Raw genomic sequence first — 57671 nt, 5'->3', positions numbered from 1 at the left:
GCCCTTGATCGGGCGGGTGACGACCCGCCCGGCGTGCACGGCGACGAGGGTCTCCGGTGAGGCGCAGCCGATCGTCCAACGGTCGCCGTGCAGGGTGCCGCCGTAGCGGGCGCCGGGCAGGCCGGCGAGGCGGGCCAGCGCGGGCCGCGGGTCACCGGTGTACCCGGCGGCGGCGTGGCCGACGACGTTGACCTGGTAGACGTCGCCGCGGCCGATGGCGGCCCGGACGGTGCGTACCGCGTCGGCGTGCTGCCCGGGGGTCCAGCTGTCCCGCCAGGGGCCGACCCGCAGGTGCCCCGGTGCCGGCCCGGTCGGGGGCGGGCGGCGGGTGTCGTGGTCGTAGACGACGACGGCGACGTCGGGCAGGGCGGGCACGGGGCTCGCGGGACCGGTGGGTGCGCCGACCATCCGGGCGCCGGCGGCGGCGGAGACGAACAGGGCGGCGCCGCAGGGGCCGTCGGTGCGGTGGGTCGCCGGGCGGGTCAGGTCGTCGACGGGCAGGCCGTGCGCGGCGAGGAAACCGGCGATCTGCGCGGCCGGGTCACCACCGTCGGTGATCCGCCACTCGAAGCGGTCACGTTCGACGAGCACGCTGCGGCACCGCGCCGGCACCCCCGGTACGTCGACCGGCACCGTTGGGAGCGTTTCCACGCCGGGTGGCCCATTCCTGCTCATCCGTTCAGCGGATTTCGGGGCAACATGACCGAAGGCTGCTCGATCCGGTGCGCTGTCCCTTGGTACTGTGCGTCACTGGTCATGTGAACCATGACACAGTGCCCCCACAGTCCGGAGAACCCGATGTGTCAGCACCAGATCACCTGCCCTTCCGCCGAAGCGACCGACCGGGACGCCGCCCGGGTCATCGCCTGCTTCCCTGAGCAGGGCTGGAGCCTGCTCTGCAACGGTGTCATCGTCTTCGAGGACACCGGTGAACTCCTTCCCGACGGCAGCACCATCGCCCCGCACCGCGGGCCGGCCCGGCACGCCCTCGTCGCCTGACCGATCACGGTCCGTCGGCGTCACCAGCCGCATCATCGCAGGCTGGCCCCCGACAGGGGCCGCCCTCCCCGGTCGCCGCACCGGGGCGGCACGTCCGCCGCCCCGGCACCGCGCCTCAGCCCTCGAACGCCTCCGGCGCCGGGCACGAACACATCAGGTTCCGGTCGCCGTACGCGCCGTCGACCCGCCGCACCGGCGGCCAGTACTTCCCCGCCCGGTCCACCCCACCCGGGTACGCCCCCACCGACCGCGGATACGGATGCGGCCACTCGTCGGCCGACACCATCGCCGCGGTGTGCGGAGCGTTGGCCAGCGGATTGTCCCCGGCCGGCCACTGTCCCGACGCCACCTGGTCGATCTCCGCCCGGATCGCGATCATCGCGTCGCAGAACCGGTCCAACTCGGCCAGGTCCTCACTCTCGGTCGGCTCCACCATCAGCGTCCCCGCCACCGGGAACGACATCGTCGGCGCGTGGAACCCGTAGTCGATCAGCCGCTTCGCGACGTCGTCGACACTGACCCCGGTCGCCTTCGACAACGGACGCAGGTCCAGGATGCACTCGTGCGCCACCAGGCCCTTGTTGCCGGCGTACAGCACCGGGAAATGCTCCCGCAGCCGCACCGCCACGTAGTTCGCCGCCAGCACCGCCACCCCCGTCGCCCGGGCCAGCCCCGCCGCGCCCATCATCCGCAGGTACGCCCACGGGATCGGCAGGATCCCCGCCGACCCGTACCGGGCCGCCGAGATCGCCGGCGCTCCCTGCACCCGGGCACCCGACGGGTCACCCGGCAGGTACGCCGCCAGGTGCGACCGCACCGCCACCGGACCCACCCCCGGCCCGCCCCCACCGTGCGGAATGCAGAACGTCTTGTGCAGGTTCAGGTGCGACACGTCCGCCCCGAAGCGGCCCGGCTTGGCGAACCCGACCAACGCGTTGAGGTTCGCCCCGTCGACGTACACCTGACCACCGGCGTCGTGGACCTTCGCGCACAACGACGCGATGCCCGTCTCGTACACCCCGTGCGTCGACGGGTACGTCACCATGATCGCCGCGAGAGCGCCCCGATGCTTGTCGATCTTCGCGTCGAGGTCGACCAGGTCGACGTTGCCATCGGCGTCACAGGCGACCACCACCACCCGCATCCCGGCCATCACCGCCGACGCGGCGTTCGTGCCGTGCGCCGACGACGGGATCAGACACACGTCCCGGTGGGTGTCACCCCGGTCCCGGTGGTACGCGCGGATCGCCAACAACCCCGCCAACTCCCCCTGCGACCCGGCGTTGGGCTGCACACTGACCGCGTCGTACCCGGTGACCTCCGCCAGCCACCCCTCCAACTGCCCGATCAGCTCCCGGTAACCGGCGGTCTGCTCATCCGGGGCGAACGGGTGCAGATGCGCGAACTCCGGCCACGTCACCGGCTCCATCTCGGTGGTCGCGTTCAGCTTCATCGTGCACGACCCCAACGGGATCATGCCCCGGTCCAGGGCGTAGTCGAAGTCCGCCAACCGGCGCAGGTACCGCAGCATCGCCGTCTCCGAATGGTGACTGCGGAACACCGGATGGGTCAGGAAGTCGGTGTCCCGCGCCAACCCCGCCGGCAACGCCTCCTCCACGTCACCGACGACCGGGTCCACCCCGAACGCCTCCCACACCAGCGCCAGGTGCGCCCCGGTGGTCGTCTCGTCACACGACACCCCCACCCGGTCGGCGTCGACCAACCGCAGGTTCACCCCCCGCTCCCGCGCCGCCGCCACCACCCGCGCCGCCCCACCCGGCACCACCGCCGTCACCGTGTCGAAGAACACCCCGTCGACGACCTCGACGCCACCGGCGCGCAACCCCGCCGCCAACCACAACGCCATCGACCGGGTCCGGTCGGCGATCCGCCGCAACCCGTCCGGCCCGTGGTACACGGCGTACATGCCGGCCATCACCGCCAGCAACACCTGCGCGGTGCAGATGTTGCTGGTCGCCTTCTCCCGCCGGATGTGCTGCTCCCGCGTCTGCAACGCCAACCGGTACGCCGGCTCACCGGCCGCGTCCCGGGACACCCCGACCAGCCGACCCGGCAGCATCCGCTCCAACCCGGCCCGCACCGCCAGGTAACCGGCGTGCGGCCCACCGAAACCCATCGGGACCCCGAACCGCTGCGTGGTGCCCGCCGCGATGTCCACCCCGATGCGCCCCGGCGCCCGCAGCACCGTCAACGCCAACAGGTCCGCCGCCACCGTCACCAACGCCCCCACCGCGTGCGCGGCGTCGACCAACGGCGCATGGTCACGCACCGCACCCGACGCCCCCGGGTACTGCAGGTGCAGACCGAAGAACTCCGCCGGCAACTCCTCCACGGCCAGGTCCACCACCCGCACCTCGATACCGAGCGGCTCGGCCCGACCCGCGAGCACCGCCACGGTCTGCGGCAACGCGTCCGCGTCCACCACGTACACCGTGCTGCGGCTCTTCGACGCCCGACGGGCCAGCGTCATCGCCTCCGCCGCCGCCGTCGCCTCGTCGAGCATCGACGCGTTCGCCGTCGCCAACCCCGTCAGGTCCGTCACCATCGTCTGGAAGTTCAGCAGCGCCTCCAACCGGCCCTGACTGATCTCCGGCTGGTACGGGGTGTACGCCGTGTACCAGGCCGGGTTCTCCAACACGTTGCGGCGGATCACCGCCGGGGTGTGGGTGCCGTGGTAACCCAGGCCGATCATCGACACCGCGACCGTGTTGCGGGCCGCCACCGCGCGCAGCTCGGCGATCGCCTCCCGCTCCGTGGCCGGCGCCGGCAGATCCAGGGTGCCGTGCCACCGGATCACCTCGGGAATCGCCGCGTCCATCAGCTCGTCGATCGAGCCGTGCCCGACGACGTCCAACATGCGGCGCTCGTCATCCGGGCCGGGACCGATGTGCCGGTCGGCGAACTGTTCTGCGGTCATGCGTGCGCTCCAGACTCCACGGGGCGAGGTCGACGGATCGGCCTCCCCCTGAGTCACGCCGCACGGCGCTCCACAGTGCCTGCCCGTCGCGGTCCTTCTGCCTGAGAGGTTCCGGGGAGAATCTGCCCCTTCGGCGCCGCCCGGATACTGCTGGGCGATCTCTCCCGCGTGGGTGGTGTCGGCATGGTCAACGCTACCAGCGCCACCGTTACCGGCGGATGTCGTACCCCCCGGGTCGACCCCACCGGGCGGAGATCAACCCGCCACGGGCGTGACCGCCACCACCGGGACGGACCCGCCGACCCCGTCACCCGGGGCGCGGTCCGCGCCCGCCACCACCCGCTGCACCACCTGCGGCAACACCCGCCCCAACGGGGCATCCACCCGCAGCGCCGCATACCCGTCACCCCGGGTGACCCCCTGATTGGCGATCACCACCGCCGTGCCCAGTTTCGCCGCCCGCAACACGAACCGCCGCCCCGACCACACCGTCAACGACGACCCCAGCACCAGCAACGACCGGGCCGCGTCGACCATCGCGAAACACCGCGACACCCGGTCGGCGGGCACCGTCTCCCCGAAGAACACCACGTCCGGTTTCAGCATCCCCGCACCACAACGCGTGCAGTCGACCAACCGGAACGCGGCCACCCGCTCCTCGTCGAGTTCCACGTCACCATCCGGATTCACCACCGCGACCGTCGCGTCGAACCCCGGGTTCGCCGCCACCAACCGCCGATCCAGCTCCTCCCGCGACGTGCGGTCACCACACCGCAGACACACCACCGTGTCCAGGCGGCCATGCAGATCCACCACCCCGGTGCTACCCGCCGCCGTGTGCAGACCATCGACGTTCTGGGTGATCACCCCGTCGACCAGACCGGCGGCCTGCAACCGGGCCACCGCCCGATGCCCGTCGTTCGGCGACGCCCGCGCGACCATCCGCCACCCCAGGTGGCTACGCGCCCAGTACCGCCGCCGGGCCGCCGGCTCCCGGGTGAACGCCTGATACGTCATGGGCGGATGCCGGCGGGCCACACCCGTCGGCCCCCGGTAGTCGGGAATACCCGACTCCGTGGACAACCCGGCCCCACTCAACACCACGACCCCACCAGCGGCGACCAGGCCCGCCAACGCGTCGATCGTCTCCGTCACCCGTCCATGCTGCCTCAGCCGCCGCACCCCGGCGACCCTGCGGGTCCACTCAGCCGCCCAGGACCGCCCGCAGCTGGGCGCTCGCCCCACCCGCCGCCGCCGCATCCGCCCGCAGCTGCTCCGACTGCGCCGCCAGATACGACTGCCACCGGGTCAGCTGCTGCTGCGCCGCCGCGACCGCCGCCAGCGCCGCCGCGTGCCGCTCCTCCAACGCCTGCAACTTGCCCGCCAACTCCGGCGACGGACCCCCACCGGCCGGCGGCCCCGCCCCACCCACCTCACCGGCCCGCCGGTGCGCGTCAGCGACGATCTCCTCAGCCTGCCGCCGCGCATCCGCGATGATCTCCGCGCCCTCCGCGCTGGCCTCACCGATCGTCCGGTTCGCCTCGTCCTGCGCCCGCATCGCCAACTCGACAGTCATCGGATCCGGGCCCTGCGGCGCGTTACTCGGCAACGTCCCGTGCCGCAGCATCTCCACCTGACTCAGCAGCCCCTGGTTCTCCCGCCGCTGCCGCGCCAACTCCGCCGTCAACACCCCGATCCGGTCATCCGCCGAGCGGACCAACGCCGCGACCTCATCAGCGGACAACCAGTGACTGCCCCGGAACCGCCGCTCCTCCAACACCGACAACTGGCGGGCGATCTCACCCTCCTCCGCGCCGAGCCGATCGGAGTGGTCCACGCTCATCGGGCACCCGTCCCACTGAAGTCACGCGGAGCACCGGCACCGGCCTCGGCGAGCGGCGGATAGAGGGAATGATCATAGCTTTCCGTCAGGACCTGCTCCGGATCCACACCCGAACGCGCCAGGATCGCCACCGTCTCCCGGGTCATCTCCGGGCTGCCACACACCAGGATCTCCGTGTCCGCCCACGGCCCCAACCGCACCGCCGTGTCACCGGCCCGACCGATCGCCCCCTGCCAACCCCAACCCGTCTCCACCGTCGGCACGTACCGCAACCACCCCGTCCCCCCGTGCGGCCACCCCGCCGCCGGCGACAACGCCGCCAACCGCGACACCGCCACCTCGTCATACAGGTCGTCCGGGGTACGCCCACCCACCACCAGCGTCGTGCGCCGCCCCGCACCCTGCTGCACCGCCTCCACCACCGCCCGCAACGGCGCCAACCCCGTACCCCCCGCGATCAACAACAACGGCAGATGCGGCGACCGGTCGAACGACGACAACGCCGTCCCCGTCGGATGCCCCAACAACAACCGCTCACCCGCCCGCAACCGGCGCACCAGATGCGTGGAGAACCGGCCCGCCGCCCGCACATGGAACTCGATCGTCCCGTCCGCACGCGGCGCGTTCGCCGGCGACAGGTACCGCCACGTCCGCAACTGCGGCACCTGCACCGGCAACGACTGCCCCGGCCGGTAGCTACACAGGTAGTTCGGACGCACCGTGAACACCATGATGTCGGCGCGGCGCCGCTCCGCCGTCAACACCTCCGCCTCCCAGTGCGGCGGCGATGTCCGTTCCGCCTCCGCCGCACCATCGAGCATCAGCTTCGCCACCAACTCGTACGCCGCCGCCCACTGCGCCCGCAACGCCGGCGTGAAGTACGGGCCCAGGAACCGCTCCAACGTCGCCAGCAACGCCTGACCCACCCAGATGTAGTGCCGCTCCGCCAACACCACCGGATTACCCCGCTGGTCCTGACCATGGAACCGCCGATGGTCGGCACCCAACCGCTGCGCGAACGCCGACAACGCCCCCGGATCGTCCAAACTGGTGATGATGTGCCCCAACGCCGCCAGGAGCTTGTCCTCCTGATATTGCATGTTCGTCGGGAACATCGACCGCGCCTCCGGCGCCACCACGAACAACGTGGCATAGAAATACTTCGCCGCCTCCGGACCGGCAGCGGAGAACTGGCTCCAACTCTGGCGCAACGCCGCGTTGTCCATCCTCAGTCCTCCTGCGCGCGAGCCACGTCATGACGCTCACGCAACGTCATCTCCACCACACCATCCGGGTCGTAGGCGCGGTCAGTCTGCCAAAGATTCGGATTCGGCACCCGGGTGTCGTAATAACGGTGGTGCACCGCGTGCAACGCCGCCCACCCCACACTCCCGTTGAGCCACGACCAGTCACCGTGCACCGGACGACCCGCCCGCTCCTCCTGCGCACAGAACTTCATGAACAACTCCGACTCGGTGTGCGGATCGGACACCCGCACCCCCGCCTCCCGGAACGAGTGCAACACCGCCTGGTTCAACACCAACGCCGCATGCTCCCGCCACAGAGTGTCCTCCCGCGACGTGTCCAACCCCAACCCCGCCGCCACCACCGGCAACTGGTCATACCGCTGCCGGTCACCCATGTTCCGGGTCCCGATCTCATCACCCAGATAGTGACCGTTGAACGGCGCGCAACTGTAGTCGACCCCGCCGATACGCAGACGCATGTTACTGATCACCGGCAGCGCATGCCAACGCAGCATCAGATCCGCGAACCACGGATGGTCCGGATGGGTCAACGCCACCTCCCGCACCAACTCCCGCGGCACCTGCCACACCGACGGCGACTCGTTCGCCGTCTCGATCACCCACGGCAACAGGTCGAACCGACCCGGCACCGGCGGCGGCCGCCACCCCAACCGGCGGGCCGCCCGCACCATCGCCACCTGCGCCGGATCACCCACCACCACACCGTCGTCCCGCAGATGACCGCAGTAACGGACCAACTGGTCGTTCCAGATCCGCGCCCGCGGACCCACCCCCGGCCGGTCCGGCGCGAAAACCGTGATCACCGACTGGATCCGACCCCCGTTGTCCCCCGCCGCCAGATGCGCCGACAACTCCCCGGCGATACCCGCCGCCGTCGTCACGTGCCGACGGTCCCGCACCCGCAACCCCGCCCACCGCACCCGCCCCACACACCGCGCCGACTGCCGCCACGCCACCCGCGCCCCGTACACCAACTCCTCCCGGGTGTGCCGGTACGAACCGGTCAACGCGATCTCCTCGCGCACCTCCGCCAACCGCGCCGCCAACCCCGGCAACCGCCGCTCGGCGTGCAACGCCTCCAGGAACTCCGTCGCCTCCGCCACCACCTCCCCACCGGAGTGGACCGCGACACCCGGCGGCGACACAGCGGAGACCGGACACCGCGACCCGGCATCGACACCACCGGCCCGCACGGCACCCACGCCGACATAGTGATCAATGTGCACTGTGGTTCGTTTCCCGTCCTCGGCGGGACCACGGATGCGACCCCCGCACCATGCTCCACGCATCAACCCGACGCCACCACCAACCGTCACTCACCGTGACCGATCGATGTTCTCTGGTGATCGCCCTGGACAGGATTCACGGCCGAACCACCGCTGTCAACAAACCCGACTCCACCCCGCAACGTCCACCATGGAACCCACCCCACCCCACACCACCCACCCGGGCACCCAGGTCACGAGCCACATCGATACGACACCCCACCACCCACACAACAAAACGCCGCGACCGGAACCCCGGCCGCGGCGTCGACGACACCACGAATCACCCCGCCCGACGCCGCGCCCGCCGCGCCGCCAACTCGTCACCCACCACCTCCGACGACGAGCCCTGCGCGACACCACCCGCAGCCGACACCGACTCCCCACCCCCGGCCACCGCCGGCTCCGCCGGCAGATGCGACAACGACCCCTGGATCTCCTTGAACGCCCCACCGATCGCGATACCGAACACCCCCTGGCCACCCTGCAACAGGTCGACCACCTCCTCCGGAGACCGGCACTCGTACACCGTCGTCCCGTCCGAGATCAGCGTTATCCCCGCCAGGTCCTCCACCCCACGCGACCGCAACGCCTCGATCGCCTTCCGGATGTTCTGCAGGGACACCCCGGCATCCAACAACCGCTTGACGACCTTCAACACCACCAGGTCCCGGAACGAATACAACCGCGACGTACCCGAACCCGACGCGTCCCGGACACTCGGCACCACCAACGTCGTCCGCGCCCAGTAGTCCAACTGGCGGTAACTGATCCCCACCGCCGAACAGGCCGTCACACCCCGGTACCCGACCGCACCGTCGCCCTCCAGCGACGACGACACCGCGCCCGACCCGCCCCGCTCCACGCCTGGCTCAGGCTCCCGTGGCTCGTGCATCCCGACAACCTCCCCGTCAGTGCGGCACCACGTCGACTACGCCGACGCCCACCCCTCGACACGGCAACCCTAACGCCGCACCAAGGGGTTACCACGGAGAAACCGCCGCGACACGCCGCGCGACGGCACACCAGACACCGACGCCGCCACCACGACGCCCCGGCCTCAACCGGCGAAATCCTCCGGACGCACCTGCTCCAGGAACTCCCGGAACTTCTCCACCTCGTCCTCCTGCTCGTCGGGAATCACGATCCCCGCCTCACTGAGGACCTGCTCCGCACAACGAATAGGCGCACCCACCCGCAACGCCAACGCGATCGAATCACTCGGCCGGGCCGACACCCGCACCCCGTCACCCAGCAACAGATCAGCGTAGAAGACGTTCTCCTTCAACTCGGTGATCTCCACCGCCCGCAACGGCGCCTGCAACGCCGCCAGCACGTCCCGCAACAAATCATGCGTCAACGGCCGGGCCGGTTTGACCCCCTGCTGCTCATAAGCGATAGCCGTGGCCTCGACCGCACCGATCCAGATCGGCAGATAGCGGTCGCCCTCGACTTCCCTGAGCAGGACGATCGGCTGGTTGCTGGGCAGCTCCACCCGAACCCCGACCACGCTCAGCTCGCGCACCGCCGCCTCCGTGTCGTTGTCACCTACACCCGCACCGCGCCTGTCCCTGCACGGTACACGGACCTCGACACGGCCGTCCCATCCGCACCAGCACCCGCACCGCGCCAGAAAAGGGGTTACCCCGGCAAGCCTACGACACGCTTCCCGGGGCAGAACCTTCCGCGCACACCACCGAACCGGGTCACCGACCCAACGTCGACCGCAACCCCACCCGCACCAACGCCGCATGCAACTGCTGCGACAACGCCACCAACTCACGCGCCGTCTCCGCCGCCCGCGCCCGCGCCGCCGGATCCGACTGCCGCGCCAACGGCGCCACCAACTGCGCGAACAAACCCACCTCACGATCCGCCGACGACCGGTAACCCCGCAGATGCCGAGGCTCCAACCCGTACGCCGCCAGACCCGCCACCGCCCGCGCGATGATCAACGCATCCGCGTCGTACCACCCCGGCGGATCCGGCACCAACACACCCAGCCGCTCCAACTCACCCAACGTCGACTCGGCGATCCCACTACGCGCCACCAGATCGGCCCGCCCGAGCCGCACCTGCGACTCAGGCTCCTCCACCGACCGGCCCGGCACCTCACCACCGGGACCCACCGCCACCAACGTCGGCCGCTGCCGGCCCGGCGTCTCGTCACCACCGTCCCACTGCGCCAACTGCTCACGGATCACCCGCAACGGCAGAAACTGATCCCGCTGCGCCGTCAACACGAAACGCAACCGGGCCACATCGTCCCAGCTGTACTTCCGGTAACCCGCCGCCGTCCGCTGCGGCTCCACCAGGCCCTCGGCCTCAAGAAACCGCAACTTGGAAATCGTGACGTCCGGAAACTCCACCCGCAGCTGACCCAGCACCTCACCGATACTCATCAGCGGGTGTGACCGGGCCGCCCCGGACGGCATGGAGGCCGCAGGCTCGTTCACCCCCGGCCGGCCTCCTCCTCCGGGCGAGGACCGGCGATGAACACCACCCGGAACTTACCGATCTGCACCTCGTCACCATTGCTCAACGTGGCCGCCTCGACCCGCTCCCGGTTCACGTAGGTGCCGTTCAGGCTCCCCACGTCCCGCACCGTGAACGTCCCCGAATCCCGATGGAACTCAGCATGCCGCCGCGACACCGTCACATCGTCCAGGAAGATGTCACTGTCCGGATGCCGGCCACTCGTCGTCACATCATGGTCCAACAGGAACCGGGCACCCGCATTCGGACCCCGACGAACCACCAGCAGCGCCATCCCCGGCGGCAACGAGCCGGACATCCGACTCGGCACCACATCGGTGTCCGGACCCTCCAGCACTTCGTCCAACGAACCGAGATTGAGCGTCGAAGTGACGTCGAGCGGGGGGAACTCGTCGCCTGGGCGCGTCATGGGACCACCTCACGGATCAGTTCGGTCAGCATCAGGATAACGGCGGGTATGGCCGCCGGGCAGATCACACACCCGGCGGCTGGCTCCCCGTGCCCAGGAAGGCAATCACCCAACGCTCAACCATTTGGGGTTCTCGGTCGACTGGGCGAGCCTAGCCAGCGCCGAAATGCAGGGCAACCGGACGCGCGGCAAACATCACCCACGCCCGGCACGACACCAATCAGCTCTCGGTGAGCTCACGGTACGCGTCAGCGGTCAACAAACCATCCACCGCCGCCGGATCCGCCGGCACGATCTCCACCAACCAACCCGCACCGTACGGATCCGAGTTGATCACCTCAGGAGAGTCACCCAACGCCTCGTTCCGCGCCGACACCGTCCCGCTCACCGGCGCGTAGAGCTCCGACACGCTCTTGGTCGACTCGATCTCACCCAACGACTCACCGGCCTCCACCACCACACCGGAGTCCGGCAACTGCACGAACACGATGTCACCCAACGCATCCTGCGCGAACTGGGTGATACCGACCCGGACGGTGCCACCCTCGGCACCCACCACCCACTCGTGCTCGGCGGTGTAACGCAGATCCTCAGGAATCACCAGCGCGTCCCTCATCCATCGGTGCACCGGGACCACCCGGCGCGGCCGCGCCGGTCTCAGGAGACCGGACGGGCGTGTTCCAGCTTCAACGGCGCGTGCAGCGCCGAAACCTCGGCAACCTCACGATCCTCGACGCTCACGTTACCGCCGTCACCGCGAACCGATGCGGCCACCCCGCCCGGAATGTTCAACGCGGTACGCATCGTCTCCGGATCACCGATCACCGTGATCGTGAACGGACCCGTCAACGTCCGCCCGTCCACCACCAACGCATCCCCCGACCCGTCCAGGAAGTACGTCGAGGCGATGATCCGCACCGTCGCCCGATCCCCACCCGAGATCTGCATCGCCTCGGCACCCGCACCCCGCAACTCCTGCACCGCATCCAACACCCGGTCCGCCCGGATCGGCTTGCCACCCGGCTCGAACCGCACCGTCAACCCCGGCCCCCGCGCCGGCAACGTACCCGCCAGGATGCCCATCTCGTCGGCCCGCTTCGTCGCCTCCTCCAACGCCGCCTGCCGACCCTGCTCCCCCGACCGCAACTGCCGCTGGCTGTCCTCCAGGCCCTCGATGTCCTGCTGCAGACGCTTCTCCCGGGAATCCAGATCCGAGAAGATCCGCACCAGGTCCTCCTGCCGGGTCGCCGCCAGGGTCGGATCCGTCGACGTGGTCTTCAACTGCACCACCAACGTGAACCCCAACAACGCCAGCAACGCCGCGATCATCACCCCCGCCGACGACACCTTCCGACCCGACACCCGCGACGACGCCGACTCCGCAGGCTCCGCCGACGACACCGGCCCGGACTCCGCCGGCCGCGCCCCGGACGACGCCACCTGCGCCAGGTTCACCGTCTCGCCGCCGTCGTCACCGGACCCCGGACCACCCTCATCCGGCACCAGCGGACTCACCTCGTCCGCATCCGGCGCGTCCGGACGCGGATCCGGGCCAACCGCCGGACGACCCGTCTCCGGCTGCGGCCACCCGGTACCCGTCTCCCGATGCTCGTCGCTCACGTCACCAACCTACGCCCGGAACAGGTGCCGGCGGATCGCCGCCACATTGCCGAAGATCCGCACCCCCAACACGACCACCACACCCGTGGACAACTGACCCCCCACCCCCAACTGGTCACCCAGATACACGATCAACCCGGCCACCAGCACGTTCGAGATGAACGACACCACGAACTGCTTGTCGTCGAAGATCCGGTCCAACTTCGCCCGCACCCCACCGAACACGGCGTCGAGCGCGGCCACCACCGCGATCGGCAGGTACGGCTGCAACGCCGCAGGCACCGTCGGATCAAGATAGATCCCCAGCACCACACCGGCGAGCAACGCCAGCACCGCGATCATCGGACACCTCCGGAAGGGCGGGAAGACGAACCCGGACCGGACGACCCGGCACCGGACGAACGAACAGCACCCGAACCCGTCGACGACGGACTCGGACTCACCGACGGCCGCGCGTAGCGTAGCCGCGGCTCCGGAGCGGCCGGCAGCGTGAGGTCGTCCGCCCGGCGCACCTCGAACGACAACCCCGTGTCCCGGGCCACCCGACGCATCAGATACGCCGAACGGCTGTCGTCGAACCGGTCCCGCAACGCCTTCGGCCCGATCGCCGAAACCTCGTACGGGCTGGTCACCGGACGGAAGTCCACCAGGATCGCCGCGCCCGCCGACCGGATCGTCGACGTCGCCGTCAACCGCTGACCGTTGATCGCGATCGCCTCCGCGCCCGCGGCCCACAGATCGTTGGCGACCTTCTGCAGATCCGAGTAGATCACCCGGGACGGTCCGGCCCCCGAGTCACCGCCCACCGCCCCGTCGTCCTTCGAGGGGGCGTCGGCCAACCGCACCACCACCCCGTCACCACGCACCCGACCGAGACCGGTCCCGGCCTCCAGGTTGCGCAACCGGGCCGCCTGCGAACCACTCAACGCCGCGTCGCGCTGCCGACCGACCTCCTCCCGCAACCGCGCCGCCCGCACGGTCATCGCGTCGGTCTCCGCCTCCCGCTGCTTGATCTGCGCGATCAACGCGGCCCGCGCCTGACTGCGACTCGGCTCGTCGGCCATCGTCTCCCGGTAGGCCACCGCGAACAGGAAACCCACCGCGACGACCACCACGATCGCCAGCACCCGCGCCGAGCCACCCCGCCAACCGGCCGTCGGCGGCGCGGCCCGTCGACGGGCCGCCGCGTCGGCGTAGCCCGGATCCAACGGATTCTGGAACAGCTCGGTGAGGAAGTCCGGGGTGAACAACCGGACCGGGGGCTTCGACCCGTCCTGTGGCGCGCTCACGCGGCAGCTCCCCCGGGACCCGACCGTGCCGACCGGACCAGCTGGGTCGCCTGCATCACGTACATCGCCCCGGCCACCCAGTACAGCACCAGCCCCCACCAGGCCGCCCCCCAGCCGATCGCCCCGACGGTCGTCGCCGTCACCGACGTGGTCACCGACGCGACGAGCAGCAGCGGGAAGGCGGCCAGCAGCAGGAAGGTGGCGGTCTTGCCGACGTAGTGCACCGGCGGCGGACCGTAGCCGTAGCGGCGCAGCACCGCCAGTGAGCCGAGCAGCAGCAGCTCCCGGGCCAGCAGCGCCGCGGTGAACTGCCACGGCACCACCTCGCGGGCGGTGAAGGCGAGCAGGGTGGCGAGGATGTAGAGCCGGTCGGCGAGCGGGTCGAGCAGCTCGCCCAGCCGGCTGACCTGCCCGAGCCGGCGCGCGATCCACCCGTCCACCCAGTCGGAGGTGCCGCCGAGGGCGAGCACCACGACCGCCGCGACGTCCGCCTCCACGACCAGGAACAGCCACAGGAACAGGGGTACGCCGAGCAACCGGACGAAGCTGATCAGGTTCGGCAGGGTCATCACCCGGTCTGCCCCACCCGGTGCACCCGGATGCTCTGCCCGAGCCGGCCGACGTGACACCGAACCTCCCTCCGCAGCACGATCCGCGGCGCCCCGCACGGGCGCCGCGATCAGTCGTGCGCTACCGGGCCGGCGGGTGCCGGCGTCTCGGTGATCCCGGCCGGGACCTCCCCCTGATGCGGCCCGCGGCGGTCGACACCCCGGGCCGGCAGCCACTATATCGGGCTCGTTGTGGCCTTTCGGTACGACGTGTTCGCCGTCGGCGACGCGGTTTGTCGTGTGCTGCGTCACCACCGCTAGGGCATCCTAGGATAATAGGGGAACGCGGTCCGGTCTCAGGCGGTACGCACGGCCGTGTCGGTCTGGGGCGGCGTGCCCGAGGCGGCCGCCTGGCCGAAGGCCACCAGCGCCAACAGCAGTTCGTGCTGGGCCCGCGCCGGCATCCGGTCCAGCACCGCCTGCACCGCCCGGTGCCGGCGCTCCCGGACCTCGGCCAACAGGGTGACCGCCGCGGCGGTCAGGACCAGCCGCACCTCCCGCCGGTCCCGGGGGTCCGGGGTGCGCCGCAGCAGGCCGGTGGCCTCCAGCCGGTCACAGAGGCGACTGGCCGACGACGGCACCACGTCCAGCAGCTCGGCCAACCCGTTGACGTTCGTCTCCGGCCGCTCCCTGATCAACGCCAACACCCGCAGCTGGGTCGGCGGGACCGCCACCTGGTGGCGGGAGGTGGCCGAGTCGAGCACACCGACGAGCGCCTCGGCCGCGGCATCGATCGCCGCAGCAAGATCCGGAGGTCGATCCACCCGCTGTCCCCTGCGATTCTCCGCTGTCGTGTGTCGCTGACGACCGATCACCGAGCGCGCCACCCGCCCGGACCGCACCAGTCCAGGCACACCACGACGGCGTCGTCACGGAGATCAGTGTCGGCATGATATGCGAACAGCTCGCGCATCACCGTACCGACCGCCTCCGTCGCCGGTTGCAGCCGCGTCGACCGCATCGACCGGGCCATGGCCCGCTCACCGTATGCCTCCTGGCCGCCCGGCTGCGCGTCGTACACGCCGTCGCTGACCACGAAGAGCCGGTCACCGGGCAGCAGGTCGAACTCCTGGACCGTGTAGCGGGTCTCGGCGAACATCCCCAACGGCAGCTGCGGCTCCAGGGCGATCCGTTCGATGGTGCTCCCCCGCAGCCGCAGCACCCGCGGCGAACCGGCGTCGACCGCCCGCGCGCGACCGGTGGCGGTGTCCACCGACAGCAGCAACGTCGCCACGTGCCGCTGCCCGCGATGCTGGTAGAACAGGGTGTCCGAGGCCAGTTCGGCCTGCTCCACCAGACCACCGCCCGAGCGTCTCGCGTTGCGGATGGCGTTGACCGTGAGCGCGGTGAGCATCGCGGCGGCCAACCCGGTCCCGGCCCCGTTGAGGACGGTGAGGGTGAGCCGCCCCGGGTCGACCGACCAGTCGAAGTGGTCGCCACCCACCGAGTACGCCGGTTCGAGCTGCCCGGCCAGCAGGAACGCCTCGTTGGTGACGCTGCGCCCAGGCAACAGCTCCCACTGCATCTCGGCGGCCATGCTCAGCCGCTCCCGACGCCGCGTACGCCGGTAGCGGTCGGTCTCCCGGTCGGCGGCCCGCAACGTGGTGGCCAGGTCGACGGCCAGGTCGGCGATCAGGTCCACGGTCGGGTGGTCCGGACCACCGGCCAGCTCGACCAGGAACACCCCCAGGCGTTCCCCCCACGCGGTCAGCGGCGCCCACACCCGCAAGGGCCCACCGTCGTGCGGGTCGAGCACCGGTCGCTGGCCGCTGAAGCAGCGTTGCGCCGCGCCCTGGCCGCTGAGGGACCCGGCGGACAGCTCCGGGTCGAGCACCGACCACAGCCCGCTGATCCGGTAGTCGGCCAGGAACACGTCGACCCGCACCGCGTCGAGGGCGGACCGGAGGGCCCGGTCGACGGCCTCCACCACCTGGTCGGGTGGAGCCTCACGTAGCGCACGCGACATCGCTGCGAGCGCATCCGACATGATCGTCCCTCCGAGATTCTTGCTACAGGGCAAGCATCATACGGAGCGATCGACCCCGTTCCGACCGGGGTCACCACGGCTGGGACCGCCCCCCGCACCGCCGCACCGCAACCGACGACACCCTCCTTCGACCCGACCCGACCCGACCCGACCGACGCCGACGGCCGTACCGGCCGGGTCGGGGTCGGCGGTTTCCGCCCCACCGACCCCCGCCCGGCCGTGATACTGACGCGGGCGGGAGGTGTGCGGGGTGAACTCGGCGAACGGCGCGGCGGTCGTGGTGGGCGTGGACGGCTCGGAGTCGGCGCTGCGCGCCGTCCGGCTGGCCGCGACCGAGGCGGTGCGGGGGCACCGGCCACTGCGGGTGGTGCACGGCTTCATCTGGCCGCTGCTGCGGGTGCCGATCGACCCGCTCGCCGGCAACCCACCCGGCGGCGGGTTGCGTCAGCAGGCACAGAACCTGGTGGAGGCGGCCGTGGCCGAAGCCCGCACGGCGCAGCCCGGCGTCCGGGTGACCGGAGAGATCATCGACGGTGAGGCCTCGGCGGTGCTGCTCGGCGAGACACCCGGCGCGGCGGTCATCGTGCTGGGTGACCGGGGCCTCGGCGGATTCACCGCGCTGCTGGTCGGTTCGGTGGCGATCCAGGTCGCCACGCACGCCGACTGTCCGGTCCTGGTCGCCCGGGGCGAGGAACACCCCGACGGCCCGGTGGTCGTGGGGGTCGACGGCTCGCCGGCCTCCCGCGCGGCCGTGGACTTCGCCGCCGCGCAGGCGTCCGCCCGGGGCGTCCGACTGCGGGCCCTGCACGCCTACACCCACCCGGCCTCCACCCGCCCCGGCGACATCCAACCCCTGGTGTACGACGAGTCCCGGCTGCGCGACGAGGAGGACGACGTGCTCGCCGGGTGCCTCGTCGGGCTCGCCGAACGACACCCCGACGTGCCCGTCGACCGGGAGCCCGTACACGCCCGGCCGGTCGCCGCGCTCACCGAGGCGTCCCGCCGGGCACAGCTGGTGGTGGTCGGCGGTCGGGGTCACGGCGAGCTGGGCGGCCTGCTGCTCGGCTCGGTCAGCCACCGGGTGCTGCACCACAGCGCCTGCCCGGTCGCCGTGGTCCGCACCCCGACCTGACGGCACCGCCGGGCACACCCGACCCGGCGCGTGACCAGACTCCGGAACGTGGACGACACGCCACAGGAACGGCGATCCGATCACGGCTCTTCCGCAACGCACCGGGCCCGGCCCGGCCGGGTGGAACCGGGCCCGGTGACGGCAGCACGCCGGCACCCGCACGGGCCCCGCCGTCGGGGTGGTCAGCCCCGGTCGCTGTCGTCGTCGGCGGTCTGCGCGCCCGGACCGTACGGGGACGCCTGGCCACGGGGTGTCGGGCGGCCCCGGTCACCGCGCGAGGTGCCCCGGTTGGCGGGGTGTCCGGTCGCGGGAGGCCCCGCGCTGTCCTGCACGGTCGGGTTGTTCCCGTTGCGGCGCATCTCAGGCTGCTGCACGTTCGTCACGGGTGTCTCCTTCCCGGGTGGGGGCACGGTGTTCCGCGCCCGGCAGCGGTTACCCGCCACCGGGGCCCGCATGCGGGCCCCGGCAGGTCGACCCCGGGGGCCGGGGGTGAGCTGCGGCAGGACGGGTAGTACCGGGTGATGGGGGACGATCGACGGCTGGCCCGGACGCTGCTGGACCGGCAGAGCCGCACCTACGCCGAGGAGGCCGGCATCGCGCTTGCCGACCGGCCCGGCCCGCTCTACCAACTGCTGGTGCTCACCACGTTGCTGAGCACCCGGATCCGGGCCCAGGTGGCGGTGGCCGCCGCCCGGGAACTGTTCGCCGCCGGCTGGCGCACCCCGCAGGCGATGGAGGCGGCACCATGGCAGGACCGGGTGGACGCGTTGGGTCGCGGCCACTACCGCCGCTACGACGAGCGGACCGCCACGATGCTCGGCACCGCGGCCCGCCTGTGCCTGGACCGCTGGCACGGTGACCTGCGGCGGATGCACCGGGAGGCCGGGGGCGAACCGGCGGCGCTGCGACGGCGGCTGACCGAGTTCCCCGGCATCGGCCCGACCGGGGCGGACATCTTCCTGCGGGAGGCGCAGACGGTCTGGCCGGACGTGCGTCCGTACGCCGACCGGCGCACCCTGGCCGGCGCGAAACGACTCGGCCTACCGGCCGACCCGCACGGGTTGGCCGGGCTGGTCGCCGAACCGGACTTCGGCCGGCTGGCGTCGGCGCTGGTCCGGGTGGCCCTCGGGGAGGAGTCGGCCGGTGAGGTGACCCGCACCGCCGCCGCGACCCGCTGACCGGTCGCCCCCGCCGCGATCCCGTCGCCGCCGACGTTGATCGTGCTGGACGAGCCGGGTGGCGCACGGTGCCCACCGGGGCAGCGGTCAGTCGACCGGTTTGTTGCCCGCCGGCTTGGTCAGGTACCACACCAGCACGGCGGCGAGCAGGGCCAACAGCACCACCCCGCCGGAGACCCCACCGCCGTCCTCGGTGGAGCTCCGCCCGGTCACCCCGAAGTAGATCACCGCGAGGCCGGCGACCACCGCCAGAAACGTCCGCATTCCTCGGTCCTTCACGCCCCGCACGGTACGAGCACCCGCCCCGCCGGGCCGGGCGATCGGACCCGGTTCCCTCTTCCGGGCGACGCCGACGGACCGGGCGGGTCCACCGCGCCGACCGCCGGGGCGGGATGGGTCCGCCCGGTCAGTCGGTCTCCAGGTCGTCCAGGGAGATGGCGTGGGTCATCAACCAGCGGGCCAACGCGGCCATGCCGAACAACCACAGCGGCGCACTCTCGGTGGGGCCGTTGGTGGCGAAGATGGCGAACCGCAGGTCCGGGGCCCGGTACGCCTCGATCCGCCAGCGATGGTTCCGGTCCCGCCAGACCGCCGAAGGGTCCATGGGCGTCACGGTAGGCGACCCGGAGCCACCCGGAGGGCGGTTCGCCGGTGTGCCCGGTCCCTCCGGCCGGCCGGCGGGGGCAGGTTCAGCCCCACCGTCGGGGCAGGGCCACCGCCCCGGCACCGGTGTCGACGGGGAACACCGCCGGCTGCCGGCGGGCCCGGCCCGCCGGTCACCCCGTCCCGGTCACCTCGCGGGCGTCGTCAGGCAACCGGCGGGTCACCCCACGGCGGTCCAGCAGCTCCAGCAGCGGCACCGCCACCCGACGGGTGGTGTCCAGGGCCTGCCGGGCGGCGCTGAGGGTGAACGGCTGCGGCAGCCGGGCGAGGACCCGCACCGCCTCGTCGGCCGCGTCGGGCAGCAGCACCACGTTGTCCGCCAGCCGCAGCAACGCACCGGCCCGTACGGCCGCACCGACCTCCCGGGGGCCGAGGCCCAGCGCGGCCAGCCGGTCGGCCTGCGGCGCGCGGAACGGGTGGGTGGCGTACTCGCTGCGGACCCGGTCGACCGCGCGGGCCACCGGCTCGGGTAGGCCGCCGGACGCCCCGGTGCCGATCCGGCCGGCCCGCAGCGTCAACGGCGGCCGGACCAACGCCTCCACCAGGGCCCGGTCGGGTAGGCCGAGGCGCTGCCGCAGCGCCTCCACCGGGGCGCCCGCCTCCAACGGGTGCGCGGCCACCCAGGCGGTCACCTCCTCGACCAGTCGTCCGCCCAGCCACCGCCAGTGCCCGGGGTCGGCCAGCCAGTCCCCGGCGACCGGGGCGACTGCGCCGGTGACTCCCATCCGGGTCAGCTCACCGGCCCGGACGAGCCGGCGGCGGCGCAGCTCCCCCGCCAGGTCGGGCTGCCCGTCCAGGTCGGTGAGGACGGTCGCGCGGGCGGCGGCGGCACCGCGTCGGCTCAACGGTGGCGGTGCCACGTCCAGCACGGTCACGCCACCGCAGACGTGGTGCCGTCCCGGATCGCGCAGCAACGCCCGGTCCCCGATCAGCAGCGGCAACGGACGGGCCAGCCGCAACCGCACGGTGTCCGCACCGAGCGGACGGACCCGCGCCGGCACGGCCGCCGACCCGACGTGCAGGGTCAGCGTGACCGGCAGGTCACCTACCGGGTCGCCGGCCAACCGCACGTCGAGCAGGTCGGTCCGGTGGAACTCACCGGGGGTGAGCAGGGCGTCGCCCCGGCCGAGCCGGTCCCGGGGCACCCCGCGCAGGTTGACCGCCACCCGGGCCACCGCGGCGACCCGAGACGCGGCCGTCCCGAGCCGGTGCAGGCCCCGGACCCGGACCGGTTCGCCGGTGGTGGCGAGCGCCACCTGGTCACCGACGTGCAGCTCACCACCGCCGAGGGTGCCGGTGACCACCGTGCCGCTGCCCCGGATGGTGAACGCCCGGTCGATCCACAGCCGCACCGGCCCGTCGGTGCGCGGCGGGGGCAGCCGGGCCACCAACCGGCCCAGGGCGGCGCGCAGCTCGGGCAGGCCGACACCGGTGACGGCGCTGACCGCCACCGACTCGACCGCGCCCAGCGACGTCGCGGCGAGCCGCGCACGGGCCTGCGCCGCCGCCGGCCCCGGGTCGGCCAGGTCCGCCCGGGTCACCACCAGCAGCCCGTGGGACACCCCGAGGGCGTGCAGGGCGGCCAGGTGCTCGGCCGACTGCGGCATCCAGCCCTCGTCGGCGGCGACCACCACCAGCGCCGCCGGCACCGGCCCCACCCCGGCGAGCATGTTCGGCACGAACCGTTCGTGCCCGGGCACGTCGACGAACGCGACCGTGTCACCGGTGGGCAGGGCGGTCCAGGCGAAGCCGAGGTCGATGGTCATCCCCCGGCGGCGTTCCTCGGCCCACCGGTCCGGTTCCATCCCGGTCAACGCCCGGACCAGGGTGGACTTGCCGTGGTCGACGTGCCCGGCGGTCGCGACGACGTGCATCTCAGTCGGCCACCCGCAGCACCACGTCGCGCACCGTGTCGTCGGCGTCGGCGGGTACGCAGCGCAGGTCCAGCAGCAGCCGGCCCCGGACCACCCGGCCCAGCACCGGCGGGTCACCCTGCCGCAGGGCGACGGCGTACCGCTCGGGCAGGCTCAGCGCCCACGAGTCCAGCTCGACGCCCGGGGCGCCGCCGCCACCGACGACGGCGACGCTGGGCACCACCTCGGCCTTGTGTCCCTCGGCGCCGAGGGCGTCGCGCAGCCGTTCGCAGCGGTCCCGCAGCACGGCCGGGTCGGCGTGCAGGGCGGCCCGGGTCGGGGTGGTCGGCCCGTGCAGGGTGGCCGCCAACGCGGCGAGGGTCAGCTTGTCCACCCGCAGCGCCCGGGCCAGCGGGTGCCGGCGCAACCGGTCGACCAGGTCGGCGTCGCCGAGCAGCAGCCCGGCCTGCGGGCCACCGAGGAGCTTGTCGCCGCTGGCGGTGACCAGGTGCGCCCCGGCGCGCAGGGTGCCCGCGGCGTCCGGCTCGGCGGGCAGCAGCGGGTCGGCGGTGAGCAGACCGGAACCGATGTCGGCCACCACCGGCACCCCGAGGGTGGCCAGGTCACCGACGCCGACGGCCGAGGTGAACCCGGTGACGACGAAGTTGGACGGGTGCACCTTGAGCACGAAACCCGTGTCCGGACCGACCGCACGGGCGTAGTCGTCGCGGGTGGTGCGGTTGGTCGTACCGACCTCGCGCAGGCGGGCGCCGGTGCTGGCCAGCAGGTCGGGCAGGCGGAACCCGTCGCCGATCTCCACCAGTTCACCCCGGCTGACCACGATCTCCCGGCCGGCGGCCAACGCGGTCGCGGCGAGCACCAGGGCCGCCGCGCCGTTGTTGACCACGTGCACGGCGGCGGCGTCGGGCACCGCGGCGGCCAGCGCGGCCAACGTGTCGCGGCCCCGGCGGGCCCGCCGACCGGTGCCGAGGTCCAGTTCCACGTCGGTGCAGCCGGCGGCGGCGACCAGCGCGTCGACGGCGGCCGGGGACAGCGGGGCCCGCCCGAGGTTGGTGTGCAGCACCACCCCGGTGGCGTTGAGCACCGCCCGGGGCCCGGGGGCGGGCAGGTCGGAGAGGACGGCGTCGCGTACCTCGTCGGGGGTGATCTCACCGTGCCGGACCCGCTGCTGGGCGCGGGCGACGGCGGCCTTCACCCGGGCCCGGCCGAGGGTGGCCACCGCGGCGGCCACCGCCGGATCGGCCAACAGCACGTCGGTACGCGGCACCCGCCGTCGCGGATCGACCGCCGCCTCGCCCATGCCTGTCAGCTCCCCCGGTGGTTGGCGGAGACGGACGGGAATCGAACCCGCCTGGCCCGGATCCCGGACCACACCAGCTTTGAAGGCTGGGAGGGGCACCAGCCGCCTGAACGCCTCCGCCCCCGAGTCAACCACAGCACCACCCTGACGGCGCGGTGAGGTGTCAGACCTGCTCCGACCGGCGACGGATCCGTTCCCGCTGCGGCAGGACCGTGTACTTCGGGTCCCGCGCCGAGGCCACCCCGCCGTGGAAGATGCCGAACCGGGTGGCCACCGAAGCGGCCAGCAGCGCGGTGCCGGACAACGCGGACACCACCCGGCTGCGCCGGCCGGCCAGCGCCCCGACCACCCCGGCGGCGGTGAGCAGGCGACCCGCGCGCAGCAGGCGACCCGCCCTACCCAGCCGGTAGGGCTCACTGAGCAGGCCCAGCCGGGTTTCCACCGAGTGCGCACCCCACAGTTCCAGGGCGGCCCCGGCCACCGCCATCCGGCGGGCCGGCCCGGCCTGGGCGCAGGGCGCGGCGAGCAACCCCACACCGGCGCCGCTGGCCAGCGCGCTGCCCGCGAAGATGGTCGGCAGCTCCGGGTACGCCTCATGCCAGGACGGCACCGCCGTCCCGGCCAGCAGCACCCCGGTGTACGTGGCCAGCGCGGGCGCGACGGCGGCGGCGGCCAGCCCGGCGACCTGCCCGGCCGGCGGCAGCAGTCGACGGACCGGGGAGAACACGCCACGCCCCGGCAGCAGCGGTGCGGCCTCGGCGACGGCGGCGAGCCCGGCGGCCGGGCCGTACGCGGTGAGGATCCAGGTGCCCACCGACATCGGCGAGGTCGGTTTCGCCACCCGCAGCATGTGGTGGAACCGGGCCGGCCGGCCCAGGTCGTTGACCAGGAAGTACGCGCTGGCGGTGACCGCACCCAACGCGGTGACCCGGCCGGCCCGCCGCAACGCCGGCCGGCCGGTGAGCTGCCCCCCGGCGGCCAGCAGCGACGACCCGGCGGCCAGCCCACCGGTGAACAGGTAAGCGGCGATGTCCCACCGCCACACCGGGGCCTTGAGGATCGGCCGGCCGTAGTAGGAGGTGAACTCCGCCTCCGGGACGCGCAGCTCCTCGCCGCCGCGCCCACCCCGGCCACGCCGCCGCGCCACCGACGGCACGTCCCGGGGCGGCACCGGCGCGTCGGCCGAACCCGGGGCACCGGCCGGGGGCGCACCCTCGGCCGGTCCGGCACCGACCTTCGGGCCGTGGCCGAGCCGTACCGAGGAGCGCTGCGGCCGGAACACACCGTCGGCGGCGAGCCGGGCGCGGAAGCCCCGGAACCGCTCCCCCACCGGAATCCGGCCCCCGGTCACGACGACCCTCCGACGAACGCGGCGACGGCCGCCGCCGTCATGGCCAACGCGGCGAGCCCCGCCCGCCGCCACATCCGGGGCAGGTCCCGAGTGGTGACCACCGGGTCCGGGGGCAGGCCGTACACCTCGGGCTCGTCGAGGAGCAGGAAGAACGCGCCGTCACCACCGACGCCGTCGGTCGGGTCGTGACCGTACAGCCGGGCTTCCGGCACGCCCCGGTCGTGCAGGGTGGCGACCCGCTGCGCGGCCCGCTCCCGCAGCTCGTCGAGGGGGCCGTACTGGATGGACTCGGTCGGGCAGGCCTGGGCACAGGCCGGGGTCATCCCCGCGCCGAGCCGGTCGTAGCACAGCGTGCACTTCCACGCCCGGCCGTCGCCCCTACGCTGGTCGATCACCCCGTAGGGGCAGGCGGAGATGCAGTAACCGCAGCCGTTGCAGATGTCCTCCTGCACCACCACCGTGCCGAACTCGGTGCGGAACAGCGACCCGGTTGGGCAGACGTCCAGGCAGGCGGCGTGGGTGCAGTGCTTGCAGACGTCCGACATCATCAGCCAGCGGAAGTCGGTGCGGGTCTCCACACCGGTGTGCCGGCCGGGTGGCGCGGCCCCGGGCATGCCGAGAAACCGGGTGCCCGTACCGGCGGCGTCACCCGCCGACGCACCGACGGTGCCGCCCGGCGCGGTGGCCATCCGGGCGGCGGCGTCGGCGTCGCCCGGGGGTACGCCCGGTTCGGTGCCGCTGGTGCCGGTCGTGCCGGCGGCGACCGCCGCCGACGTCGCGCCGGCCGAAGCACCGGTCGGGTTCCCGGCGAACGGGGCGGTGCGGTGCCCGGCCGGCACCGGCTGCTCGACGAAGGCCACGTGCCGCCAGGAGTTCGCGGTCAACGCGCCGGTGTTGTCGTACGACATGCCGAGCAGGTCGAAGCCGGACTCGGGGACGGCGTTCCACTCCTTGCAGGCCACCTCGCACGCCTTGCAGCCGATGCAGACGCTGGTGTCGGTGAAGAACCCCATCCGGGGGCCGGCAGCCGTCCAGCCCGCGTCCGGGGCCGGATCGAGCGGGCCGTAGAGGCTGCTGCCGTCAGGCATGGTCGGCGCCCTTCTCCCGTGGCCCGTCGTCGCTGCGACCCGCCGGCCGCAGCACCGGGGTCGTCACCGTCGGCGGGCGTTCCCCGGGCACGATCCCGGCCCGTCGACGGTAGTCCTCGACCAGGTCCCGCAACACCGGGCCGGTCGGTCGCCGGCCCGGCCGGACGTCGCAGGTGCCGACCTTGCTCTCCTGGATGAGCACGTTCGGGTCCAGGGTGATGCCGAACAGGTCGTTGGCCGAGTCGCCGGTGACCAGCCCCTCGTAGCCGAAGTGGTACGGCAGCCAGAGCTGGTGGATGATCCGACCGTCCACCCGCAACGGGGTGAGCCGGTCGGTGACCAGCACCTTCGCCTCGATCACCGCCCGGCCGCTGATCAGGTGCGCCCAGCCGAGGTGGGTCAGCCCCGTCTCGGCGGCCAACTCCGGGGACACCTCCACGAACATCTCCGGTTGCAGCTCCGCCAGTGGACGCACCGTACGGCTCATCGCCCCGGCGGTGTGGTGCTCGGTGAGCCGGCTGACCGTGAACACGTACGGGAAGACCTGGCTGTGTTCCTGCGGTGGGCTCGGGTTCACCGAGTTCACCGGGTGGGCGTACACCTTGCGGGTCGGGTTGGCCTGCTGGCCGTAGAGCGGGTTGCGCATCGGTGACTCCGCCGGCTCGTAGTGCGTCGGCAGCGGACCGTCGAGCACCCCGCTCGGCGCGTACAGCCAGCCCTTGCCGTCGGCCTGCATGATGAACGGATCGTCGCCGGCCAGCGCCGCCGGGCCGGACGCACCCTGCGGCGGCCGGTACGTCGGCGGTTTCGTCCGCTCGAAGTCCGGCACGTCGTGACCGGTCCACTCGCCGGCCTGCGGGTCCCACCAGACGTACTTCTTGCGCTCGCTCCACGGGCGGCCCTGCGGGTCGGCCGACGCCCGGTTGTAGAGGATGCGCCGGTTCGCCGGCCACGCCCAGCCCCACTCGGCGGCGACCCAGTCCTGTTCGTGCCGGGACCGGCGGCGGGCGGCCTGGTTGACCCCGTCGGCGTAGACGCCGGAGTAGATCCAGCAGCCCACGGCGGTGCTGCCGTCGTCCTTCGCCTCGGTGAACGAGGACAGTGGACGGCCGGTGGACACGTCGTACCCGTTGATCTCGCGCAGCACCGCCTCGGCGCTCGGCTCGTCGTGCGGGCCGTGGGTGGGGTAGTCCCAGGCCAGGTCGAGCAGGGCGCGGTCGCGGCGGTGGGGGGAACCGGCCAGCCGCTCCCGCAGCCGCCGCCCCAGGTGGTAGAAGAACCACAGCTCGGAGCGGGCGTCACCCGGTGGCTCGACGGCCTTCTCCCGCCACTGCAACAGCCGCTGGGTCTGGGTGAAGGTCCCCTCCTTCTCCACGTGCGACGCGGCCGGCAGGAAGAACACCTCGGTGCGGCACTCGGTCGGGACGATCTCGCCGGTGGCCACCTCGGGGCCGTTCTTCCAGAACGTGGCGCTCTCGATCATGAACAGGTCGCGGACCACCAGCCAGTCCAGGTTGGCCATGCCGAGCCGCTGCGCCCGCCCGTGCGCCGAGCCGACAGCCGGGTTCTGGCCGAGCAGGAAGTACCCCTTGATCTTGCCGTCGATCATGTTGAGCACCTGCTGGTAGGTGCCGTGGTCGCCGGTCATCCGGGGCAGGTGGTCGTAGCAGAAGTCGTTCTCCGGCGTCGCCGCGTCCCCCCAGTACGCCTTGAGCAGGCTCGCCGCGTACGCCCGCGCGTCGCCCCAGAAACCCTTCTGCCCGGGGTGGCGGATGCTGTCCACCCAGTCGTCGAAGGTCGGGTGGTCGGCGTGGTGCGGCATCGGCAGGTAACCGGGCAGCAGGTTGAACAGCGTCGGGATGTCCGTGGAGCCCTGGATGCTGGCGTGCCCGCGCAACGCCAGGATGCCGCCGCCCGGCCGGCCCATGTTGCCCAGCAGCAACTGGATGATCGCCCCGGTGCGGATGTACTGCACACCGACGCTGTGCTGGGTCCAGCCCACCGAGTAGACCAGTGCGCCGGTGCGGTCCCGGCCCGAGTTCTCCGCCCAGGCCCGCGCCAGCTCCAGGAACTTCTCCCGGGGGATGCCGCAGACCCGCTCGACCATCTCCGGGGTGTAGCGGGCGAAGTGCCGGCGCAGGATCTGGTAGACGCAACGCGGATGCTGGAGGGTCTCGTCCCGCTCGGCCTGCCCGTGCACCTGCGCGCCGTGCGACTCGTGGATCAGGCCCGCCGCGCCGTCGCGCTCCTTGGCGGTGTGCCCGCTGCCGGAGTCCTGCTCGTGCCCGGCGTACTGCCAGCTGGTCTGCACGTAGCTGTCGGTGTTCGGGTCGTAGCCGGAGAACAGGCCGTCGCCGTCCTCGGTGTCGGCGAACTGCTCGCTGACGATCGTCGCCGCGTTCGTGTACGCCAGCACGTACTCCCGGAAGTCCAGCTCGTTGTCCAGGATGTAGCGCACCACGCCACCGAGCAGGGCGATGTCGGTGCCCGCCCGGATCGGCAGGTAGGTGTCGGCGACCGCGCTGGTGCGGGTGAACCGGGGATCGACGTGGAAGACCTTCGCGCCGCGCCGTTTGGCCTCCATGACCCACTGGAAGCCCACCGGATGGGCCTCGGCCATGTTCGAGCCCTGGATGACGATGACGTCAGCGTTGGCGAGGTCCTGTTGGAAGTCCGTCGCGCCACCGCGACCGAAGCTGGCCCCCAGACCGGGGACGGTGGCGGAGTGTCAAATGCGGGCCTGGTTCTCGATCTGGAGCGCCCCCATCGCGGTGAACAGCTTCTTGATGAGGTAGTTCTCCTCGTTGTCCAGCGTCGCCCCACCCAGGCTGGAGATGCCCAGCGTGCGGTGCAACGGCCGGCCGTCGCTGTCGACGTCCTCCCAGGTCTGCTCGCGGGCGGCGAGGATCCGGTCGGTGATCATGTCGAGCGCGGTGTCGAGGTCGAGGTCCTCCCACTCGGTGGAATACGGTCGCCGGTAGCGGACGGTGGTCTGCCGCAGCGGGCTGGTGACCAGGCTCCTGCTGGCCGAGCCCTTCGGGCAGAGCCGCCCCCGGGAGATGGGGCTGCCCGGGTCGCCCTCGATCTGGGTGACCTGACCGTCGGTGACGTACACCCGCTGCCCGCAGCCGACCGCGCAGTACGGGCAGACCGAGCGGGCCACCCGGTCGGCGGTCTCGGTGCGGGCGGTCAGCCCGGCGGAGCGGTCCGACTGCGCCGCCGGGCCCCGGCCGAACGGGTCGGTGCCGGTGAGCTGGCGGTAGACCGGCCAGCCCGCGACGAAGGTACGCAGACCCACTGCGCTCCTCCCTCCCCGGCATGAACCGACCCTCTGAACATAGGCCAGCGCGGCGGAGGATGCGACCCGGTGCGGGGATCTCCACGCACCGATACGGCGCTGCCCCCGACCGGTCCGGTCGGGGGCAGCGCCGTATCGCGATGGCGGAGCGCCGATGTGCATGTCGCCTCTCGGCGCGTGGCGCAACGCGGCTCCAGCCGAACGGAACTCCGCGACGGCAATTCAGGTGAGGCCCGGGGACACTGGACACACCGACGCTCCTGCCCGCCAGCTTACCCCGCCGGGCCCTTCCGCGCGCCCGTCGCGCCCGGCCGGGAGGGCGGGCACGGGCACCGGCAGCGGCGGTTCGTCGAAAGCCGCGTACCTGAGCTGGTCGAACCGGCGTTACCCTGACACCATGCAGGCCACCCTGGCGACCGCCCCCCACCTGGCCCGGCCGGGCCGACCGGTGGTGGTGGCGCGCACCCTGGCGGAGCTGACCGGCCCCACCGGCGGGGTGGTGGAGCTGCCGGTCCGGTTGATGTGGAGCAGCGAACGCACCTTCGACCTGGCCGAACCGGACGATCTGCTCTGGTTGTACGAGAACGTGCTGCGGGAGACCACCCGCGCCGACGACCTGCGGGCACTGATCGACGGGCGCACCCTGCGCCGGGTGTGGCGGCGGCTCAACCTGCCCCGGGGGGTACGGGCGGCCTGGGAGAGCCGACACCGGGGCCTGCGGGCCGCGTGACCCACCTGCACGACTTCTACCGGGAGGTCGCCCGGGTCGCGCTCACCGCGGCCGGGCCGCACCGGTTCGTGCTCGGCGGCGGGGTGGCCTGGGCGGCGCACGGTCTGGTCACCCGGCCCACCGAGGACGTCGACCTGTTCGCCGACGTGGAGGGGGCGGCCGCCGCCGCGGCGGCGGAGGTGTGCGCCGCGCTGGAACAGGCCGGGTACACCGTCGCGCCGGCCGACCCGGACAGCGACCTCGGTGACCTGTTCGAGGGCTTCGACCGGGACATCCGGGACTTCGTCGTCGGCCGGGACGACCGGCGGATCCGGCTCAGCCTGGCCCGGCTCGACCGGTACCGCTCACCGGTGGTGATGGACCTCGGCCCGGTGATGGACCTCCGCGACCTGATCGCCAACAAGACCGCCGCCCTGGTCAACCGCCGGGAGGCCCGCGACTACATCGACGTCGCCGCCGCGCTGGCGCAGTACCCGGTCGACGAGCTGCTGGCGCTGGCCCGGCAGGTGGACCCGGCGCTGGTCGACGAGGACGTCCGGGCCGCCGGCCGCTACCTGGACCGGCTGCCGGACCGTCGGCTCGCCCGCTACGGCCTGGACCCGGCGCAGATCGCGCAGGTCCGCCGCCGGATGGCCGGCTGGCCCCGCTGAGCGTCCGCCGCCGGCCCGTGCCACGGGGCGCGGGCCGGCGGTCGGCAGGCCGGGCCGGGTGCGCGCGGGTGGGCCGCTCACCTGGTGAAACGACCGCCGGTGACGCCGAGGATCTCCCCGGTGACGTAGCTGGACTCCTGGGAGGCGAAGAAGACGTACGCCGGGGCCAACTCGGCGGGTTGCCCGGCCCGGCCCAGCGGGGTGTCGGTGCCGAACTTCTCCACCTTCGCAGGCGGCATGGTCGCCGGGATCAGCGGCGTCCAGATCGGGCCCGGGGCGACCGCGTTGACCCGGATGCCCCGGTCGGCGAGCTGCGCCGCGAGACCCTTGGTGAAGTTCGCGATGCCCGCCTTGGTGGTGGCGTAGTCCAGCAGCGGCGGCGACGGGTCGAACGCCTGGATCGAGGTGGTGTTGATGATCGTCGCGCCCTCCTTCAGGTGCGGCACGGCGCTGCGGCAGAGCCAGAACATGGCGTACAGGTTGGTCTTCATCACCCGGTCGAACTGCCCGGTGCTGATCGACGTGATGCCGTCGTCCTGGGCCATCTGGTAGGCCGCGTTGTTGACCAGGATGTCCAACCCGCCGAGGTCGGTGACGGTCCGGTCGACCAGGTCGCGGCAGTGCTGCTCGTCGGTCAGGTCGGTGCGCACCGCCACGCCCCGCCGGCCGGCCTCCTCGATCAGCCGCACCGTCTCCCGGGCGTCGGCGTCCTCCTCCTCGTCGAGGTAGGAGATGACGACGTCGGCGCCCTCCCGGGCGAAGGCGATCGCCACCGCCCGACCGATACCCGAGTCGCCGCCGGTGATCAGGGCCCGCTTGCCCGTCAACCGGTCGCTGCCCCGGTACGACGTCTCCCCGTGGTCGGGCGTCGGGCCCATCCGGTCGGTCCGGCCGGGGGCCGACTGCTGCTGGGCCGGCTGGCCGTCCTGGTGGCCGTACTGCTCGGTGGGGTCCTGCGGGGTGTACTGGTCCTGGCTCACCGTGTCGCTCCCTGCCTGCTTTGGTCCGTTCTGGGTCCCTGGCTGACCTACCCCGACGGGTACGCCGGAAACAACAGCCGGGCCCGACGGTGGAACCGGATGTGACAGGGAGATGGCCGGTGGGGTCGGTGTGGTGAAACACCCCCGACCACTGTGGCGGGAGCGACGGCTGCTCGTTATGGTGCGCAGCGGCGCCCCACGAGGCGCGTCCACCCCCGATGGAAGGGCATTTTTCATGACCTCCTCCTCCGGCGCGTCGCGCCGCCAGGTGCTGGCCGTCGCCGCCGCCGCGGCGACCGCCCCGCTGATCGCCGGCGGGCCCGCCCAGGCGGCCCAGCGGCAGGGCCCGCAGGGTGCGAAGACCTGGGACCTGACCGTCCTGGGCACCTCGGACACCCACGGCAACGTCTACAACTGGGACTACTACCGCGACGCCGAGTTCGACGACAGCAAGCACAACGACGTCGGCATCGCCAAGCTCGCCACCCTGGTCAACCAGATCCGCGCCGAGCGTCGGGGCCGGGCCACCCTGGTCCTCGACGCCGGCGACACCATCCAGGGCACCCCGCTGGCCACGTACTACGCCAAGCAGGAGCCGATCACCGTCACCGGCGCGACGCACCCGATGGCCCGCGCGATGAACATCCTGCGGTACGACGCCGTGACGCTGGGCAACCACGAGTTCAACTACGGGCTGCCGCTACTGGCGACCTGGATCGACCAGCTGGGCTTCCCGGCGCTGGCCGCGAACGCGGTGAACGCCCGCACCGGCAAGCCGGCGTTCCGTCCGTTCGTGCTCAAGCGGGTCCGGCCCGGTGGGCCCGGGACGCCGACGCTGACCGTGGGCATCCTCGGCCTGACCAACCCCGGCGTGGCCATCTGGGACAAGGGCAACGTGGAGGGCAAACTGGTCTTCCCGGGCATGGTGGAGACCGCCGCGAAGTGGGTGCCGGTCATGCGGCAGCGGGGTGCCGACCTGGTCATCGTCTCCGCCCACGGTGGCGACAGCGGCACCTCCAGCTACGGCCCGGAGCTGCCCAACGAGAACCCGGTGGCGCTGATCGCCCAGCAGGTCCCCGGCATCGACGCGATCCTGTTCGGCCACGCCCACAACGAGGTGGTGGAGAAGTTCGTCACGAACACCGCCACCGGGGCGCAGGTGCTCACCGCCGAACCCTCCAAATGGGGCCAGCGGCTGACCCGGATGGACTTCACCCTGACCCGGGAGCGGGGCCGCTGGAAGGTCGTCGGCAAGGGCGCCACCATGCTCAACACCAACACCGTGGTCGAGGACCCCAAGGTGCTCGCCGCCGTACGGGGCCAGCACGCCAAGACGGTCGGCTACGTCAACACGGTGGTCGCCCGGTCCACCCAGGAACTGTCCGCCGCCGAGTCACGCTACCGGGACACCCCGATCCTGGACTTCATCAACCACGTCCAGGCCGAGGTGGTCACCGCCGCGCTCACCGGTGGCCCGTACGCGGCGCTGCCGGTGCTGTCGATCGCCGCGCCGTTCAGCCGCACCGCCGTCTTCCCGCAGGGTGACGTGCGCATCCGTGACGTCGCCGGGCTGTACGTCTACGACAACACCCTGGAGGCGGTGGTGCTCACCGGCGCCGAGGTGAAGGCGTACCTGGAGTTCTCGGCGAAGTACTTCACCACGCTGCCGGTCGGCGCACCGGTCGACCCGGCGACGATCAGCGACCCGGCCGTGCCGGACTACAACTACGACGTGATCTCCGGGCTGGACTACGACGTCGACGTCTCCCGGCCGGTCGGTCAGCGGATCACCCGGCTGGTGCTGCCCGGCACCGACACCCCGGTCGCCGCCGACGCGCAGTTCGTCGTCGCGGTGAACAACTACCGGCGCAGCGGCGGCGGGAACTTCCCCGGCATCGTGAAGACCCAGGTCTACAACGCGCAGCAGGAGATCCGTCAGCTGCTCATCGACTGGGCGCAGGCCCGGGGCACCATCGACCCGGCTGACTTCTTCGTGCCGAACTGGCGGCTGGTCCGCGCCGGCGTGCCGGTGTTCTGAGCCACCCCGGCCGGCGGCTGCCACACCCGACGGGTCCCGGGGTGCCACCCCGGGACCCGTCGCGCCGTTCAGCCGCCCGAACGCAGGTCCCGCTCGTACTGGCCGGGGGTCGGGTCGGGCTGGTAGCGGGGCGGCTCGGTCTCGGTCGACGTCGTCCGGTCCTCGGGTCGGACCGGCGGCGGCAACTCGCCGAAGCGCATGTGCCGCAGCAACGCGTGCTGCTCGTCGGTGAACGGTTCGCTCATGACGCTCAGTGTGCACCCGGCATCAAGACCGGCGGGAGGGGTAAGCGGGCGGTTCCGTCGGCGACGAGAGGACGAAACCATGCGCGCGGTACGGATGACCGCCCCCGGGGTGCTCGAACAGGTGCAGGTGCCGACGCCGACGCCCGGCCCCGGCGAGGTGCTGGTACGCGTCGGCGCGGTCGGCGCCTGCCACTCCGACCTGCACATCCTCGACGCACCGCCGGGCGTCTTCCCCACCCCGATCACCCTCGGCCACGAGATCGCCGGCACCGTGGACACCCTCGGCGACGGCGTCACCGGCTGGTCCGCCGGGGAGCGGGTCGCCGTCTACGGGATCATCGGCTGCGGCACCTGCCGGGGCTGCCTGCGCGGACGGGAGAACCAGTGCCGCACCGTGCCGGTGGGCGGGATCGGGCTCAGCCGTGACGGTGGGCTGGCCGAGCACGTGGTGGTGCCCGCCTCCCGGCTGCTGCCCGTCGGCGACCTGGAGCTGACCCAGGCCGCGCCGCTGACCGACGCCGGGCTGACCCCCTACCACGCGATCGAGCTGGCCCGGCCGGTGCTGCGGCCCGGGACGTCGGTCGTGGTGATCGGCATCGGCGGACTGGGGCACATGGCGGTGCAGATCCTCGCCGCCACCACCGCCGTGCGGATCATCGCGGTGGACAGCAACGTCGCCGCCCTCGACCTGGCCACCCGGGTCGGCGCGCACCACGTGGTACCGGCCGGCCCGGACACCGTCGAGCGGATCCGGGAACTCGTCGGCCCGGCACCCGACGGCGCGGACGTGGTCATCGACTGTGTCGGGGTGGACGCCACCCTCACCGCCGCCCGTGACGTCGTGGCCACCGGTGGCCGGCTGCTGCTGGTGGGCCTGGGCGGCGGCACCATGCCGGTGCGGCCGGTCGCCGACGAGCCGCCCACCGTGCCGTTGGAGACCAGCGTCGAGGTCCCGTTCTGGGGCACCCGGGCCGAACTCCAGGAGGTGATCGCCCTGGGTCGGGCCGGGCTGCTCACCGCCGACGTGCAGACCTTTCCGCTGGAACGCGCCCCGGAGGCGTACGACCTGCTACGCGCGGGTGAGATCCACGGCCGCGCGGTGATCGTGCCCTGAGCGGCGGCGTAGGGGGTGCGGTCAGCGGCCGACGCCGAGGGCCGGCGGCTGCCCGCCCCGGGCGGGCAGCCGGTCCAGCAGGGCCAGGGTCGCGCGCACCGGCCCACGGTCCAGGGTCCGGTCGAAGCTGGACCGGCCCTGGCAGAACCGGACGAACATCGCCCAGCCGGCCGGGGTCGCCAGGAAGGCGTGGCACACCTCGGGGCGACGGGCGAAGGTCTGCAGCAACCGGTGCCCGGCGCGCATCGACGGCACCAGCCGCTCGTGCACGTCCCGGGGGTAGCGGTCCAGGTCACCGGCGGCGACCGCCGCACCGGCCAGCGTCCCGGACCGCAGCGCGTAGCTGATTCCCTCCCGGGTCCACGGCTCCAGCAGGCCCGCCGCGTCCCCGACCACCAGCACCCGACCGTGGCGCAGTGGCGCGTCGTCGGCCCGGCAGCGGGTCAGGTGCCCGGAGTCGTGCTCGGCGGCCACCTGACCCAGGCCCAACCGGTCCAGGAAGCTGTGCAGGTAGGCGCGGGTCCGGTCGCCCTCGCCCCGGGCGCCGATCACCCCCACGGTCAACAGGTCGCCTTTAGGGAACACCCAGCCGTACGCGCCGGGGAACGGGCCCCAGTCCAGCAGCAGCCGCCCCCGCCAGCGGGCCGCCTCGGCGGGTGACACCGGCAACTCCCGTTCCAGACCCAGATCCACCTGGCGGAACCGGACGCCCACGTGCCGGGCGGTCACCCCGGCGGAGCCGTCCGCCCCAATCACCGTGCGGGCGGTCAGGGTGGTGCCGTCGGCCAGTCGGACGCGTACCCCGTCGGGGTCCTGGTCGAGGGCGCGCACGGCGACGCCCTCGCGGACCTCGGCCCCGGCGGACACCGCCGCCGCGCGCAACCGGTCGTCGAACTCGTCGCGGCGCACCATCGTCACCAGGGGTGTGCCGTGCCGGCGGGTGAAGCCCCACCGGCCGTCCCGGGTGAAGGTGACCCGGTCGACCCGGTCGTGCGCCGGCACCTCGATGCGGCCGGCCACCATCGACAGCGAGGTGCCGATCAGGCCACCCCCGCAGGTCTTGTAACGGGGGTGCACGGCCCGGTCCAGCACCAACGTCCGCACCCCGGCCGCCGCGGCCTCCCGGGCCGCGCTGAGCCCGGCCGGCCCGGCGCCGACCACGACGAGATCCCAGATGATCATGCCGGTCAGCCTAGGGCACCCGGCCCCGCGCCGAAGGGTACGGCCGGCCGTGCGGCAGGCATTGTCGGGTGACCAGTGGGTAAACCGCGTCACCCGGCCCGACCGGTCGGCCGGGCCCACGGCAAGGAGGGCACCATGCAGCAGGTACGTCTGTCGGAGGTCGAGGTGCGCGTCTACGAGGCGGTCAGCGTGCTGGAGATCCGCAGCCAGGTTCCCTACCCCGACCTGATCGCCGAGGAGGCGGGGCTGGCCGAGCAGGACGTCCACGCGCCGCTGCGCCAGCTCACCGAGAAGGGTCTGCTGCACCGGGAGGACTCACCGCTGGCCGGGCTGGACTTCGGCCCCCGCTGGTGCGCCCGCCAGCCGGCGTGAGCGCAGTCGCGCCCGCGCCCCGCCGGGCGGCCGGGTCGGGCACCGGTTTGCCGCACCGTCCCCCGGGTAGCGCTGCGGCATGCCCGATCACCGGCCCATACGGGATCATCGGTGCGTGCCCGATCGCCGTCACGCGTCAGATCGCCGGTCCGCGGTGACAGCGGCGGACGACCGCCGCCGTTGGCAGGCCCTCGGGGTCGGCCTGGTCGCGGCGTTCATGACGCTGCTGGACGTCAGCATCGTCAACGTCGCCATCCCGTCGATGGACCGGTCGTTGCAGGCCAGCCCCAGCGACCTGCAGTGGGTGCTGTCCGGCTACGCGCTGACCTTCGGGCTGGTCCTGGTGCCGGCCGGCCGGTTCGGCGACGCCCGGGGTCGACGTAACGCCTTCGTGGTCGGGGTCGCCCTGTTCACGCTCACCAGCGCACTGGCCGGGCTCGCCCAGTCCCCGACCTGGCTGGTCGCCGCCCGACTTCTGCAGGGCGTCGCCGCCGGGGTGGTCAACCCGCAGGTGACCGGCCTGATCCAGCAGCTGTTCCGGGGCGCGGAGCGGGGTCGCGCGTTCGGCCTGCTCGGCGCCGTCATCGGCATCTCCACCGCCGTCGGTCCGCTGCTGGGCGGCCTGCTGATCGAACTCGGCGGCGAGGACCACGGCTGGCGGTGGGTGTTCTTCGTGAACGTGCCGGTGGGGGTGCTCGCCGTGCTGCTCGGCTGGCGGCTGCTGCCCACCCGGGCCGCCGGCCGGCTCGACCGGCACCGGCTCGACCCGGTCGGGGTGCTGCTGCTCGGGGCCGGTGTGACACTCCTGCTGCTGCCGTTGGTGCAGCGGGAACAGTGGCCCAGCCCGTGGAAGTGGGCGCTGATCCCCGCCGGGCTGGTCGTCCTGGTCGCCTTCGGACTCTGGGAGCGCCGCTTCGGCCGCACCCGCACACCGCTGTTCGACCTGGGACTGTTCCGGTTGCGGTCGTACACCATCGGCGCGGTCATCGCGCTCATCTACTTCGGTGGCTTCACCGCGATCTTCTTCATCTTCACCCTCTACCTGCAGAACGGTCTCGGCTACCGGGCGTTGACCGCCGGCCTGGCGATCACCCCGTTCGCCCTCGGCTCGGCGCTCGCCGCCGCCCTCGGTGGCCGGCTGGTCACCCGGTTCGGCCGGCCGCTGGTCGGGCTCGGGCTGGTCCTGGTGCTGGTCGGGCTCGGTGGGGTGGTGTTCGTGCTGCGCGGCGACCCGCACGGCTCGATCCCGCTGCTCACCGCGCTGCCGCTGCTGCTCGCCGGGCTCGGCAGCGGCCTGGTGATCACCCCGAACCAGACGTTGACCCTGTCCGAGGTGCCGGTGCCGCAGGCGGGCAGCGCGGCCGGGATGTTGCAGACCGGTCAGCGGATCGGTTCGGCCGCCGGCATCGCCGCCGTCGGCGCGTTGTTCTTCTCGTCGCTGGCCAGCACCGACGGTCAGTGGGCCGCCGCGTTCCGGCATTCCCTGCTGTTGGCCATGGGCATCGTCGCGTTGGCGCTGGTCGCCGCGGCGACCGACATCGTGCTGAACCACCGCGCCGCGCACCACCGCTGAGCCCGCCGCCCCGGCGTCGCACCCGGGGGACGCCCCGACGCGCCGACGCCGACCGGCCGGTCCCGTGACGGGAACCGGCCGGTCGGCGCTGCGTCAACTGGTCACCAGTGCTGCTGGACGAGGTCCGCGGCCTGCTGCTCCCACTGGGCGTACGCGTACGGGTAGGCCGAGACCTGCACGGTCTGCGCGGCGGTGGTCAGCGGCAGGTCCTCCCAGCCGGGCACGTTCTTCAGCGCGGAGAAGAACGCCCGGGAGGCGTACCGCGGGTCGGTGATCTGCTCCGGGCTGCCCCACCCCGACGACGGACGCTGCTGGAACAGTCCCTGCGAGTCGTGGTCGTTGTAGGCGCCGAGGTGTCCCAGGTTGTACAGCTTCGACTCCTGCAACGAGGTGGCCACGCCGATCACGGCGCCGCGCTCCCCCACGCCGGTCCGCTTGGCCTCGGCGATGATCGCCTTGGCGTTGGCGACCTGCGCGTCGTCGAGCGGGACGCGGGACTGGGCGCCCTCCAGCCCGTGCGGGATGAGTTCGTCGGTGCTCGGCTTGCCGGCCGGCACCTTGGTGGTGGGGCTGCCCGTGGTCAGGCCGGACTCGACGGTGACGCCCTGCCGGCTCTTGCCGGTGGCCAGGTCGATCGCGGCGCGGGCCCCCTGGTGGGGGCCGGTGGTGACGGGGGCGGCCACGGCCGCCGGGCCGAACGCCAGTCCGCCGAGGGCGGCGACGCCGGCGATGCCCAGTGCGGTCCTGCGGTCCTTCGCGATGGCCGGGAGCCATCGAGTGAAGTCCAGCTTCACGATGGTTGCCCTTTCGATCGTGGCGACGCGCTCCGGGGTGAGCGGGCCTCGGGGGAACTCCCACGCCAGCCGGGGGTGTGGTGGCCGGCGTATGGGGGACACAACCAGCCGGGCGTGTCGGTCATTCCGGAAATGCCGTGGCCGGCCCGGGCTGTGGTCCGGGTCACCGGCGGGCGGCTCGCGCGGTCTCATACCGGACAGACGACCCGAATCGCACGACGCGGGTCCGGACGGGCGTGGCCGTCCGGACCGGGTGTGGGCCGCCCGCGCGCAGGGCAGGAGGGCACAGGACGGCCGGCAGCAGGACCCCGGCGGGCGGACCAGTGCTGGCGTCAGCCGTCGGTGCCGAAGCCGTCGGCGGTGGACCGCTCGTCGCGGTCCCGCAACTCCTGGAACAGGGTGAGCTGCAGGCCGGCGGGCACGTCGAGTCGGGAGTTCAGCGAGTGCCAGGGGGTGACGGTGGGCGGGGCGACCTCGGTGGCCCCGGCCGCGACGAGCCGACCGGTGACGGCGGCGGTGTCGTCCACCTCGAAGGCCAGTCGGAGCCTCGGGGCCACCTGACGGCCCACCTCGACGTCGTCGATCATCCGCTTCTGCGCCGGATTGGCGATCTCCAGGGTGGCCCGGCCCGCCTCCAGGATCACCACCCGGGCCTGCCCGGCACCGGAGTACGCAGCCTGCTCGGGTAGCCCCAGGGCGTCCCGGAAGAAGGCGACCGCGGCGTCGTAGTCCTCGGCCTCCACCACCAGGCGCAGCTGCCGTACGCCCGGGGGGCGGTTGTCGTCGGTCACCCGGCCGATCCTAGGCCCGCCGGGGCCGGGCGGCGGTGAAGGCCGCCCGGCCGGGTGCCGTCAGTGGCCGCGGGTCAGCCACTCCTGCAGGTGGGGGGCCTCCGCGCCGATGGTGGTGTCGTCGCCGTGCCCGGTGTGCACCACCGTGTCCGCCGGCAGGGTGAGCAGGCGGGTCCGGATCGACTCCACGATCGTGGCGAAGTCGCTGTACGACCGCCCGGTGGCCCCCGGACCACCGGCGAAGAGGGTGTCGCCGGTGAAGACCGCGCCGAGCGACGGGGCGTGGAAGCTGCACGCCCCGGGGCTGTGCCCGGGGGTGTGCAGCACCCGCAGCACCGTGTCCCCGACGGTGATCTCCTGACCGTCGGACAACTCCCCGTCCGGGGCTAGCCCGGGGTGCACCAGATCCCACAGCACCCGGTCGTCGGGGTGCAGCAGGATCGGCGCACCGGTGACCTTGGCCAGTTCGGGGGCGACCCGGACGTGGTCGTCGTGGGCGTGGGTGGCGAGGATCGCCACCACCCGGCGGTCACCGACGGCCCGGCGGATCGCGGCCACGTCGTGCGGGGCGTCGAGCACCACGCACTCGGTGTCGTCGCCGACGACCCAGACGTTGTTGTCGACGTCGAAGGTCTGCCCGTCGAGGGAGAACGTGCCGGAGGTGACGGCGTGGTCGACCCGGGCGGTCACGGGAACACCACCACCGAACGCAGCACGTCCCCGTCGTGCATCCGGTGGAACGCCTCCTCCACCTGGTCCAGGGCGATCTCCTCGGTGACGAAGGCGTCGAGGTCGAGCCGACCCTGCAGATAGAGCTGGGTGAGCAGCGGGAAGTCCCGGCTGGGCAGGCAGTCGCCGTACCAGCTGGACTTGAGCGCGCCGCCCCGGCCGAAGACGTCCAGCAGCGGCAGGTCCACGGTCATCTCCGGGGTGGGCACCCCGACCAGGACGACGGTGCCGGCGAGGTCCCGGGCGTAGAACGCCTGCTTCCAGGTCTCCGGCCGCCCCACCGCGTCGATCACCACGTCCGCGCCGAACCCACCGGTGGCGGCCCGGATCGCCTCGACGGCGTCCTCGGCGGAGGCGTCGACGGTGTGGGTGGCGCCGAACCTGCGCGCCCAGTCGAGTTTGCGACCGTCGGTGTCCACCGCGACGATCGTGGTCGCGCCGGCCAGGACGGCACCGGCGACCGCCGCGTCGCCGACCCCGCCGCAGCCGATGACGGCCACCGAGTCACCCCGGGTGACCTGCCCGGTGTTCATCGCCGCGCCGAGGCCGGCCATGACACCGCAGCCGAGCAGCCCGACGGCGGCGGGCCGGGCCGCCGGGTCGACCTTGGTGCACTGGCCGGCGTGGACCAGCGTCTTCTCCGCGAAGGAGCCGATGCCCAGCGCCGGGGTCAGTTCGGTGCCGTCGGTGAGGGTCATCTTCTGGGCGGCGTTGTGGGTGTCGAAGCAGTACCACGGCCGGCCACGGCGGCAGGCCCGACACACCCCGCACACCGCCCGCCAGTTGAGCACCACGAAGTCGCCGGGGGCGACGTCGGTCACCCCGGCGCCCACCTGCTCCACCACCCCGGCCGCCTCGTGGCCGAGCAGGAAGGGGTAGTCGTCGTTGATGCCACCCTCGCGGTAGTGCAGGTCGGTGTGGCAGACCCCGCAGGACTGCACCCGTACCACCGCCTCGCCGGGCCCCGGGTCGGGCACCACGATGGTGGTGACCTCGACCGGAGCGCCCTTGCTCCGTGAAATGACGCCCCGGACTTCCTGGCTCACGTTGTGTCCTCCCTGCTTGCCGGCACGACGGCCGGGTGGGGTCCCGCTCACCGCCGAACCTACCGCGATCATGCCGCCCGCCCCACCGGTCCGCCGGACCCACCATCCGCCGGCCCGTCACCCTCCGCCGTCGGGCCCCTCCCCCGGGGGTACGCGCACCGCGGCACCGGGCTCGGCCGCAGGTTCCTCCGGCCGGGCGGCGTGCCGGCGGCGGGCCGCGTTGCGGTACCGCAGCACCTGCACCGCGCCCAGCACCCACAGCAGGTACTGCACGGCGAACGCCCACCGGAACGCCGTCAGCGGTGGGGCGGCCGCACCCGCCGGGGTGGTCAGGTCCAGCACCACCCCGATCGCCAGCACCAGCACGATCGAGGCGACGAATCCGCCGACGTTGACGATGCCGGTGGCACTGCCGATGCGGTGCACCGGGTTGGCCGTGCGCGCGTAGTCGAAGCCGACCACCGCGCCGGGGCCGCCCAGGGCCAACACCAGCACCAGGATCACCAGCAGCCAGTACGGCGACCGGCCGGGCCAGGCCAGCACCGCCGCCCATACCCCGGCGCTGGCCCCGGCGATGACGAAGATCAACACCGAGCGGTGGAACGGGTGCCGGGCGCACAGGTAGGCGACCAGCGGCCCGGCGAGCAGCGCCCCGACCGTCATCAGGGTGAGCAGGGACGCGGCGACGGTCGGCGGCAGGCCCTGCCCCTGCACCAGGAACGGGTAGCCCCACAGCAGCGCGAAGACCGCACCGGAGAACTGGGCGACGAAGTGCGACCACAGGCCCAGCCGGGTGCCCGGTTCGGCCCACGCGGCGGCCAACTCCCGGCGCACGGTGGACAGGGCGGGGGTGGCGGCGACGCCCGGCCCGACGTGCGGGCCGTCCCGGACGACCACCAGCACCAGCACCACCGCCGTCGCCCCGAGCCCGGCGGCGACCAGGAACGCCGGGGTCCAACCGGCCAGGTGCAGCAACGCCACCAGTGGCACCGCGGCGAGGATCGCCCCGACCTGGCCGAAGGTGCCGGTGAGCTGCACCAGCAGCGGGTTGCGTCGACCCGGGAACCAGAACGCGACGATCCGCAGCACGCTGATGAAGGTCATCGCGTCACCGAGGCCCACCAGCACCCGCCCGCCGACCGCCAACCGGACGTCGGTGGCGACGGCGAAGCAGAGCTGACCGGTGACCATCAGCGCGCCACCGGCCAGCAGCAGCCGACGTGAGCCGTACCGGTCCAGGAGCACCCCGACCGGGATCTGCATGGCGGCGTACACGGCGAGCTGGGCGACCGAGAACACCGCCAGGGCGGAGGCGTTGATGTCGAAGCGGTGGGTGGCCTCCACCCCGGTCACCCCGAGGGAGCTGCGGTGGAACACCGCCGCCAGGTAGGCGGTGACGGCCACCGCCCAGACCGCGGTGGCCCGACGACCGGCGGGGCCGGCGGGGACGCTCACCGGCACGCCGAGCCGGTACCCGCCCGCGTCACCCCGACCGGCCGCCGGTCGACCCGCGCGGCGGACACCCGTGCCGGCGTACGGCGTTTCGTCATGCCGCAATGGTGCGTCGCCCGGGGCCCGGTCGCCCCCGGCGGGTGCACCGCCGGTGGTCCGCGCCACTACCGGCACCGGGTGGCCCGTACCCCGCCGGCACCCGGTCGCCCGCGCCGGCACCGACCGGCGGGCTGCGGGGGTGCACCACCCGGGCAGGATCACCCGACCGATCGACCCCGCCACGCGGGGTGATCGGCTGACTGGGCACAATCGACACATGTCTCCCCGCCGGTGGTTGCTCGCCGATCAACTCGGGCCGCACTTCCTGGACGACGACCGGCAACCGGTGCTGCTGATCGAGGTCAGCGAGTTGTTCCGGCGTCGGCGGCTGCACCGGCAGAAGGCGCACCTGATCCTCAGCGCCCTACGCCACCGCGCCGCCGAACTGGGCGACCGGGCGCTGCTGGTGCGCGCCGGCACCTTCCGGGAGGCCCTGGCGTCGGTCGACGGCCCGGTCGAGGTCTGCCACCCCAGCACCCGGGCCACCCACGACTTCGTCAGGTCCGTCCCGGGACTGACCGTGCTTCCACCCCGCGGCTTCGTCACCGACCGGGCCGACTTCGCCCACTGGGCCGACCAGCCCCGACGGGGACCGCTCCGGATGATCGACTTCTACCGGCACGCGACCCGACGGCACGGGGTGCTCACCGGCCCCGGACCGACCGCACACGGACCCACCCCCGGCGGGCGGGCCCTGGACGTACCGCCCGCACCACCGATCGTCGAGGACGACATCGACGCCGAGGTACGGGCCGACCTGGACCGGTGGGAACGCGACGGGGTGCGGTTCGTCGGCCGGGACGCCCCCCGCGCGCACCCGGCCAGCCACGCCGAGGCCGACCAGCGCCTGGAGCACTTCCTGCGGTACCGGCTGCCCGACTTCGGCCGCTACGGCGACGTGATGAGCGCCGAGGACCCGGTGCTGGCCCACGGGATGCTCTCCGCCTCGTTCAACCTCGGGCTACTCGACCCGGCGGTGGCGGTGACCCGGGCGGAGGCCGCCTGGCGGGCCGGCGACGCCCCACTGGACTCGGTGGAGGCGTTCCTGCGCGGTCTTCTCGGCTGGCGCGAGTTCCTCTGGCAGCTCTACTGGCACGTCGAGCCGGCCCGGCCGGACACCGGCCGGTTGGCCGCGACCGAACCGCTGCCACCGTGGTTCCTCGACCTCGACGCCGACGCGGTGGAGGCACGCTGCCTCGCCGACGTGCTCGCCGGAGTCCGGGACCGAGGCTGGGCACACCAGGCCCAACGGCTCTTGGTGCTGGGCAACCACGCGTTGCAACGCGGGTGGCGCCCCGCCGAACTGGCCGACTGGTTCCAACGCTGCTTCGTCGACGGCGTCGACTGGGCGATGAACACCACCGTGATCGGCCTGAGCCAGTACGCCGACCTGCCCCGGGTCGACACCCGCCCCTACGCCGTGGACGGCCGGTACATCGACGAGATCAGTGACTACTGCACCGGCTGCCGCTACCAGCCGGACCGGGAACTCGGCGATCTCGCCTGCCCGTACACCGGGGGGTTCGCGGCGTTTCTGCACCACAACCGGGAGAAGCTGGTGGCCGACCCCCGGCTGGCCGCGGAGCTTGCCGCCCGGGACGACCCGCAGCACCGGGAGGCGGTGCTGGCGCAGGAGGAGAAACGGGGCAGCAACCCGCCCTGACCTGCGGTGCCGGGACGCGGGGCCCTCACGCCACCTCACCGGCGGGCAGGTCGGTCGGGACCGGGGCCGCCGACCGGGGAGACAGGGCGGAACGCCCCGCCGCACCACCGGCGAGGCGGATACCGGCGGTGAGCAGCCGACCGTACGAGCCGGGCAGGACCCGGCCCAGCAGATCGGGCAACTTCGCCGACCAGCCGATCAGCACCCGGCCGCGACGCCGTTCGACGCCGTCGAGGATCACCTCGGCGGCCCGCTCGGGCGCGATGGACAGCAACCTCTCGAACTGCCGCAGCGTGGCCGCGAACTCCTCGCGGGCCACCCCGCTGCCGACCCGGGCGTTACGGGCGATCCGGGTGGCGATGCCGCCGGGATGCACCGACGTCACCCCGATGCCGTCCTCGGCCAACTCGTGCCGCAGCGCCTCGGTGAACCCGCGCAGCGCGAACTTGCTGGCCGCATAGGCGGTCTGCCCGGCCGGCGCGATCAGGCCGAACAGGCTGGAGACGTTGACCAGGTGCGCGCCCGGCTCGGCCTTCAACGCCGGCAGCAGAGCATGGGTGAGCTGCACCGGAGCCCGGAAGTTGATGTCGACGACCCAGTGGAACTCGTCCATGGTGACCTGGTCGAACCGGCCACCGAGGGCCACCCCGGCGTTGTTGACGAGCAACCGGATCCGGGGATGCCGGGCCTGGATCTCCTCGGCCACCCGGGCGGTGGCGCACAGGTCGGCCACGTCGACCACGTGGGTGTCGACCCGTCGACGTGGGTGGGTGGCACGGATCGCGGCGGCCACCGCGTCGAGCCGGTCGACGTCCCGGTCGAGCAGGACCAGGTCGCTGCCGCGCCGGGCCAACCCGTGGGCGAGCGCCTCACCGATTCCGCTGGCGGCACCGGTGACCACGGCGGTCCCGGCCGGGAAAACGAAGCTACGCACGCGGCCTCCTCGCTGCGAAACAGGAACGGATTGCAGTGTGGTCGACGGTGGGTCGACTCAACCGACCGGGGTGTCGGCGGCCGCCCGGGAGAACCGCACCCCCTCGTCGACGAGCCGGCCGTGCTTCATCAGCAGGACGTCCCGGACGTAGTTCTGGTGCAGCCGCCACGGCGTCCGGGGACCCTGCTTGGGTAGACCGTCCACACTGCGCAGCACGTACCCCGACCGCAGGTCGATGATCGGTGACAACGGCCCGTCGGTGGGCGCGACGGGGGTGACGACCTGCTGGCCGGTGGCGTCCAGGTGCCGCAGCAACCGGCAGACGTAGGTGGCGACCAGGTCGGCCTTCAACGTCCAGGAGGCGTTGGTGTAACCGATGGTCAACGCGAAGTTCGGCACCCCGGAGAGCATCATCCCCTTGTACGCCACCGTCGCGCCGAGGTCGACGTCGACACCGTCCACGGTGAGGGCCATCCCGCCGAGGGCCAACAGTTGCAGGCCGGTGGCGGTGACCACGACGTCGGCGGGCAGTTCGACGCCGGAGCCGAGCCGGACGCCGCCGGGGGTGAACGTGTCGACGGTGTCGGTGACCACCGACGCCCGCCCCGACGCCACGGCCGCGAACAGGTCCCCGTCCGGTGCCACGCAGAGCCGCTGGTCCCACGGGTCGTAGCGGGGCGAGAAGTGCCGGTCCACGTCGTAGCCGGCCGGCAGCCGCCCCCGGGCCGCCCGCAGCAGGAACGCCCGCACCGCCTTCGGGGCCCGCCGGCTGACCTGGTAGTTGACGGTGCCGAGCAGCACGTTCTTACCCCGCACCAGCGGGTACGCCAGCCGGGCGGGCAGCCCGCGGCGCAGCACGTCGGCCACCCGGTCCCGGGTCGGCAACGCGATCACGTACGTGGGGGAACGCTGGAGCATGGTCACGTGCCCGGCCCGCCGCGCCAACGCCGGCACCAGGGTCACCGCCGTGGCACCGCTGCCGATCACCACCACCCGCCGGCCGGTGTGGTCGAGGTCCCCCGGCCAGTGCTGCGGGTGCACCAGACGGCCCGCGTACCGCTCGACACCCGGAAAGTCCGGTGTGTAGCCGGCGTCGTACCGGTAGTAACCGGTGCAGGTGAACAGGAAGTCACAGGTCAGCACCACCTCCTCGGCGGTGTCGTCGCGTCGGGCGTGGACCGTCCACCGGGCGGTGCCGCTGTCCCACCCGGCGCGGACCACCCGGTGGCGGAACCGGATGTGCTCGTCGACGCCGTACCGCCGGGCGGTGTCGCGTACGTAGCGGCGGATGGAGTCGCCGTCGGCGATGGCCTTCGGGTCGGTCCACGGCTGGAACGAGTAGCCGAGGGTGAACATGTCCGAGTCGGAACGGATGCCCGGATAGCGGAACAGGTCCCAGGTGCCGCCGATCGCGTCGCGCGCCTCGAACACCGCGTACGTCTTGTCGGGGCAGTCGCGTCGCAGGTGACAGGCGGCACCGACCCCGGACAACCCCGCACCGACGATGAGCACGTCGACGTGCTCGGTGGCCATCGCACCTCCCGGGTCCCGAGGCGGTGACCGGACCATATCCCACCCGGTCGCCGCCCCGTCGCCGTCCGGCGGACAATGATGGGGGCCGCAGCCGGCCCACGGGGATCTCCGGCCCGACCGGCCGGCAGCAGCGTCGAGACGGGGAGAACGGACGGCATGTCGGAAACCACCGGGCTACGGGCCGACTGCACCCGGTGCGTCGGGCTGTGCTGCGTCGCGCCCGCCTTCACCGCCTCCGCCGATTTCGCCCACGACAAGCCCGCCGGCCGGCCCTGCCCCCGACTGGGCGCCGACTCCCGGTGCGGCATCCACGACGAGCTGCGGGAACGCGGCTACCCCGGCTGCGTCGTGTTCGACTGCTTCGGTGCCGGCCAGCGGGTCAGCCAGGTCACCTACCCGGGGCGGGACTGGCGCGACGACCCGACCACCGCCGCCGGCATGTTCGCCGCGTTCGCCGTGGCGCGGCCGCTGCACGAACTGCTCTGGTACCTCACCGAAGCAATGGCGCTCACCCCGCACGGCCCGCTGCGTGACCAGCTGCGCGCCGCCCGGGACACCACCGACACCCTGGCCGCCGGCACCCCCGGGGAGCTGGCCTCGGTCGACGTGGACGCCCACCGGGGCCGGGTGAACCCGCTGCTCGCGGCCGCCAGCGAGGCCGCCCGCGCCGGCACCGGCGGGGCCGACCGGCGGGGCGCGATGCTGCTCGGCGCGAACCTGCGCGGTGCGGACCTGACCGGGGCGAACCTGCGGGGCGCATGCCTGGTCGGCGCGGACCTGCGGGGAGCGGACCTGCGCCGGGCCGACGTCACCGGCGTCGACCTGCGCGGGGCGGACCTGCGCGGGGCGGACCTGTCCAGCACCCTCTTCCTACACCAGTCGCAGCTGGAAGCGGCCCGGGGTGACCGGCACACCGCGCTGCCCGCCCGGCTGCGCCACCCCGGGCACTGGACCGGGCTGACCCTCACCCCGACCCGCCGCCTGGGCGCCCCCGGCCGCGGACGCCGCCCCCGCCGCTGACATCCCAGCCCGCTGGTGGGCCCAGCCGGGTGGTGGGCCCAGCCGGGTGGTGGTGGACCCAGGGCCGGTGGTCGGCCCCGTGCTCCACGGGCCGCACCGAGCGCGGCGGCGACCCTGCCGGTGGGCCCCGTGCTCCACGGGCCGCACCGAGCGCGGCGGCGACCCTGCCGGTGGGCGCGGTGCTCGACGGGCCGCACCGCCGCACGGCGGGTCGGGTTTGCCCGGCGGTGTGGCGGGCAGGTAGGTCGGCATGACGGACGAACGACACACCGACCGGGCCGACACCGACGAGCCGGACGGCGTACCGGCGTACGAGGCGTCGCTGCGCCCGCCGGGCGAGTCGCTGGGCAGCGGCGGCGACACCGGCGACGACTTCGCCGACCTGCCCGCCGAGGAACACCTGTCGGCCCGGGAGACCAGCCGCGCGGGGTACGACGTCGGTGCGGTCTCCGGCGCGGGCGACCCCGCCGAGGAGGAAGCCGCCAACCCCGCCACCGAGTGACCCGACCCACCGCCTGCCACCGACCCGGGCCGGCGGCCGGCGGGACCGGTCGCGGGCTCGACGGCCCACCGGGAAGGCGGCAGCCGGGGCGGCGCTCAGCGGGAGGTGCCCACCGCCGACCGCGCTTCGGTCATGCCCCGGTTGGCCAACGCGTCCGCGCGTTCGTTCTCCGGGTGGCCGTTGTGCCCCTTCACCCAGTGCCAACTCACCTCGTGCCGGGCGCAGGCCGCCTCCAGCCGCTGCCACAGGTCGGCGTTCTTCACCGGCTGCTTCGCCGCGGTCCGCCAGCCGTTACGCTTCCACGACGCCAACCACCCGGTGATGCCGTTACGGACGTAGGTGCTGTCGGTGTGCAACCGCACTACGCAGGGCCGGGTCAGCGTCTCCAACGCCTCGATCGCAGCGGTCAACTCCATTCGGTTGTTGGTGGTCGGGGTGGCCTCGCCACCGCACAGCTCCCGCTCGTGCCCGCCGAAACGCAGCAGCACACCCCAACCGCCCGGCCCGGGGTTGCCGCTGCACGCCCCGTCGGTCCAGATCTCCACGACCCTGCCGGCCGCCGCGTCCACCATGCCACCGAACCTACCGCTCCGGTCCACCGGCGACCGTCGTCACGCCCTCAGCGCCGGGTCAACCGGGCGCGCAACCGACCGGCCGCGTCACCGAACACCGCCGAGGTCATCGGCAGCAGCGGACTGGACCGCATCACCGCCAGATCCTCCGCCGGCGTGGTCGCCCCGTCGAGGAAACGCAGCACCCGCGACGCCGGGTTCCGGTCGAAGAGCCGGTCGAAGAACTCCGGACCACCGACCGCACCGGAATCCCACGCCCGCAACGCCACCGCGTCCATCCACCGGTGCCGCCCCGGGTACGCCGGCCGGGGCACCGGCGGCCGACCGGCGGCGAGCGCGGCGGCGACCTGCCCGGCCTGCCGGTGCATCGCCGAGAAGGTGAACCCGGTCGACGGGCGGGTCGCCCCACCGGCGGTGCCCAACCGCACCACCCGGGGCGACGGCCGCCGGTCGAACGGCGCATCCGTCATCGGGATCACCCCGTCCTCGACCTCCCGCACCGTCAACGCCGCCAGGTCCAGACCCAACAGCCCGGCATACCCGCGCAGCCCCGCGTCGTAGCCCGCGTCGGAGAGCACCGCCGGGGAGAACTCGGTGTACTCCACCAGCGCGTACCGGTCACTGACCGGCAGCACGTAGCCGAAGGAGACACCCCGTCGCGGCTGCGGGGTACGGAAGTCCATCAGCACCGCCCGCCCCGGATCGAACACCGGCGTCGACGACTCCAACCACCAGCCCCGGAAGTGCTGCAACCAGGCCGTCCGGCCGGGCCGACGCGGTGGACGGGGACGCGAGTCGAGCACCCAGCCGGCCCGCAGCACCGCCCGCCCGTCGGTGTCGCGCACCGACACCGCCGAGCCGTCGTCGTCGAGCACCCCCACCGCCGCGTCGTACCGGACCGCACCGAGCCGCTGCTCCGCCTCGGTGGCCCGCTCGTACACCGGCGCGGAGCGCAACATCGCGTACCGCAACGGGGTCAGGTCCAACACCCGGGCGACGGCCGGGGTGGTCACCTCCACCCGCGACCAGCTGGCGCTGAGCATCGGCTCCAGGTCGCCCCCCGGGGTGCCCCAGAACGCCCAGGTGCGGTCCTGACCACGCTTGCGCACCGGGTCCACCACGGCGACCCGCAGCCCCGGCAGCACGTGCCGGGCCAGCGCCGCGAGGACCAGCGATCCGGCCCCGCCGCCACCGACGACGGCCAGGTCGACTTCGGCCGGTACGCGCACACCCACCCGGCCACGCTGTCACACCACCACCGACCGGCGGCACGGACCCCACCCACCACGCGTACCCGCCCCCGCCCACACCGGGCCGCCCACCGGTGGCGGCACGCCGCCGGCCGCGTACCCGGGTAGCGTGCCGCCCCATGAGCCCGTCCGCCAACGCCCTCACCGCCCGCTGGGCCGCCCGACTGGACGACCGGCAGACCGTCCTGTCCGGCGCCGGGGTGTACCCGCTGCTCGCCCTGCTCGCCCGGTACGCCACCGGCCCGGCCCGCGACGAACTGCACGCCGTCGCCCCCACCCCGGCCACCCCCGTCGACTCCCCCACCACCCGGCTGGCAACCGGCTTCTGGTCCCGCGCCGGACTGCCTCTGGGCCGGCGGTGGCGCACCGAACTGGACAACACGACCCGGGGTGAGCTGACCGGCGACCCGACGGTCGACCAGCCGCGACTCGACCAGTGGGTGCGGGAGCAGACCGACGACCTGATCGACCGGCTGCCGATCCAGGTCCGACCGGGCACCGCCCTGGTGCTGGCGAACGCGCTGACCGTGCTGGTCGACTGGGCCACCCCGTTCCGGCCGGCCCACTGCCAGCCGACGACCGGGCCGTGGCAGGGCCGCCCGCTGGCCGGACTGCACCGCGCCGGCGGCGACCCGGCCGCGCTGCGGGTCGCCGACACCCCCGCCGGCCCGATCAGCCTGCTCACCGTCACCGGGGACGCCGACGTCGACGTGCTGCTCGCCCTCGGCCCGGCCGGACAACCGGCCGCCCGGGTGCTCCCCGCCGCGCTCGCCGCCCTCGACCACCCCGCGACCCTGCCCGCACCGGCCGGACCGGGCGTCACCGAGGACACCGTCGAGGGGTACGACGACCGACCGGAACTGCTGGTGCGTACCGTCGGGTTCACCGTCACCGGCGACCACGACCTGCTCGACCACGCCGACCTGTTCGGCCTGGTCGCCGCCGGACGCGACGGCGACCACTTCCCCGACATCAGCCCCCAGTTGTCGGTCTCCGACGCCCGGCAGAGCGCCCGGGCCGAGTTCACCGCCACCGGATTCCGCGCCGCAGCCGTCACCGCCATCGGCATGCGGGCCGGCTCCGCGCCACCCCGTGCCACCGTCCGTCGACGACGGATCCGCCTCGACGTCGACCGCCCGTTCGGTTTCCTCGCCGTGCACCGCCCCACCGGTCTGGTGCTGATCGCCGGCTGGGTGACCGACCCCACGGGGGCCTGAACCGGCCGGTCACCGGCGACGCGTAGGTTCGGTGCGACCGGACGACCAGCGCCGACGATCGGGGAACCCAGCATGACGGACAGCACGCGCCAGCCACTGCGGGTCGGGCTGCTCGGCTACGGCGTCGCCGGCCGGTTCTTCCACGCCCCGCTGATCGCCGCCACCCCCGGCCTGCGGCTGAGCGCCGTCGTCACCGCCGACCCGCAACGCCGGGAGCAACTGGCCGCCGAGCACCCCGACGCCCGGGTCGTCGACGACGCCGGGACGCTGTGGGCCGACCCGGACGCCCTCGACCTCGTCGTGGTGGCCACCCCGAACGCCTCCCACGTGTCCCACGCCCGCGCGGCGGTCGCCGCCGGGCTGCCGGTGGTGGTGGACAAGCCGCTCGCCGCCACCGCCGACGACGCCCGCGCACTGGTCGACGAGGCACACCACCGGGGCGTCCCGCTGACCGTGTTCCAGAACCGCCGGTGGGACGGCGACTTCCGCACCGTACGACGGCTGGTCGAGGACGGCGCGCTGGGCCGGGTGACCCGCTTCGAGTCCCGCTTCGAACGCTGGCGACCGCAGATCAGGGCCGGCTGGCGGGAAGGCGGCAGCCCGGCCGACGCCGGTGGCGTCCTCTACGACCTCGGCGCCCACCTCGTCGACCAGGCCGTACAGCTGTTCGGGCCGGTCGGCACCGTCTACGCCGAGGTGGACCGGCGGCGACCCGGCGCACAGGTCGACGACGACGCGTTCGTGGCGCTCACCCACGTCGGCGGGGTCCGCTCCCACCTGTGGATGAGCGCCGTCACCGCCCAACTCGGCCCCCGGCTGCGGGTCCTCGGCGACCGGGCCGGATACACCTGCCACGGGCTCGACGGGCAGGAGGACGCGCTGCGCCACGGCGGCCGACCCGGCACCCCCGGCTGGGGCGAGGTCACCCCCGACCGGTACGGCCTGCTCGGCGCGGGCGACGACCTCCGGCCGGTGCCCACCGAACCGGGCTACTACCAGGACTTCTACGCCCAGGTCGAGGCGGCGCTGCGCGGTGGCGGGCCGCTGCCGGTGGACCCCCGCGACGCGGTACGCACGGTCGAGCTGATCGAGCTGGCGCACCGCTCGGCCGCCGAACGGACGGTGCTACCCGTCCCCGCCTGACGTGACGGGCTGCCGGGGTGCCGTGCCCGCGTAGGCGGCGACGACGGCGGACCGGTCGAACACCCGCCAGGTCGCCGCGGACACGGCAACGGCCACCACGAACCCCGCCCAGTAGGGCGCGGTCAACCCGAACGTGCCGGCCACCACCCCGCCGAGCAGCGCGCCCGCGCAGTTGCCGCCGGCCGCGATGAACAGCGTCGTCGCACCGACCCGGCCACGCAGCTCCGACGGGGTCAGCCGCTGCCGCAGCGAGTGGAACACGATCCCCCACAGGGCGCCGTGCACGCCGAACGCGAACAGCGCGAACCCGACCAGCCAGGCGCTGGTCGAGGCGGCCAGCGCCAGGTGCAGCCCCGCCTCGACCAGCAGCCCGACCCGCACCGTCCAGGTCGGGGTGACCCGGGCGATGAGCCGGTCACCGACCACCGCGCCGAGCAGCCCACCGACCGACATGCTGGTGAACAGCAGGCCGTAACCGACGGAGTCCAGACCGAGCCGCTGCGTCGCGAGCAGCACCAGCACCGCCATCGCGGCCGTCAGGGTGAGGTTGAGCAGGCCGATCAGCACGGCCATCGCACGCAGCAGCCGCTGGCCGAGCAGGAACCGGAAGCCCGCCCCGATCTCCGCGCGCACCGACCGGGCCGCCGACGGGACCGCCTCCCCACCGCCCCGGTACGACCCGGCGATCAGCGCGACGAGCACCGCGCTGAGCGCGTACGTGCCGGCGTTGACCAGGAACGGGAGGCTCTCGGCGAGCACGAACAGGAACCCGCCGAGCGGGCCCGCCAACATCCCCTGGGCCAGCGTGGTGCCGCCGCCGAGCCAGCCGTTGGCCCGTTCCAGCCGGGACGTCGGCACCAGCGTGGGGAGCATCGCCTGACTGGCCGACCGGAACACGATCTCGCCGGTGTTCACCACGAACAGCACGGCGTACAGCAGTGGTATGCCGGCCCGCCCCGCCAGCATCGCCGCGCCCAGCGACACCAGGGCGACCACCCGGACCCAGTCGATGACCACCATCAACCGCCGCCGGTCCAGCCGGTCGGCCAGCACCCCGCCGGGCAGGGCGAAGAGCAGCCAGGGCAACCAGGCCGCCCCGGCGGCAGCGGCGACCACCAGCGGGTCGTCGCTGCGGGCGGCCGCGTACAGCGGGGCCGCCACCGTGGCCATGCCACTGCCCAGCGCCGACAGCGTGCTCGCCGCCCAGAGCCGGCCGAACCGGGCGTCCAGGCCCTTCCCCGTCACGGTCCGGCAACCTACCAGCCAGGTCGGACACCCACCGTCGTCCACCGGCTCGGGGCGGTCGGCCACCGAATTGCCGTTGAGCGGACCACCGGCATCTGCCACCGTCAGCCGGTGACTGACAACGACGACCCGGGCCCCGGTCGGCCCGGCACCGACTACCGCACCCTCAACCGGGCCAGCTGGGACGACCGGGCCGCCGCCCACGCCGCCTCCCCGGACTACGCCGTGGACCGGTTCGCCGCCGACCCGGCGTACCTCAGCGAGGTGGTCCGGTTCGACCTGCCCCGCCTCGGTGACGTGGCCGGGCTGCGCGGCGTGCACCTGCAGTGCCACATCGGCACCGACACCGTGTCGTTGCACCGGCTCGGCGCGCGGATGACCGGCCTGGACTTCTCCGGCGCCTCGCTGGCCCAGGCGCGGGCGCTGGCCGAGCGCACCGGCGCGGCCGTCGACTTCGTCCAGGCCGACGTCTACGACGCGCCCGACGTGCTCGGCGTCGGCGGTTTCGACCTGGTCTACACGGGCGTCGGCGCGTTGTGCTGGCTGCCGGACATCAGGCGTTGGGCCAGGGTGGTCGCCGCATTGCTGCGGCCGGGCGGGCGGCTGTTCCTGCGCGAGGGGCACCCGATGCTGTGGGCCCTGGACGAGACCCGCCCGGACGGCCTGCTGGTGGTCGACCACCCGTACTTCGAGCGCACCGAGCCGGTGGTGTGGGACGAGGGCGGCACCTATGTGAGCACCGAGGCGACCTTCACCCACAACACCACCCACGAGTGGAACCACGGGCTCGGCGAGGTGGTCACCGCCCTGCTCGACGCCGGGCTGGAGCTGACCATGCTGTGCGAGCACGACAGCGCCCCCTGGGACGCGCTGCCGGGGCGGCAGGTCCGCGACGGGCACGGCGAGTGGCGGCTGACCGAACGCCCGTGGCGACTCCCCCAGACGTACACCCTCCAGGCCCGTCGCCGCTGACCTTTCGCCGGGCCGTGTCCCGCCAGCCGCCTCCTGTTTCGGGAGGCGGCTGGCGGTTTGTCGGGGTGGGTGCGGTCTATGCCGCGCGCGGCGGTTCACAACCACTAGGGCATCCTAGGAGGCTGGGTTGTGGTCGGGGCGGGGTGTCCGCACTGTCCCGGCATTTCCGCCACTCGGCGGCGCGGGGGGAAAACACGTGACGGCAACGAAGATTTCTCATTTACCCCGTTACGGGGGGTCAACCCTCCTAGTGTTGGCCACACCGGTGAGTTACGGAGTTGGCCACCCGAACGACGTCCCACGCAGACAGCGGACGAAAAGTGAGGGAAGACGCGTATGAAGGCACAGAAGGTTCTCGTAACGACGGCGCTCGGCGTGGGACTCGGCACGCTCCTGCTCCCGACGGCAGCGCTCGCGGACACCACGGTGTCACCGGCCAGCACCCCGGTCGGCGGAACGGTCGTGCTCACCGCGACGACCTGCAACCCGAAGTCCGGTGACGTGCTCTTCCACGTCACCGGCCCGGACCGGGACCAGAACGTCCGCTCCACCACCGCCGCCGCCGGCGGTGGGCTGAGCGCCGAACTCTTCACCGCCGGTTTCACCCTGGGCACCTACACCGTCGCCGCCACCTGCGGTGACGGCAGCGCCGCCGGCAGCGCCACCTTCGCCGTCACACCGATCGGCGGGGCACCCGCCGGCGGTGGCGGCAGCACCGGCAACACCGGCCTGCTGGCCGCCGGTGGCGCGCTCGCCGGGGCCGCCGCGCTCGGCACCACCGTGCTGCTGCGCCGCCGACGCCGGGCGGCGGCCACCGTCGGCTGACGGCCGGCGGCCACCCCGGCGCGACCGACGCCGGGTCGCCTGACGGCGAGCCACACACCATCCCTGGGACGGGTGCCCGCACCGGCGCGAACCGGCGCGGGCACCCCGACCACGTCGGACGTCGGGGAGGACGGGCGATGGGCGTACGCGAATGGACGGTCCGGACCCGCACCGCCGTCACGGCGGTCACGGTCAGCGGTGCCGCCGGGATCGCCCTGCTCGCCGCCGGACTGACCATCGGACCGGTCGGGCCCCCCCAGCCGAGCATCGACGTCAGCGGCGGCAACAGCAGCCGCTCCCCGATCCCGGCCCTGCCCCGCTCGACGCCGGTCCGCATCGACATCGCCGCCATCGGCGTCCACGCCGACCTGGTGCCGGTGGCGGGCGATCCGAACGGCACCCTGGAGGTGCCCCCACTGGACAGTCCCGCCGTCGCCGGCTGGTACCGGCCGGGGGCCAGCCCCGGCGAGGCGGGCAACGCCGTCGTCGTCGGGCACGTCGACACCCGGGACGGGCCGGCGGTCTTCTTCGACCTCGGGCGGCTGCGCCCCGGCGACACCGTCCGGGTGACCCGCGCCGACGGGCGGACCGTCACCTTCGCCGTCGACGGGGTCGGGACGTACCCGAAGCGGAACTTCCCCACCGCGCTGGTCTACGGGCCGGGCGGACCTGGACCGGCGTTGCGCCTGGTCACCTGCGGGGGGCGGTTCGACGAACGGTCCCGCGACTACTCCGACAACATCGTCGTACGGGCCACCGCCGTCGGCTGACCGCCGCCCGGCCCCACCCCTGTCGCGCCGGCCTACTACGGTGGGCCGGCGGACGGGCGGCGAGGCGGAGGTACCCGGGTGGAGCGGCGAGCGCTGACGACCCTGTTCGGTCCCCGACTGCACACCCTGGTCGGCCGGCTACGCCGACAGGCCGGGGAGCCCGCCACCGGCACCACCCGACGGGTCAACCCCGATGCCGTCGTCGACTGCGCGGTCTATGTCAACGGCCGCCGGGAGACCGGCCGGCTGCACTACGCCGACGCGTACGCCCGGGCCCGGCGCAGCCGCAACACGTTCGTCTGGTTGGGACTGCACGACCCGGGCGCGGCGGTGCTCGCCGCCGTCGGGCAGGTCTTCGGTCTCGACGAGCTGACCGTCGCACAGGCCCTCGCCGACGGGCACCGGCCCACCGTGCAACGACACGGCCCGGTCACCCTGCTGGTGCTGCGCACCGCCGCCTACGTCGCCCAGGGCGAGCTGACCGCGACCTCCGAGGTGGTGGACACCGGTGACGTGATGGTGCTGCTCGGCGACCGGTTCGTGGTCACCGTCCGGCACGGCGCCTCCGGCGCCCTCGCGCCGGTCCGCCAGGCGATCCAGGGCCGCCCGTCGCTGCTCGCCGAGGGCCCGTGGGCGGTGGCGTACGCGGTGACCGCCCGGATGGTCGACCTCTACCTGGAGGTCGCCGCCCACCTCGAGCAGGACCTGGAACGGGTCGAGGAGAGCGTCTTCGCCCCGGAGCACAACGCCGACATCCAGCAGATCTACCAGCTCAAACGGGAGTTGGTGGAGTTCAAGCGGGCGGTGCTGCCGCTCCAGGAGCCGTTGCGCGCCCTGGTCTCCGGCCCGGACGGCGGCCCGCCTGCGGGGCTGCGCCGCTGGTACGTCGACGTGGAGGGCCGGCTCACCCGGGCCGTCGACCGGATCACCTCCTACGACGAGCTGCTCAACTCGATCCTGCAGTCCCGGCTCACCCAGCTCGCGGTGGACCAGAACAACGACATGCGCAAGATCGCGGCGTGGGCGGCGATCGCCGCCACCCAGACCGCCGTGGCCGGCGTCTACGGGATGAACTTCGCGCGGATGCCCGAGCTGTCCTGGCGGTACGGCTACCCGGCCGCGTTGGCGCTGATGGCGACGGCGGCATTCACCCTGCACCGGATGTTCCGCCGATCCGGCTGGCTCTAGATCCCGCCGGCCGCGTCGACAGCCGGTCGCCGGCAGCCCGGCACGGCACGCCCGGCTGGGACCGATGAGGGGGGCCGGGCACCCGCCGTCGTGCCTGTCCGGCACCCGGCCGGGCGATCGCGTCGTGCCGGTAGCGCAGGTTTCCGTGCGGGATGACGGGTTCGCCCTGCGCGGGTCGGGCGGCGGCGGTCACCGGGCGGCGGATGGTGTCGGGTGGGTGCTTACGCCGGTGGAGGTGGGTTCGGGCGTGGTGTCCGGTTCCGTGGCGGCACGGTGGTCCGGTGGTCGGCGGGCCGTCCCCGGTGGGTGCGGTGTCCCGTGGCCGGGGCCACCCGCACGGCGGAATCGCCGCCGGGGCCGAGGCGTTGTACCTGGCATACCACCGCCACTCCCCCACCCGAGGGGGACGGCCCCGGAACCCCGATCGCGGAATGCG

General features: G+C 73.4%; 55 protein-coding genes, 1 tRNA gene, 1 pseudogene and 1 riboswitch (1 of these 58 running past the window's edge). Of the genes and pseudogenes, 18 read left to right on the top strand and 39 right to left on the bottom strand.

The features are described from left to right. A protein-coding gene (locus JQN83_RS05235; RefSeq protein WP_208565910.1) for a chorismate-binding protein crosses the window boundary here: on the bottom strand, nt 1–675 show its 5' portion. The gene continues 519 nt to the left of window position 1, outside the view; the window shows 675 of its 1194 coding nt (coding positions 1–675); the start codon lies at nt 673–675; its stop codon lies off the left edge, out of view. A gap of 123 nt (nt 676–798) precedes the next feature. Between JQN83_RS05235 and JQN83_RS05230 the strand changes: the two genes are divergently transcribed. Then, entirely contained in the window at nt 799–999 is a 201-nt protein-coding gene (locus JQN83_RS05230) for a DUF5999 family protein (RefSeq protein ID WP_067311530.1), read from the top strand. A 115-nt stretch (nt 1000–1114) separates the two neighbouring features. Here the strand turns inward: JQN83_RS05230 and gcvP are convergent, their stop codons facing one another. The 16 genes from gcvP to JQN83_RS05150 form a co-directional block, all read right to left on the bottom strand. Continuing rightward, on the bottom strand, nt 1115–3937 hold the full coding sequence (gene gcvP, locus JQN83_RS05225; RefSeq protein WP_208565909.1) for an aminomethyl-transferring glycine dehydrogenase: 2823 nt from the start codon (nt 3935–3937) through the stop codon (nt 1115–1117). A 79-nt stretch (nt 3938–4016) separates the two neighbouring features. Further along, nucleotides 4017–4114, bottom strand: a riboswitch (glycine riboswitch). 78 nt (nt 4115–4192) lie between these two features. Continuing rightward, nucleotides 4193–5092, bottom strand: a complete 900-nt coding sequence (locus tag JQN83_RS05220) for an NAD-dependent protein deacetylase (RefSeq protein ID WP_307799026.1) — start codon at nt 5090–5092, stop codon at nt 4193–4195. A gap of 49 nt (nt 5093–5141) precedes the next feature. Next, nucleotides 5142–5780 carry an SPFH domain-containing protein gene (locus JQN83_RS05215; RefSeq protein ID WP_208565907.1) on the bottom strand — a complete coding sequence of 213 codons (639 nt, stop codon included), beginning with the start codon at nt 5778–5780 and terminating at the stop codon, nt 5142–5144. Beyond that, the gene (locus JQN83_RS05210; RefSeq protein WP_208565906.1) at nt 5777–7006 is read right to left on the bottom strand and encodes a globin domain-containing protein; all 1230 of its coding nucleotides are present in this window, start codon (nt 7004–7006) and stop codon (nt 5777–5779) included. The genes JQN83_RS05215 and JQN83_RS05210 overlap by 4 nt, the downstream gene beginning before the upstream one ends. A 2-nt stretch (nt 7007–7008) precedes the next feature. Further along, nucleotides 7009–8250, bottom strand: coding sequence for a nitric oxide synthase oxygenase (locus JQN83_RS05205; protein WP_372443972.1), 1242 nt, complete (start codon nt 8248–8250; stop codon nt 7009–7011). A gap of 346 nt (nt 8251–8596) precedes the next feature. Next, on the bottom strand, nt 8597–9208 hold the full coding sequence (locus tag JQN83_RS05200; protein WP_208565905.1) for a MerR family transcriptional regulator: 612 nt from the start codon (nt 9206–9208) through the stop codon (nt 8597–8599). Nucleotides 9209–9373: 165 nt separating this feature from the next. Next, nucleotides 9374–9838 (bottom strand): bifunctional nuclease family protein, encoded by a 465-nt coding sequence (locus tag JQN83_RS05195; RefSeq protein WP_088647333.1) that lies wholly within the window; start codon nt 9836–9838, stop codon nt 9374–9376. Nucleotides 9839–10019: 181 nt separating this feature from the next. Continuing rightward, on the bottom strand, nt 10020–10715 hold the full coding sequence (gene ftsR / locus JQN83_RS05190; RefSeq protein ID WP_208566438.1) for a transcriptional regulator FtsR: 696 nt from the start codon (nt 10713–10715) through the stop codon (nt 10020–10022). Nucleotides 10716–10765: 50 nt separating this feature from the next. Continuing rightward, nucleotides 10766–11218, bottom strand: coding sequence for an oxoglutarate dehydrogenase inhibitor Odhl (gene odhI / locus JQN83_RS05185; protein WP_067311506.1), 453 nt, complete (start codon nt 11216–11218; stop codon nt 10766–10768). A 220-nt stretch (nt 11219–11438) separates the two neighbouring features. Next, nucleotides 11439–11819: a glycine cleavage system protein GcvH gene (gcvH, locus tag JQN83_RS05180; protein ID WP_208565904.1), complete on the bottom strand. Its 381-nt coding sequence runs from the start codon at nt 11817–11819 to the stop codon at nt 11439–11441. Nucleotides 11820–11875: 56 nt separating this feature from the next. Further along, nucleotides 11876–12838, bottom strand: a complete 963-nt coding sequence (locus tag JQN83_RS05175; RefSeq protein WP_208565903.1) for a DUF881 domain-containing protein — start codon at nt 12836–12838, stop codon at nt 11876–11878. Between the two features lie 9 nt (nt 12839–12847). Then, nucleotides 12848–13180: a small basic family protein gene (locus tag JQN83_RS05170; RefSeq protein WP_067311500.1), complete on the bottom strand. Its 333-nt coding sequence runs from the start codon at nt 13178–13180 to the stop codon at nt 12848–12850. Beyond that, complete coding sequence (locus JQN83_RS05165; protein ID WP_208565902.1) at nt 13177–14127, bottom strand: DUF881 domain-containing protein; 951 nt, start codon at nt 14125–14127, stop codon at nt 13177–13179. The genes JQN83_RS05170 and JQN83_RS05165 overlap by 4 nt, the downstream gene beginning before the upstream one ends. Beyond that, complete coding sequence (clsA, locus tag JQN83_RS05160; protein ID WP_208565901.1) at nt 14124–14756, bottom strand: cardiolipin synthase ClsA; 633 nt, start codon at nt 14754–14756, stop codon at nt 14124–14126. The genes JQN83_RS05165 and clsA overlap by 4 nt, the downstream gene beginning before the upstream one ends. Nucleotides 14757–15031: 275 nt before the next feature. After that, complete coding sequence (locus JQN83_RS05155) at nt 15032–15499, bottom strand: MarR family winged helix-turn-helix transcriptional regulator (protein WP_208565900.1); 468 nt, start codon at nt 15497–15499, stop codon at nt 15032–15034. A gap of 47 nt (nt 15500–15546) precedes the next feature. Next, on the bottom strand, nt 15547–16722 hold the full coding sequence (locus JQN83_RS05150; protein WP_208565899.1) for a PP2C family protein-serine/threonine phosphatase: 1176 nt from the start codon (nt 16720–16722) through the stop codon (nt 15547–15549). A gap of 250 nt (nt 16723–16972) precedes the next feature. Between JQN83_RS05150 and JQN83_RS05145 the strand changes: the two genes are divergently transcribed. Continuing rightward, a complete protein-coding gene (locus tag JQN83_RS05145; protein WP_208565898.1) occupies nt 16973–17854 on the top strand; it encodes a universal stress protein in 882 nt (293 codons plus the stop codon). Between the two features lie 182 nt (nt 17855–18036). Here JQN83_RS05145 and JQN83_RS05140 read toward each other — a convergent pair whose 3' ends face one another. Then, entirely contained in the window at nt 18037–18237 is a 201-nt protein-coding gene (locus tag JQN83_RS05140; RefSeq protein WP_208565897.1) for a hypothetical protein, read from the bottom strand. A 138-nt stretch (nt 18238–18375) separates the two neighbouring features. Between JQN83_RS05140 and JQN83_RS05135 the strand changes: the two genes are divergently transcribed. Beyond that, a complete protein-coding gene (locus JQN83_RS05135; protein WP_208565896.1) occupies nt 18376–19032 on the top strand; it encodes a hypothetical protein in 657 nt (218 codons plus the stop codon). Between the two features lie 87 nt (nt 19033–19119). Here JQN83_RS05135 and JQN83_RS05130 read toward each other — a convergent pair whose 3' ends face one another. The 8 genes and pseudogenes from JQN83_RS05130 to fdh form a co-directional block, all read right to left on the bottom strand. After that, nucleotides 19120–19296 (bottom strand): amidophosphoribosyltransferase, encoded by a 177-nt coding sequence (locus JQN83_RS05130; protein WP_208565895.1) that lies wholly within the window; start codon nt 19294–19296, stop codon nt 19120–19122. 142 nt (nt 19297–19438) lie between these two features. Beyond that, the gene (locus JQN83_RS05125; protein WP_091240450.1) at nt 19439–19636 is read right to left on the bottom strand and encodes a hypothetical protein; all 198 of its coding nucleotides are present in this window, start codon (nt 19634–19636) and stop codon (nt 19439–19441) included. A gap of 172 nt (nt 19637–19808) precedes the next feature. Continuing rightward, the gene (gene selB / locus JQN83_RS05120; protein WP_208565894.1) at nt 19809–21569 is read right to left on the bottom strand and encodes a selenocysteine-specific translation elongation factor; all 1761 of its coding nucleotides are present in this window, start codon (nt 21567–21569) and stop codon (nt 19809–19811) included. Between the two features lies 1 nt (nt 21570). Continuing rightward, complete coding sequence (selA, locus tag JQN83_RS05115) at nt 21571–22869, bottom strand: L-seryl-tRNA(Sec) selenium transferase (protein ID WP_208565893.1); 1299 nt, start codon at nt 22867–22869, stop codon at nt 21571–21573. Between the two features lie 22 nt (nt 22870–22891). Continuing rightward, a tRNA-Sec gene (locus JQN83_RS05110) sits at nt 22892–22987 on the bottom strand. A 45-nt stretch (nt 22988–23032) separates the two neighbouring features. After that, nucleotides 23033–24025 (bottom strand): NrfD/PsrC family molybdoenzyme membrane anchor subunit, encoded by a 993-nt coding sequence (gene nrfD / locus JQN83_RS05105; protein ID WP_372443986.1) that lies wholly within the window; start codon nt 24023–24025, stop codon nt 23033–23035. Nucleotides 24026–24216: 191 nt separating this feature from the next. Continuing rightward, nucleotides 24217–25308, bottom strand: coding sequence for a 4Fe-4S dicluster domain-containing protein (locus tag JQN83_RS05100; protein ID WP_208565892.1), 1092 nt, complete (start codon nt 25306–25308; stop codon nt 24217–24219). A 58-nt stretch (nt 25309–25366) separates the two neighbouring features. Continuing rightward, nucleotides 25367–28606: pseudogene (gene fdh / locus JQN83_RS05095) on the bottom strand (formate dehydrogenase); the annotation flags it as partial. Nucleotides 28607–29003: 397 nt separating this feature from the next. Between fdh and JQN83_RS05085 the strand changes: the two are divergent. Both JQN83_RS05085 and JQN83_RS05080 read left to right on the top strand, forming a co-directional pair. Continuing rightward, nucleotides 29004–29336, top strand: a complete 333-nt coding sequence (locus tag JQN83_RS05085; RefSeq protein ID WP_208565890.1) for a hypothetical protein — start codon at nt 29004–29006, stop codon at nt 29334–29336. Continuing rightward, nucleotides 29333–29986, top strand: coding sequence for a nucleotidyl transferase AbiEii/AbiGii toxin family protein (locus tag JQN83_RS05080; RefSeq protein ID WP_208565889.1), 654 nt, complete (start codon nt 29333–29335; stop codon nt 29984–29986). Before JQN83_RS05085 ends, JQN83_RS05080 begins: the two co-directional genes overlap by 4 nt. Nucleotides 29987–30063: 77 nt before the next feature. On the opposite strand, the gene JQN83_RS05075 is transcribed toward JQN83_RS05080, so the two are convergent. Then, nucleotides 30064–30966, bottom strand: coding sequence for an SDR family oxidoreductase (locus JQN83_RS05075; RefSeq protein ID WP_307799021.1), 903 nt, complete (start codon nt 30964–30966; stop codon nt 30064–30066). 235 nt (nt 30967–31201) lie between these two features. Here JQN83_RS05075 and JQN83_RS05070 point away from each other — a divergent pair, with 235 nt between their 5' ends. Beyond that, nucleotides 31202–33004, top strand: a complete 1803-nt coding sequence (locus tag JQN83_RS05070; protein ID WP_208565887.1) for a bifunctional metallophosphatase/5'-nucleotidase — start codon at nt 31202–31204, stop codon at nt 33002–33004. Between the two features lie 68 nt (nt 33005–33072). Here the strand turns inward: JQN83_RS05070 and JQN83_RS05065 are convergent, their stop codons facing one another. Beyond that, a complete protein-coding gene (locus JQN83_RS05065; protein WP_208565886.1) occupies nt 33073–33249 on the bottom strand; it encodes a hypothetical protein in 177 nt (58 codons plus the stop codon). A gap of 79 nt (nt 33250–33328) precedes the next feature. On the opposite strand from JQN83_RS05065, the gene JQN83_RS05060 reads away from it, so the two are divergent. Then, nucleotides 33329–34363 (top strand): NAD(P)-dependent alcohol dehydrogenase, encoded by a 1035-nt coding sequence (locus JQN83_RS05060; protein ID WP_208565885.1) that lies wholly within the window; start codon nt 33329–33331, stop codon nt 34361–34363. A gap of 21 nt (nt 34364–34384) precedes the next feature. On the opposite strand, the gene JQN83_RS05055 is transcribed toward JQN83_RS05060, so the two are convergent. After that, nucleotides 34385–35545 carry a geranylgeranyl reductase family protein gene (locus tag JQN83_RS05055; protein WP_208565884.1) on the bottom strand — a complete coding sequence of 387 codons (1161 nt, stop codon included), beginning with the start codon at nt 35543–35545 and terminating at the stop codon, nt 34385–34387. Between the two features lie 135 nt (nt 35546–35680). Here JQN83_RS05055 and JQN83_RS05050 point away from each other — a divergent pair, with 135 nt between their 5' ends. Beyond that, nucleotides 35681–35917: a hypothetical protein gene (locus JQN83_RS05050; RefSeq protein WP_208565883.1), complete on the top strand. Its 237-nt coding sequence runs from the start codon at nt 35681–35683 to the stop codon at nt 35915–35917. A 154-nt stretch (nt 35918–36071) separates the two neighbouring features. Next, the gene (locus JQN83_RS05045; protein ID WP_307799019.1) at nt 36072–37490 is read left to right on the top strand and encodes an MFS transporter; all 1419 of its coding nucleotides are present in this window, start codon (nt 36072–36074) and stop codon (nt 37488–37490) included. A 101-nt stretch (nt 37491–37591) separates the two neighbouring features. Here JQN83_RS05045 and JQN83_RS05040 read toward each other — a convergent pair whose 3' ends face one another. The 5 genes from JQN83_RS05040 to JQN83_RS05020 form a co-directional block, all read right to left on the bottom strand. After that, nucleotides 37592–38284, bottom strand: a complete 693-nt coding sequence (locus tag JQN83_RS05040) for a hypothetical protein (RefSeq protein WP_208565881.1) — start codon at nt 38282–38284, stop codon at nt 37592–37594. Between the two features lie 332 nt (nt 38285–38616). After that, nucleotides 38617–39075: a VOC family protein gene (locus JQN83_RS05035; RefSeq protein ID WP_307799018.1), complete on the bottom strand. Its 459-nt coding sequence runs from the start codon at nt 39073–39075 to the stop codon at nt 38617–38619. Nucleotides 39076–39135: 60 nt separating this feature from the next. Beyond that, nucleotides 39136–39765, bottom strand: coding sequence for an MBL fold metallo-hydrolase (locus JQN83_RS05030; RefSeq protein ID WP_208565880.1), 630 nt, complete (start codon nt 39763–39765; stop codon nt 39136–39138). After that, nucleotides 39762–40850, bottom strand: a complete 1089-nt coding sequence (locus JQN83_RS05025) for an S-(hydroxymethyl)mycothiol dehydrogenase (RefSeq protein WP_208565879.1) — start codon at nt 40848–40850, stop codon at nt 39762–39764. The genes JQN83_RS05030 and JQN83_RS05025 overlap by 4 nt, the downstream gene beginning before the upstream one ends. A 117-nt stretch (nt 40851–40967) precedes the next feature. Continuing rightward, nucleotides 40968–42311 carry an MFS transporter gene (locus JQN83_RS05020; RefSeq protein ID WP_307799017.1) on the bottom strand — a complete coding sequence of 448 codons (1344 nt, stop codon included), beginning with the start codon at nt 42309–42311 and terminating at the stop codon, nt 40968–40970. A 307-nt stretch (nt 42312–42618) separates the two neighbouring features. On the opposite strand from JQN83_RS05020, the gene JQN83_RS05015 reads away from it, so the two are divergent. Then, complete coding sequence (locus tag JQN83_RS05015; RefSeq protein ID WP_208565877.1) at nt 42619–44064, top strand: cryptochrome/photolyase family protein; 1446 nt, start codon at nt 42619–42621, stop codon at nt 44062–44064. 25 nt (nt 44065–44089) lie between these two features. Here JQN83_RS05015 and JQN83_RS05010 read toward each other — a convergent pair whose 3' ends face one another. Then, nucleotides 44090–44998, bottom strand: a complete 909-nt coding sequence (locus tag JQN83_RS05010; RefSeq protein ID WP_208565876.1) for an SDR family NAD(P)-dependent oxidoreductase — start codon at nt 44996–44998, stop codon at nt 44090–44092. Nucleotides 44999–45055: 57 nt separating this feature from the next. Then, nucleotides 45056–46531, bottom strand: coding sequence for a flavin-containing monooxygenase (locus tag JQN83_RS05005; RefSeq protein ID WP_208565875.1), 1476 nt, complete (start codon nt 46529–46531; stop codon nt 45056–45058). A 156-nt stretch (nt 46532–46687) separates the two neighbouring features. On the opposite strand from JQN83_RS05005, the gene JQN83_RS05000 reads away from it, so the two are divergent. Next, a complete protein-coding gene (locus JQN83_RS05000) occupies nt 46688–47551 on the top strand; it encodes a pentapeptide repeat-containing protein (protein ID WP_208565874.1) in 864 nt (287 codons plus the stop codon). Nucleotides 47552–47801: 250 nt separating this feature from the next. Beyond that, complete coding sequence (locus JQN83_RS04995) at nt 47802–48053, top strand: hypothetical protein (RefSeq protein WP_208565873.1); 252 nt, start codon at nt 47802–47804, stop codon at nt 48051–48053. A gap of 95 nt (nt 48054–48148) precedes the next feature. Here JQN83_RS04995 and rnhA read toward each other — a convergent pair whose 3' ends face one another. Then, complete coding sequence (rnhA, locus tag JQN83_RS04990) at nt 48149–48625, bottom strand: ribonuclease HI (RefSeq protein WP_208565872.1); 477 nt, start codon at nt 48623–48625, stop codon at nt 48149–48151. Nucleotides 48626–48672: 47 nt separating this feature from the next. Then, nucleotides 48673–49860 carry a lycopene cyclase family protein gene (locus tag JQN83_RS04985; protein ID WP_208565871.1) on the bottom strand — a complete coding sequence of 396 codons (1188 nt, stop codon included), beginning with the start codon at nt 49858–49860 and terminating at the stop codon, nt 48673–48675. A gap of 134 nt (nt 49861–49994) precedes the next feature. On the opposite strand from JQN83_RS04985, the gene JQN83_RS04980 reads away from it, so the two are divergent. Next, nucleotides 49995–51092: a serpin family protein gene (locus JQN83_RS04980; RefSeq protein WP_208565870.1), complete on the top strand. Its 1098-nt coding sequence runs from the start codon at nt 49995–49997 to the stop codon at nt 51090–51092. A gap of 72 nt (nt 51093–51164) precedes the next feature. After that, the gene (locus JQN83_RS04975; RefSeq protein WP_208565869.1) at nt 51165–52235 is read left to right on the top strand and encodes a Gfo/Idh/MocA family oxidoreductase; all 1071 of its coding nucleotides are present in this window, start codon (nt 51165–51167) and stop codon (nt 52233–52235) included. Here JQN83_RS04975 and JQN83_RS04970 read toward each other — a convergent pair. After that, on the bottom strand, nt 52218–53480 hold the full coding sequence (locus JQN83_RS04970; RefSeq protein WP_208565868.1) for an MFS transporter: 1263 nt from the start codon (nt 53478–53480) through the stop codon (nt 52218–52220). The genes JQN83_RS04975 and JQN83_RS04970 overlap by 18 nt on opposite strands. A 111-nt stretch (nt 53481–53591) precedes the next feature. Here JQN83_RS04970 and JQN83_RS04965 point away from each other — a divergent pair, with 111 nt between their 5' ends. The 4 genes from JQN83_RS04965 (at nt 53592) to JQN83_RS04950 (ending at nt 57235) form a co-directional block, all read left to right on the top strand. Further along, nucleotides 53592–54452 (top strand): class I SAM-dependent methyltransferase, encoded by an 861-nt coding sequence (locus tag JQN83_RS04965; protein WP_208565867.1) that lies wholly within the window; start codon nt 53592–53594, stop codon nt 54450–54452. Between the two features lie 336 nt (nt 54453–54788). Further along, entirely contained in the window at nt 54789–55277 is a 489-nt protein-coding gene (locus JQN83_RS04960) for a hypothetical protein (RefSeq protein ID WP_208565866.1), read from the top strand. A 137-nt stretch (nt 55278–55414) separates the two neighbouring features. Next, nucleotides 55415–56047, top strand: coding sequence for a class F sortase (locus tag JQN83_RS04955; protein WP_208565865.1), 633 nt, complete (start codon nt 55415–55417; stop codon nt 56045–56047). Between the two features lie 78 nt (nt 56048–56125). Then, nucleotides 56126–57235 carry a magnesium and cobalt transport protein CorA gene (locus JQN83_RS04950; protein WP_307799016.1) on the top strand — a complete coding sequence of 370 codons (1110 nt, stop codon included), beginning with the start codon at nt 56126–56128 and terminating at the stop codon, nt 57233–57235. Nucleotides 57236–57671 lie beyond the last annotated feature (436 nt).

The sequence above is a fragment of the Micromonospora antibiotica genome (genome assembly GCF_017599305.1).
Lineage (GTDB): Bacteria > Actinomycetota > Actinomycetes > Mycobacteriales > Micromonosporaceae > Micromonospora > Micromonospora antibiotica.
Note: the sequence above shows the minus strand (reverse complement) of the source record. Positions and strands in the feature narration are given on the sequence as shown.

What these genes read in the sequence shown, in the direction of transcription:
- JQN83_RS05125 (WP_091240450.1), bottom strand. Translation starts at nt 19,636, where the DNA reads ATGGACCCTTCGGCGGTCTGGCGGGACCGGAACCATCGCTGGCGGATC.
- JQN83_RS05015 (WP_208565877.1), top strand. Translation starts at nt 42,619, where the DNA reads ATGTCTCCCCGCCGGTGGTTGCTCGCCGATCAACTCGGGCCGCACTTC.
- JQN83_RS05055 (WP_208565884.1), bottom strand. Translation starts at nt 35,545, where the DNA reads ATGATCATCTGGGATCTCGTCGTGGTCGGCGCCGGGCCGGCCGGGCTC.
- JQN83_RS05000 (WP_208565874.1), top strand. Translation starts at nt 46,688, where the DNA reads ATGTCGGAAACCACCGGGCTACGGGCCGACTGCACCCGGTGCGTCGGG.
- rnhA (WP_208565872.1), bottom strand. Translation starts at nt 48,625, where the DNA reads ATGGTGGACGCGGCGGCCGGCAGGGTCGTGGAGATCTGGACCGACGGG.
- JQN83_RS04995 (WP_208565873.1), top strand. Translation starts at nt 47,802, where the DNA reads ATGACGGACGAACGACACACCGACCGGGCCGACACCGACGAGCCGGAC.
- JQN83_RS05050 (WP_208565883.1), top strand. Translation starts at nt 35,681, where the DNA reads ATGCAGCAGGTACGTCTGTCGGAGGTCGAGGTGCGCGTCTACGAGGCG.
- JQN83_RS04980 (WP_208565870.1), top strand. Translation starts at nt 49,995, where the DNA reads ATGAGCCCGTCCGCCAACGCCCTCACCGCCCGCTGGGCCGCCCGACTG.
- JQN83_RS05130 (WP_208565895.1), bottom strand. Translation starts at nt 19,296, where the DNA reads ATGCGGACGTTTCTGGCGGTGGTCGCCGGCCTCGCGGTGATCTACTTC.
- JQN83_RS05070 (WP_208565887.1), top strand. Translation starts at nt 31,202, where the DNA reads ATGACCTCCTCCTCCGGCGCGTCGCGCCGCCAGGTGCTGGCCGTCGCC.
- odhI (WP_067311506.1), bottom strand. Translation starts at nt 11,218, where the DNA reads ATGACGCGCCCAGGCGACGAGTTCCCCCCGCTCGACGTCACTTCGACG.
- JQN83_RS05085 (WP_208565890.1), top strand. Translation starts at nt 29,004, where the DNA reads ATGCAGGCCACCCTGGCGACCGCCCCCCACCTGGCCCGGCCGGGCCGA.
- JQN83_RS05170 (WP_067311500.1), bottom strand. Translation starts at nt 13,180, where the DNA reads ATGATCGCGGTGCTGGCGTTGCTCGCCGGTGTGGTGCTGGGGATCTAT.
- JQN83_RS04955 (WP_208565865.1), top strand. Translation starts at nt 55,415, where the DNA reads ATGGGCGTACGCGAATGGACGGTCCGGACCCGCACCGCCGTCACGGCG.
- JQN83_RS05150 (WP_208565899.1), bottom strand. Translation starts at nt 16,722, where the DNA reads ATGTCGGATGCGCTCGCAGCGATGTCGCGTGCGCTACGTGAGGCTCCA.
- selB (WP_208565894.1), bottom strand. Translation starts at nt 21,569, where the DNA reads ATGCACGTCGTCGCGACCGCCGGGCACGTCGACCACGGCAAGTCCACC.
- JQN83_RS04960 (WP_208565866.1), top strand. Translation starts at nt 54,789, where the DNA reads ATGAAGGCACAGAAGGTTCTCGTAACGACGGCGCTCGGCGTGGGACTC.
- gcvP (WP_208565909.1), bottom strand. Translation starts at nt 3,937, where the DNA reads ATGACCGCAGAACAGTTCGCCGACCGGCACATCGGTCCCGGCCCGGAT.
- JQN83_RS05200 (WP_208565905.1), bottom strand. Translation starts at nt 9,208, where the DNA reads ATGCACGAGCCACGGGAGCCTGAGCCAGGCGTGGAGCGGGGCGGGTCG.
- JQN83_RS05100 (WP_208565892.1), bottom strand. Translation starts at nt 25,308, where the DNA reads ATGCCTGACGGCAGCAGCCTCTACGGCCCGCTCGATCCGGCCCCGGAC.
- JQN83_RS05005 (WP_208565875.1), bottom strand. Translation starts at nt 46,531, where the DNA reads ATGGCCACCGAGCACGTCGACGTGCTCATCGTCGGTGCGGGGTTGTCC.
- JQN83_RS04975 (WP_208565869.1), top strand. Translation starts at nt 51,165, where the DNA reads ATGACGGACAGCACGCGCCAGCCACTGCGGGTCGGGCTGCTCGGCTAC.
- JQN83_RS05135 (WP_208565896.1), top strand. Translation starts at nt 18,376, where the DNA reads ATGGGGGACGATCGACGGCTGGCCCGGACGCTGCTGGACCGGCAGAGC.
- JQN83_RS05230 (WP_067311530.1), top strand. Translation starts at nt 799, where the DNA reads ATGTGTCAGCACCAGATCACCTGCCCTTCCGCCGAAGCGACCGACCGG.
- JQN83_RS05215 (WP_208565907.1), bottom strand. Translation starts at nt 5,780, where the DNA reads ATGAGCGTGGACCACTCCGATCGGCTCGGCGCGGAGGAGGGTGAGATC.
- ftsR (WP_208566438.1), bottom strand. Translation starts at nt 10,715, where the DNA reads ATGAGTATCGGTGAGGTGCTGGGTCAGCTGCGGGTGGAGTTTCCGGAC.
- JQN83_RS05065 (WP_208565886.1), bottom strand. Translation starts at nt 33,249, where the DNA reads ATGAGCGAACCGTTCACCGACGAGCAGCACGCGTTGCTGCGGCACATG.
- JQN83_RS05210 (WP_208565906.1), bottom strand. Translation starts at nt 7,006, where the DNA reads ATGGACAACGCGGCGTTGCGCCAGAGTTGGAGCCAGTTCTCCGCTGCC.
- selA (WP_208565893.1), bottom strand. Translation starts at nt 22,869, where the DNA reads ATGGGCGAGGCGGCGGTCGATCCGCGACGGCGGGTGCCGCGTACCGAC.
- JQN83_RS05060 (WP_208565885.1), top strand. Translation starts at nt 33,329, where the DNA reads ATGCGCGCGGTACGGATGACCGCCCCCGGGGTGCTCGAACAGGTGCAG.